Origin of the sequence: Streptomyces sp. NPDC059816 (assembly GCF_042732055.1) — a bacterium.
Classification (GTDB): Bacteria; Actinomycetota; Actinomycetes; order Streptomycetales; family Streptomycetaceae; genus Streptomyces.
In genome coordinates this window covers 29,741-87,411 of sequence record NZ_JBHWIQ010000018.1, presented here as the reverse complement: position 1 = coordinate 87,411, position 57,671 = coordinate 29,741, and the positions used below count along the sequence as shown (strand labels likewise).

At 70.4% G+C, this 57,671-nt stretch carries 45 protein-coding genes (1 of these 45 cut by a window edge); 29 read left to right on the top strand and 16 right to left on the bottom strand.

Annotated elements, in window-relative coordinates:
* Together ACFV88_RS23490 and ACFV88_RS23485 are read right to left on the bottom strand one after the other, a co-directional pair.
* Positions 1-1,801, bottom strand: partial view of a SulP family inorganic anion transporter gene (locus ACFV88_RS23490; RefSeq protein WP_385493759.1) — the 5' portion only. 209 nt of this gene lie to the left of the window's left edge; only the first 1,801 of its 2,010 coding nucleotides appear in the window; the start codon lies at positions 1,799-1,801; the stop codon falls past the left edge of the window.
* A 734-nt stretch (positions 1,802-2,535) separates the two neighbouring features.
* A complete protein-coding gene (locus tag ACFV88_RS23485; protein ID WP_385493758.1) occupies positions 2,536-3,018 on the bottom strand; it encodes a GNAT family N-acetyltransferase in 483 nt (160 codons plus the stop codon).
* Between the two features lie 379 nt (positions 3,019-3,397).
* Here ACFV88_RS23485 and ACFV88_RS23480 point away from each other — a divergent pair, with 379 nt between their 5' ends.
* Positions 3,398-3,751 (top strand): ArsR/SmtB family transcription factor, encoded by a 354-nt coding sequence (locus ACFV88_RS23480; protein WP_385493757.1) that lies wholly within the window; start codon positions 3,398-3,400, stop codon positions 3,749-3,751.
* 122 nt (positions 3,752-3,873) lie between these two features.
* Here the strand turns inward: ACFV88_RS23480 and ACFV88_RS23475 are convergent, their stop codons facing one another.
* The gene (locus tag ACFV88_RS23475; RefSeq protein WP_385493756.1) at positions 3,874-4,299 is read right to left on the bottom strand and encodes an ATP-binding protein; all 426 of its coding nucleotides are present in this window, start codon (positions 4,297-4,299) and stop codon (positions 3,874-3,876) included.
* Between the two features lie 314 nt (positions 4,300-4,613).
* Here ACFV88_RS23475 and ACFV88_RS23470 point away from each other — a divergent pair, with 314 nt between their 5' ends.
* The 12 genes from ACFV88_RS23470 to ACFV88_RS23415 all read left to right on the top strand — a co-directional run bounded on the left by ACFV88_RS23470 (position 4,614) and on the right by ACFV88_RS23415 (position 18,482).
* Entirely contained in the window at positions 4,614-5,351 is a 738-nt protein-coding gene (locus ACFV88_RS23470) for an SAM-dependent methyltransferase (RefSeq protein ID WP_385493755.1), read from the top strand.
* A 133-nt stretch (positions 5,352-5,484) separates the two neighbouring features.
* Positions 5,485-5,988 carry a hypothetical protein gene (locus tag ACFV88_RS23465; RefSeq protein WP_385493753.1) on the top strand — a complete coding sequence of 168 codons (504 nt, stop codon included), beginning with the start codon at positions 5,485-5,487 and terminating at the stop codon, positions 5,986-5,988.
* On the top strand, positions 5,958-7,376 hold the full coding sequence (locus ACFV88_RS23460) for a hypothetical protein (protein WP_385493751.1): 1,419 nt from the start codon (positions 5,958-5,960) through the stop codon (positions 7,374-7,376). Before ACFV88_RS23465 ends, ACFV88_RS23460 begins: the two co-directional genes overlap by 31 nt.
* Entirely contained in the window at positions 7,373-8,836 is a 1,464-nt protein-coding gene (locus tag ACFV88_RS23455; protein ID WP_385493750.1) for a VWA domain-containing protein, read from the top strand. Before ACFV88_RS23460 ends, ACFV88_RS23455 begins: the two co-directional genes overlap by 4 nt.
* Positions 8,837-8,847: 11 nt before the next feature.
* A complete protein-coding gene (locus ACFV88_RS23450) occupies positions 8,848-9,960 on the top strand; it encodes an AAA family ATPase (RefSeq protein ID WP_385493748.1) in 1,113 nt (370 codons plus the stop codon).
* A 44-nt stretch (positions 9,961-10,004) separates the two neighbouring features.
* A complete protein-coding gene (locus tag ACFV88_RS23445) occupies positions 10,005-12,743 on the top strand; it encodes a hypothetical protein (protein ID WP_385493888.1) in 2,739 nt (912 codons plus the stop codon).
* Between the two features lie 227 nt (positions 12,744-12,970).
* The gene (locus ACFV88_RS23440; protein ID WP_385493747.1) at positions 12,971-13,471 is read left to right on the top strand and encodes a DUF2617 family protein; all 501 of its coding nucleotides are present in this window, start codon (positions 12,971-12,973) and stop codon (positions 13,469-13,471) included.
* The gene (locus ACFV88_RS23435) at positions 13,468-13,869 is read left to right on the top strand and encodes a DUF4247 domain-containing protein (RefSeq protein WP_385493746.1); all 402 of its coding nucleotides are present in this window, start codon (positions 13,468-13,470) and stop codon (positions 13,867-13,869) included. Before ACFV88_RS23440 ends, ACFV88_RS23435 begins: the two co-directional genes overlap by 4 nt.
* 51 nt (positions 13,870-13,920) lie before the next feature.
* Positions 13,921-14,358 (top strand): DUF350 domain-containing protein, encoded by a 438-nt coding sequence (locus ACFV88_RS23430; RefSeq protein WP_385493744.1) that lies wholly within the window; start codon positions 13,921-13,923, stop codon positions 14,356-14,358.
* A gap of 7 nt (positions 14,359-14,365) precedes the next feature.
* Positions 14,366-15,961, top strand: coding sequence for a polyamine aminopropyltransferase (locus tag ACFV88_RS23425; RefSeq protein WP_385493743.1), 1,596 nt, complete (start codon positions 14,366-14,368; stop codon positions 15,959-15,961).
* Between the two features lie 79 nt (positions 15,962-16,040).
* Positions 16,041-16,955: a LysR family transcriptional regulator gene (locus ACFV88_RS23420; RefSeq protein WP_385493742.1), complete on the top strand. Its 915-nt coding sequence runs from the start codon at positions 16,041-16,043 to the stop codon at positions 16,953-16,955.
* Between the two features lie 147 nt (positions 16,956-17,102).
* Positions 17,103-18,482, top strand: coding sequence for an FAD-binding oxidoreductase (locus ACFV88_RS23415; RefSeq protein ID WP_385493740.1), 1,380 nt, complete (start codon positions 17,103-17,105; stop codon positions 18,480-18,482).
* 72 nt (positions 18,483-18,554) lie between these two features.
* Here the strand turns inward: ACFV88_RS23415 and ACFV88_RS23410 are convergent, their stop codons facing one another.
* The 4 genes from ACFV88_RS23410 to ACFV88_RS23395 all read right to left on the bottom strand — a co-directional run bounded on the left by ACFV88_RS23410 (position 18,555) and on the right by ACFV88_RS23395 (position 24,803).
* Positions 18,555-19,154, bottom strand: coding sequence for an N-acetylmuramoyl-L-alanine amidase (locus ACFV88_RS23410; protein WP_385493739.1), 600 nt, complete (start codon positions 19,152-19,154; stop codon positions 18,555-18,557).
* 184 nt (positions 19,155-19,338) lie between these two features.
* Entirely contained in the window at positions 19,339-20,370 is a 1,032-nt protein-coding gene (locus ACFV88_RS23405) for an acetamidase/formamidase family protein (RefSeq protein ID WP_385493738.1), read from the bottom strand.
* A gap of 216 nt (positions 20,371-20,586) precedes the next feature.
* Positions 20,587-21,873 (bottom strand): SWF or SNF family helicase, encoded by a 1,287-nt coding sequence (locus tag ACFV88_RS23400; protein WP_385493887.1) that lies wholly within the window; start codon positions 21,871-21,873, stop codon positions 20,587-20,589.
* A 68-nt stretch (positions 21,874-21,941) separates the two neighbouring features.
* Positions 21,942-24,803 (bottom strand): SNF2-related protein, encoded by a 2,862-nt coding sequence (locus ACFV88_RS23395; RefSeq protein ID WP_385493736.1) that lies wholly within the window; start codon positions 24,801-24,803, stop codon positions 21,942-21,944.
* 248 nt (positions 24,804-25,051) lie between these two features.
* Here ACFV88_RS23395 and ACFV88_RS23390 point away from each other — a divergent pair, with 248 nt between their 5' ends.
* A complete protein-coding gene (locus tag ACFV88_RS23390) occupies positions 25,052-26,107 on the top strand; it encodes a fatty acid desaturase family protein (protein WP_385493735.1) in 1,056 nt (351 codons plus the stop codon).
* 109 nt (positions 26,108-26,216) lie between these two features.
* Complete coding sequence (locus ACFV88_RS23385; protein ID WP_385493734.1) at positions 26,217-26,399, top strand: hypothetical protein; 183 nt, start codon at positions 26,217-26,219, stop codon at positions 26,397-26,399.
* 209 nt (positions 26,400-26,608) lie between these two features.
* Here ACFV88_RS23385 and ACFV88_RS23380 read toward each other — a convergent pair whose 3' ends face one another.
* Positions 26,609-27,037, bottom strand: a complete 429-nt coding sequence (locus ACFV88_RS23380) for a PPOX class F420-dependent oxidoreductase (protein WP_385493733.1) — start codon at positions 27,035-27,037, stop codon at positions 26,609-26,611.
* 109 nt (positions 27,038-27,146) lie between these two features.
* On the opposite strand from ACFV88_RS23380, the gene ACFV88_RS23375 reads away from it, so the two are divergent.
* Complete coding sequence (locus tag ACFV88_RS23375) at positions 27,147-27,560, top strand: roadblock/LC7 domain-containing protein (protein ID WP_385493886.1); 414 nt, start codon at positions 27,147-27,149, stop codon at positions 27,558-27,560.
* 141 nt (positions 27,561-27,701) lie between these two features.
* Positions 27,702-28,751: a DUF6397 family protein gene (locus tag ACFV88_RS23370; protein ID WP_385493731.1), complete on the top strand. Its 1,050-nt coding sequence runs from the start codon at positions 27,702-27,704 to the stop codon at positions 28,749-28,751.
* Here ACFV88_RS23370 and ACFV88_RS23365 read toward each other — a convergent pair.
* Complete coding sequence (locus tag ACFV88_RS23365) at positions 28,729-31,242, bottom strand: DEAD/DEAH box helicase (RefSeq protein ID WP_385493730.1); 2,514 nt, start codon at positions 31,240-31,242, stop codon at positions 28,729-28,731. The two genes, ACFV88_RS23370 and ACFV88_RS23365, sit on opposite strands and share 23 nt — an antisense overlap.
* A gap of 213 nt (positions 31,243-31,455) precedes the next feature.
* Between ACFV88_RS23365 and ACFV88_RS23360 the strand changes: the two genes are divergently transcribed.
* A complete protein-coding gene (locus ACFV88_RS23360; protein WP_385493728.1) occupies positions 31,456-32,250 on the top strand; it encodes a metal-dependent hydrolase in 795 nt (264 codons plus the stop codon).
* Positions 32,251-32,327: 77 nt separating this feature from the next.
* Here the strand turns inward: ACFV88_RS23360 and ACFV88_RS23355 are convergent, their stop codons facing one another.
* The gene (locus tag ACFV88_RS23355) at positions 32,328-34,118 is read right to left on the bottom strand and encodes an ABC transporter ATP-binding protein (RefSeq protein WP_385493727.1); all 1,791 of its coding nucleotides are present in this window, start codon (positions 34,116-34,118) and stop codon (positions 32,328-32,330) included.
* Entirely contained in the window at positions 34,115-35,944 is a 1,830-nt protein-coding gene (locus tag ACFV88_RS23350; RefSeq protein ID WP_385493726.1) for an ABC transporter transmembrane domain-containing protein, read from the bottom strand. The genes ACFV88_RS23355 and ACFV88_RS23350 overlap by 4 nt, the downstream gene beginning before the upstream one ends.
* A gap of 256 nt (positions 35,945-36,200) precedes the next feature.
* Between ACFV88_RS23350 and ACFV88_RS23345 the strand changes: the two genes are divergently transcribed.
* Positions 36,201-36,962, top strand: a complete 762-nt coding sequence (locus tag ACFV88_RS23345) for a L,D-transpeptidase family protein (RefSeq protein ID WP_385493724.1) — start codon at positions 36,201-36,203, stop codon at positions 36,960-36,962.
* Between the two features lie 27 nt (positions 36,963-36,989).
* Here the strand turns inward: ACFV88_RS23345 and ACFV88_RS23340 are convergent, their stop codons facing one another.
* Both ACFV88_RS23340 and ACFV88_RS23335 read right to left on the bottom strand, forming a co-directional pair.
* Positions 36,990-39,929: an FAD-binding and (Fe-S)-binding domain-containing protein gene (locus ACFV88_RS23340; RefSeq protein ID WP_385493723.1), complete on the bottom strand. Its 2,940-nt coding sequence runs from the start codon at positions 39,927-39,929 to the stop codon at positions 36,990-36,992.
* Positions 39,930-40,133: 204 nt separating this feature from the next.
* Positions 40,134-40,601, bottom strand: coding sequence for a MarR family winged helix-turn-helix transcriptional regulator (locus tag ACFV88_RS23335; RefSeq protein ID WP_385493722.1), 468 nt, complete (start codon positions 40,599-40,601; stop codon positions 40,134-40,136).
* A gap of 164 nt (positions 40,602-40,765) precedes the next feature.
* Between ACFV88_RS23335 and ACFV88_RS23330 the strand changes: the two genes are divergently transcribed.
* Positions 40,766-42,565: an ABC transporter ATP-binding protein gene (locus ACFV88_RS23330; protein ID WP_385493721.1), complete on the top strand. Its 1,800-nt coding sequence runs from the start codon at positions 40,766-40,768 to the stop codon at positions 42,563-42,565.
* Between the two features lie 43 nt (positions 42,566-42,608).
* Positions 42,609-43,466, top strand: a complete 858-nt coding sequence (mltG, locus tag ACFV88_RS23325; protein WP_385493719.1) for an endolytic transglycosylase MltG — start codon at positions 42,609-42,611, stop codon at positions 43,464-43,466.
* Positions 43,467-43,507: 41 nt separating this feature from the next.
* Here mltG and ACFV88_RS23320 read toward each other — a convergent pair whose 3' ends face one another.
* A complete protein-coding gene (locus ACFV88_RS23320) occupies positions 43,508-44,617 on the bottom strand; it encodes an NAD(P)-binding domain-containing protein (RefSeq protein ID WP_385493718.1) in 1,110 nt (369 codons plus the stop codon).
* A 232-nt stretch (positions 44,618-44,849) separates the two neighbouring features.
* Here ACFV88_RS23320 and ACFV88_RS23315 point away from each other — a divergent pair, with 232 nt between their 5' ends.
* Positions 44,850-45,272 carry a YjbQ family protein gene (locus tag ACFV88_RS23315; RefSeq protein ID WP_385493716.1) on the top strand — a complete coding sequence of 141 codons (423 nt, stop codon included), beginning with the start codon at positions 44,850-44,852 and terminating at the stop codon, positions 45,270-45,272.
* Positions 45,273-45,484: 212 nt separating this feature from the next.
* Here the strand turns inward: ACFV88_RS23315 and ACFV88_RS23310 are convergent, their stop codons facing one another.
* On the bottom strand, positions 45,485-48,682 hold the full coding sequence (locus tag ACFV88_RS23310; RefSeq protein ID WP_385493715.1) for a hypothetical protein: 3,198 nt from the start codon (positions 48,680-48,682) through the stop codon (positions 45,485-45,487).
* A 50-nt stretch (positions 48,683-48,732) separates the two neighbouring features.
* On the opposite strand from ACFV88_RS23310, the gene ACFV88_RS23305 reads away from it, so the two are divergent.
* The 7 genes from ACFV88_RS23305 to ACFV88_RS23275 all read left to right on the top strand — a co-directional run bounded on the left by ACFV88_RS23305 (position 48,733) and on the right by ACFV88_RS23275 (position 56,819).
* Positions 48,733-49,029: a hypothetical protein gene (locus ACFV88_RS23305; RefSeq protein ID WP_385493713.1), complete on the top strand. Its 297-nt coding sequence runs from the start codon at positions 48,733-48,735 to the stop codon at positions 49,027-49,029.
* A 763-nt stretch (positions 49,030-49,792) separates the two neighbouring features.
* Positions 49,793-51,292: a type I-E CRISPR-associated protein Cse1/CasA gene (locus tag ACFV88_RS23300; protein WP_385493712.1), complete on the top strand. Its 1,500-nt coding sequence runs from the start codon at positions 49,793-49,795 to the stop codon at positions 51,290-51,292.
* A complete protein-coding gene (casB, locus tag ACFV88_RS23295; protein WP_385493710.1) occupies positions 51,289-51,840 on the top strand; it encodes a type I-E CRISPR-associated protein Cse2/CasB in 552 nt (183 codons plus the stop codon). Before ACFV88_RS23300 ends, casB begins: the two co-directional genes overlap by 4 nt.
* Positions 51,837-53,183: a type I-E CRISPR-associated protein Cas7/Cse4/CasC gene (locus ACFV88_RS23290; protein ID WP_385493709.1), complete on the top strand. Its 1,347-nt coding sequence runs from the start codon at positions 51,837-51,839 to the stop codon at positions 53,181-53,183. The genes casB and ACFV88_RS23290 overlap by 4 nt, the downstream gene beginning before the upstream one ends.
* On the top strand, positions 53,180-54,082 hold the full coding sequence (gene cas5, locus ACFV88_RS23285; RefSeq protein WP_385493708.1) for a CRISPR-associated protein Cas5: 903 nt from the start codon (positions 53,180-53,182) through the stop codon (positions 54,080-54,082). Before ACFV88_RS23290 ends, cas5 begins: the two co-directional genes overlap by 4 nt.
* Positions 54,079-54,801 carry a type I-E CRISPR-associated protein Cas6/Cse3/CasE gene (cas6e, locus tag ACFV88_RS23280; protein ID WP_385493707.1) on the top strand — a complete coding sequence of 241 codons (723 nt, stop codon included), beginning with the start codon at positions 54,079-54,081 and terminating at the stop codon, positions 54,799-54,801. The genes cas5 and cas6e overlap by 4 nt, the downstream gene beginning before the upstream one ends.
* Before the next feature lie 839 nt (positions 54,802-55,640).
* A complete protein-coding gene (locus ACFV88_RS23275) occupies positions 55,641-56,819 on the top strand; it encodes a N(5)-(carboxyethyl)ornithine synthase (protein WP_385493705.1) in 1,179 nt (392 codons plus the stop codon).
* A gap of 145 nt (positions 56,820-56,964) precedes the next feature.
* Here ACFV88_RS23275 and ACFV88_RS23270 read toward each other — a convergent pair whose 3' ends face one another.
* Positions 56,965-57,300 (bottom strand): NIPSNAP family protein, encoded by a 336-nt coding sequence (locus ACFV88_RS23270; protein WP_385493704.1) that lies wholly within the window; start codon positions 57,298-57,300, stop codon positions 56,965-56,967.
* Positions 57,301-57,671: the final 371 nt, after the last annotated feature.

Genomic DNA, 57,671 nt, shown 5'->3' with positions numbered 1-57,671 from the left:
TGTGGGCCGGGTGCGCGAGGTGCACTTGGGCGTGCTGCACCGCGTGCTGCTGGTACGCCGCCCTCCCGTAGACCTGTCCACCCATACCCGGGTGCGGCTGCGCGTACGGGTGCGGGCGAGCCGGTGCGGCCTCGTGGGCGCTCCCCGGGGCGTAGCCGTGGGCCGGCGCTTGCGGTGGGGCGGCGCCGGACCCGGCGGGAGCCCCGTAGGGCGTGGAGGTGCCGGGCTGTTCGGCGGGCCAGGGCTGCCCGGCGGCCGGAGCCTCGGACCCCGCGATGAAGTCCCCGGCCCGGGAACCGGTTCCGTCGGCCTGTCCGTCGGAGGGGGGTCCGGCTTCCGCGGCCGGCTCTTCGCCGGGCAGCAGCACCTCGACGTGCTCGGCACCCGACTTGCGCCGCTGCTCCGCCCACTCCTCGATCTGGGCCCGGCACGCCAGGTCCAGATGGGTCACGGCACGGGCGTCCACCACGACGCGCTGCTCGCCCGCGACCGAGTCCAGTGCACGGATCAGTCGGATCAGCCGCAGGAAGGTCGCGTTGCCCCTGAGCACCAGACGGGTTGCGTCGCCGTCGTTGACCCTGCGCACGGACAGGTGGGACATGCGCAGGGCGGTGAGCACGATGGCGACGGCCAGCCCGCCGATGACGCCGTCCAGCAGGTCGGTGACCACGATGGCGCCCGTGGTGACGAACATGACCAGACCCTCGCCCCGGTCGGTCCGCCACATCTTCACGAACGACGGCGGGTTGAAGAGCTTCCAGCCCGCGTGGAGGAGCACTCCGGCGAGGATCGTGACCGGGATCAACCCCAACAGGCCCGGCAGCAGCAGCCCGAAGCCGAGCAGCCAGGCGCCGTGGAGGATCCGGGAGACCTTCGTGGTGGCGCCGGCCTGGAGATTGGCGGCGCTGCGGACGATGACCGCGGTCATGGGGAGTGCGCCGAGGAATCCGCAGAGGGTGTTGCCGACGCCCTGGGAGAAGAGTTCGGCGTTGTACTTGGTGCGCGGGCCGGTGTGCATGCGGTCGACGGCCGCGGCACTGAACAGGCTCTCCGCCGAGGCGATGACGGTGAAGGTGATGACCATCGTCAGGACCTTCGGGTCGGTGAGCCCGTGGAAGTCCGCGAGCCCGACGAAGTCCACCGCGTCCAGCAGATTGCCGACCTGGACCTTCTTGACGTCGAACCCGGGCAGCGCGGCCACCGCCGAGCCCAGTACCACCGCGATCAGCGGCGCCGGCACCTTGCCCAGGGGGTCGGGCACCTTCTTCCAGAGGAAGCAGATCACCACGGCCATCACGCCCAGGGCGAGCGCCGCGCCCTTGCGGGAGTCACCCAGGACGTCGGCGACGAGGTCGGGGAGCCCCCCGATGTTCTTGAGGGCGGTGCCGAGTTGTTTGGAGTCGACCAGAGCGTAGGTCTGACTGAGGATCAGCGGCAGACCGATGCCGGCGAGCATGCCCTGCACCACGGACAGCGAGATCGACTGGAAGACCCGGCCCAACTTCAACAGGCCGAGCGCCATCTGGAGGACGCCGCTGACGAGCACCACGACGCCGAGCAGGCCGACCCCGTGTTCCGTCGTGAACTCCAGCACCAGTACGGCGAGTCCGGCGGCCGGTCCGCTCACCTGGAACGTGCTGCCGGGCAGGAAACCGACCACCAGGCCGCCCACGATGCCCGAGATGATGCCCAGGGACACGGGTACGCCCGACGCCGCCGCGACGCCGATGCACAGCGGCAGCGCGACCAGGAAGACGACCACCGACGCCATCAGGTCCGCGCCGAGGGCGGCCGGGGACAACGACCCGGACGGATCGCCCGCGGTCGATCCGCCGCTCCTGCGCGCGTGCCGTCCCGCACCGGGACGTGTTCGTTTAGACGACACCGTGTTCCTTTCGCTGCGTCGTGCACGTCGACGAGCCGTGCGGCTCCCCCGGGGCTCGTACCGGGTGCGCGGACGCATGGGTTGGGGGGATTGCGTTTCCGGCGCCGCCCCGCAGGGTTCGCCCTTCCCATGGGCGTCTGAGGTCGTCGAGGAGGGCGCCGGGAGGGCCCGTCGACCACGTCGGGCACTGCGCGGTGACGCCTCCGGTCCTTCGGGGCGGACCGGTGGTCACTGCATGCCGCGCTCCCTGTCGAGCGGCTGGGACAACTGGGTTTCCTGAGGCGTCCGGACGGGCACCTCGGGCCGGATCATGCGCCGGTGGTGTGAGCCGTTGGTGAGATCATGGTGAGAGCGGCCTCATGGGAACCGCGGGTTCACCCCCGCCCGATGCCCTGTCGCGTCCCGCACCATGGGCGGAGCCCACGGTTGACCCCCTCACCGTCGTGCCTGGTCACAGCTCCGCTGTTCGCCCCCGCACGGTCGCGCGCCGCGCGTCGCGCGAGCCCGGGACCCGCCCTCGGGAGCCGCCGGGGACGCCGATTCGTAGATATGAAGAATTTTGCAATTGACTAGCTGGAGTCTGTTGCGGAAGCAGAGGTGAAGCCGCCTGCCTACCCCGGCGGGCGCCCGAGGGCACCCGCGCGGGGGCGTCAGAGTCGACGGAAGTAGACCGTAAGTGGATAGGGAGTACACCCGAGCGCCTCGTACAGGGCTCGGGCCGGTGCGTGGAACCGGTCGCCTCCGGTGCCGATTTCGACGACCTCGGCACCGAGGTCGCGCATCCGGTTGAAGGCGTGCTCGCACAGTGCCGTGCCCAGGTGGTGGCGCCGGTGCCGGTCCGAGACGGCGAGGATCGTCACCTCGCCCTTCTTGCGGGCCGGGTCGACGCTCCACGCCAGGTAGCCCGCGATGTCGGCTCCGACTTCGGCGACGGCGACGTACGCGTGCCGTTCGGGTGCGTGGAGTTCGGCGACCTGCGTGCGGTAGTCCTCGCGCCAGTTGCCGTGTTGAACGGCGAAGACGGCCTCGCCCACCGAGGGGCGGAAGGACTCCTCGTAGAACGGCCGGAACGTGTCGATGGTCAGTTCGGTCAGTGGTGCCAGGTCGTGCTGGGTGAATGCGCGGATGAGCACGGAGTGTGCCTCTCGGACTGAGGGCGTGATACCCGGGCGGAACAAGGGCATCGGTCGGCCCGCTCCCTGCCACAGGATCGGCGGTGAGCCGGCCTCCTCAGCGACGCGTACGCCGGGCGTCAAAGCACTCCATGGCCCGCATGGTAGTGCCAGGCGTGTGTTCCGACCGCGTCGACGGCCGAAACCGTGCGCCGCCGTTCAGCCGTCTCCCGGGCCAAAGGGGCGGTCACCCGTCTCCGCACCCGTGGGCAACAACGGCTCCGGCACGCCCCACGGTGCCTCCGGGGGATCTGCCTGCCGCGGGAAGTCGGGGACGTCATGCGGCCCGCATGCGAGCATGGCACCAGTACGGCTACACGGAGAACGGGGTGAGCGGGCGGTGAACGCGGCAGTACCGCTGTATCAGGCGAAGGCGGAGTTCTTTCGGATGTTGGGGCACCCGGTGCGCATCCGGGTGCTGGAACTGCTCCAGGACGGGCCCAAACCGGTTCGCGAACTGCTGGGTGAGATCGAGATCGAAGCGTCCAACCTGTCACAGCAGTTGGCGGTCCTGAGGCGCTCCGGCATCGTGACGGCCACCCGCGAGGGGTCCACGGTGGTCTACGCGCTGGCGGGCGGGGACGTGGCCGACCTGATGCGCGCGGCGCGCCGCATCCTCACCGAAATGCTCGCCGGGCAGCACGAGTTGTTGACCGAGCTACGGGCCGCCGAGGTCCGCACGGACGTTCCCTGACTGCCGGCTCGCCGGGGCACCCCTCCAGGACCTGCTCGAAGTCCCGTTCATCCGGCAGCCGGGCCGGTCCTCCACGCCGCCCACCGGCCTCGGCGGCCCCGACGCCCCCTCCCGGCGCAGCGCTAGAGGGGGAGGGTGATCCAGATGCTCTTGCCCCGCCCGTCGGTGTCGCCACGCAGCACGGCGGTGCCGCCGAGGCCCATGGTGAGCTCCACGACGGTGGCCAGACCGCTGCCCGGACCACCGGCGAGCGAACCGTACAGGGCAGGTTGGTAGGGGTGCCGGTCGTGGACGGCGAAGGCCAGGGCATCGGCGCTGGCCGCGTAGGTGACCGTCACCGTCGGTGAGAGCGCGGCGGCGTGTCGGACGCTGTTGGTGACCAGTTCGGACACGATCAGCAGGGCCGGGTCGACGCTCGGGTGACGGCAGTCGATGCCCCACTCCACCAGCACCAGCTCGGTCATCTCGCGTACCGTCCGCACGGACTCGCCCGTCGTGGGCAGCACCAGCACGTGCCGCAGCGGCCAGTGCTCGGCAGGCGCGGCCATCACCGTCCCGCCGTCCGGCACGGGCACCGCGGGCCCGGCATCGTCACAGTGCCCTCCTCATCGAGGTCGCAGGGACCGCCGGCGACACGGGGGCGGCCCCGGCCGCCTCGTGGAATCCGGCCCGGCGGCCCGGTCCAGTACGGCAGGGAAGCCATGATGTAGACAATTGCAGAACTCCGCAATTCCCCGACCCGGCCGTGCCGGGACACATGTCGACCACGGGACGTCCCCTTCCGCGGTCACCGGGCACCGACCGCTGCCGGGCACCCGAAAAGTGGGTGCGGGAGGCAACCGGTCGGTGCCAGGCTGCGCCGATGAACCACGAACAGATCTCAGGGATCGCCCACACCCATCACCCGATCAAGGCCCCGGTCGACGACGAGTCGGTGCACCGACTCCTGGACCGCGCGATCCCCCGCGAGGACGCCCGGGTCCTCGACCTCGGCTGCGGCCCGGCCGAGTGGCTGCTGCGCGCCCTGGCCAGCCGCCCCCGGCTGCGTGCCGAAGGGGTCGACGTCTCCGCCGACGCCCTCGCCCAGGCCCGTGCAGCCGCCGCCGACCGCGGTGTGCAGGACCGCTTGACCCTGCACCGCGGGCGAGCCGAGGAGTTCGTCCCGGACCACCCCTTCGACGTCGTGCTCAGCGTCGGCGCCACCCACGCCTTCGGTGGGCTCCTCCCCACCCTCGCCGCCGCGCGCGAACACCTCGCCCCCGGCGGACACGTGCTGGTGGGGGACGGCATCTGGCAGGACGAACCCACCCGGGAGGCCATCGAGATGCTCGGGGACTTCGCCGACCTGGCCACCACGCTGGACCTGGTGGCCGCCGACGGCTGGACACCCGTGCACGGCCATGTGAGCAGCCGTCGTGAACTGGACGACTACGAGTGGGCGTGCTGGGGAACGCTGGCCGCGTGGGGCCTGGACCGCCCCGACCACCCCGACGGCGCCGAGGCCCTCGCGACGGCGGCCACCCGACGCGCGGAATGGCTGCGCGTCTACCGGGACACGTGGGGCTTCCTCAGCCTGGTGCTGCGCCGCACCTCGGACTGAGCAGCGGCCACCGCCCTCTCCGCGCCCGTTCCGACGGGCGCCCGCTCCGCGTTGTCAGTGCGCGCACCTAGGTTCGTACCCGTCCCGCCGATCCGGCGTGGACGTCCCTGTGGTGTGCGGAGGAGATGACGCGTTGTCAGATTGGGAGAGGTCGAGCACGGCGCGGGTGGTGCCGCCCGCACGGCCGCGCAAGCTCGCCAAGGTTCCGTTCGTCGAGTTGGCCGACCGACGCGTGCAGGGCGTGGTGTCCAGCGGCTCCGACATCGGGCGGGTGTACGTCTCGTCCGTCACGGCCGGCACCTACGCGTTCGCCTGTAGCACCAACAACAACCGGCCCTGCGGCGGGGCGCGCGGCACCTACTGCAACCACATCCGTGCGCTGTTGGTGGAGGCCGTGCTCCAGTACGGGGCCGCACGCGTCGCCCGCTACCTGGGCGTCGAGGCCACCGACGACGAGCCCACCGCGCAGACCCTGACCACGGCGATGAGCGGCACCCGCCCCCCACAGGGCGACACCACGGCCGCCGCACCGGTCTTCAGCCGCTTCCTGCGCCACCTCGCCTACCTGGAACTCGATCCGACCACCGTCCCGGTGCCCGAGATGCAGTGGTTCCCGCCGACCAGGGCGGTGGCGTGATGCGTGTCGACGTCCTCACCGAACCGATCGCCGGGCTGGACGAGGCCCTCACCGCCGTCGACGGCTTCGACCGCGCCCTCGTCACCGGCCTGCTCCGCCCGCCGTCCGACCGGGCCGCCGGCGTGACGGGCCTCGCCCACGCCCTGGGCGGGACGCCACTGGCCGCACGCGTCACCGAGGCCGCCGCCAAGACCGTCGCAGGAGCCGCCGACGAGGAACACCTCCTCATCTTGGCAGCCGCCCGCAACGCACTGCTCGGCTCCGTCCACGACGCGCTCACCAGCTGCGTCGACGCAGCGATCGGACGGCCCACCGGCGAGAGTTCGTTCCCGGCACCGGGCGGACCACTGGCCGCAAACCTCCTCGCAGCGGCCCGCTCCTGGCTGTCCGAACTGGCCCGCGGCGGATGGACCGGCATCGACCACGAGACGGTCTCCGGGGCCGCCCCGATCGTCTCCGCGATGCTGCCGGTCCCGGAGCTACGGCGTCTGGCGACCCTCCTCGACGGTTTCACCGCCGAACTCGCCGCCTCCTGCCCCGGAACCGCCCTCGAACGCGTACCCGTCCGACGCTGGGCCGACCTGTGGTCGCGCGCCGTGTTGCTGACCCTGCCCGGCGCGCTCACCCCACCGGCGACCGCCCCCGCCACCGGACGGCTGCTGCCCCTCGGGGTCGACCTCCAGGAACACGCGACCGCGGTACAGGCCCAGGTCCACGCGGTGTTCGAACCCGCCGACGGCGGCCCGCCACGGCTCGTACGCGCCGCGGCGTCAGCACCGAAACCCGACACGGTCGTGGGCGCCGGACCGTGGCAACTGCTCCGCCCGCACCTGTCGCTGCTGAACGCCGTCAGCGAGGGCCGGGCGATGGACCTCTCCGCGATGCCGCTCACCGCCGGGGGCGACCTGATCTGGAACGACGAACAGGCCCGTGCCGGCGAGCCCGCGGCCCCCTTCACCACGGCCCGCGTGGTCCTGCCCACCGCGATCCGTGCGGCGACCGCGCCCCTCGACCGACACCCCGCGGGCCTCGCCGCCCCCGTCCTCCTGGAGGGCTACACCGTCGAACAGGACGCGGCCGAGACGACCTTCGTCCTTGCCGGACACCGGCTCGCGGTCGCCGCCGACCGGGTGCCGATCGCCGGACCGCTCATCCCCGGGGCCGTCGCGGCATCGAGCGCATGCATCGGCCTGCTCCGCTGGGACGGCGGCACGTTCAGCGTGCAGCCGCTCGCCGTCGAGACCACGGTCCGGAAGAAGACCGTCGCCGTCCACGCCGGCGCCTGGGCCGGCGGCACCAGCGACAAGGTCGGAGCCAGGGCCGAGAAGGCCGCGACGGACGCCGTGGCCGTGCTGCGCGAGCGCGCCGGAAAGCTGTTGCGGACATGACCGAGCCCACCCCGGGAGTGACCTCCCACGCCAACCGCCGGCAGGTCCTGTACTGGCGACTCCTCGCCCGACTCCTCGACCCCGAGGAACAGCCCGTGCTGGAAGCCGCGAGCCTCGCCGTGGTCGACGACATCGGACTGCCGTCCACGCTCCTCGACCCCCAGGTCTCCATCGACTCGGTCGTCCAGCGCCACCCCGAGCTCGCCGCCGAACTCGACGGCCTGATGCTCACCGAACCCGGGCCGGCAACCGGCTCCCCGGACGACGGCAGCGACGACGACGGCAGCGACCGCGACGAAAGCGACCGCGACGACCGTGACCGGGCCGCCGAGGTACGGCGCGCGGCACTGGTGTCCAAGATCCTCCTCAACGTCTACTCCTTGGGCACCGGACCGGTCACCGCGGAACAACTCGCCCGCTGGCAGTGCGACGCGGGCTGGCTGGAGCGCGCGCTCGGCTGCGCCCCCGGCCAACTGCGCACCGGCCGAGCCGCGCAGGGACCCGGAACAGGCGTCAGCCCGACCGGCACCGACAGCGCCGGAACCACCCCCGACCTGAGCCGTTTGATCCCCGAGATCGGACCCGAACTCGGCGCGATCGAAGCCGCGCTCGTACGGCGCATGCGGCTGCGCGAAGTGCTCGCCGACCCCCGGCTCGCCGGGCGACTGACCCCGAGCATGTCCCTGATCGAGCAGCTGCTGCGCGACAAGGACAACCTCTCCGGCGTGGCACTGGCCAACGCCAAGTCCCTGATCCGCCGCTTCGTCGACGAGGTCGCCGAGGTGCTGCGCACCCAGGTCGCCCAGGCCACTGTCGGCGCCCTGGACCGTTCGATCCCGCCCAAGCGGGTGTTCCGCAACCTGGACCTCGACCGCACCATCTGGAAGAACCTCACCAACTGGAGCCCCGAAGAGCAACGGCTCTACGTCGACCGCCTCTACTACCGGCACACCGCCCGCAAGACCACGCCCCAGCGACTGATCGTCGTGGTCGACCAGTCGGGCTCCATGGTCGACGCGATGGTCAACTGCACCATCCTGGCGTCGATCTTCGCGGGACTGCCCAAGGTGGACGTCCACCTGATCGCCTACGACACCCGGGCCCTCGACCTCACCCCCTGGGTCCACGACCCGTTCGAAACCCTGCTGCGCACCCGACTCGGCGGCGGCACCGACGGCACCGTCGCCATGGCACTGGCCGGGCCGAAGGTCGCCGAACCCCGCAACACCGTCGTCGTGTGGATCTCGGACTTCTACGAATGGCAGGCCGAGCCGCTGTTCGAGAGCATGGCCGCCCTCCACCGCTCGGGAGCCAAGTTCATCCCGGTCGGCTCGGTCAACAGTTCCGGCCGCGGCAACGTCAACCCGTGGTTCCGCGAACGCTTCAAGGACCTCGGCACACCGGTCCTCTCCGGCCACATCCGCAAGCTCGTCCACGAGCTCAAGACGTTCCTCGCTTAGAAAGGCCCCGCATGTCCGACCTGTTGCGCGCCCCCGCCGAGATCAAGTACGCCGAAGAGCTGGACTGGCTGGAGTCCGTCGACGACGGCCCCAAACCCTTCACCTGGCGCCTGTCACCCAAGATGGTCCGTCTGTTCGTCCTCGGGTCCGAGCGCTCCGACGGCCTCGACCGCGAGATCTCCCCGAAGTGGTTCGGCGACCGCAGCTTCGTCGAACGGTCCATCGTCACGCTGGCCTCCGACCGCGGTCTGCTGCTCATCGGTGACCCCGGAACCGGCAAGAGCTGGCTCGCCGAACTGCTGTCCGCCGCGATCTGCCGCAACTCCACCCTGGTGGTCCAGGGCACGGCCGGCACCACCGAGGACCACATCAAGTACTCCTGGAACGTGTCCATGGTGATAGCCAAGGGCCAGTCCCGGGAGTCGATGATCCCCTCGCCGATCATGACCGCGATGGAGTCCGGCGCGATCGGCAGGTTCGAGGAACTGACCCGCTCCACCAGCGACGTCCAGGACGCCCTGATCTCGATCCTGTCGGAGAAGTACCTGTCGGTCCCCGAGCTGGACAGCGACAACATCGTGTTCGCGAAGCCCGGCTTCTCCGTGATCGCCACCGCCAACAGCCGCGACCGCGGAGTCAACGACCTGTCCTCCGCGCTCAAGCGCCGCTTCAACTTCGTCCGCATCCCCGTGGTGACGAACAAGAAGAGCGAGGCGGAGATCGTCCGCTTCCGCACCGAAGAACTGCTGCGCCGCCACCAACTGGAGCTGGAGGTGCCGCCCACCCTGCTCGACGTCCTGCTGCGCAGCTTCGCCGACCTGCGCGCCGTCTCCGCCGCGGCGGCCAGCGACGACGAGCGACTGGAGTCCGCGCTGTCCACCGCCGAACAGATCGGCGTACTGGAGGACGCCGTCCTGCACGGCACCTTCTTCGGCGAGCGCGCACTGACGGCCCGCACTCTCGCCTCCTCGCTCGTGGGCTCGCTGGCCCGGCGCGAACCGGAGGACCTGGCCATCCTCAACAAGTACCTGCACGGTGTCGTGGAGCCGCGCAGCAAGGAGGAGGGCGGGGAGTGGAGCCCGTTCCTGGAGGGCGGCCGCGACGCGATCGCCACCCTGTCGTGATCCCCGCACACGAGGGGACCGGCTTCGACGCGCTGCGCACCCAGATGCAGCAGGCCGCCACGGCCTTCGCCGACGGCCCCGACGCCCTGGAGGGCATCCTCCTCGGAATCGTCGACGACGTCGACCGCGCGGTACGCGAACCACTGGAGGTCTTCCCCGTCTGCCACCACTCGCCGGCCTCCGCGACCGCGATGGCCCGGCGGCTGCGTGAGAAGCAGCCCAAGGTCGTGTACGTGGAACTGTGCGAGGACATGGCCCCCCTGCTGACCGAGCTGCGCAACTGCACGCTGCCGGTCGCGGTACAGGCCTTCGCGAGCGAAGCGGACGGCTTCCCCGCCGCGTGGGCACCGCTGTCCGTGGTCGCCCCGCTCACCGAGGCGTCGGCCGAGTACCAGGCGATCGCCTACGCGCTGGACACACCCGACGTCGAACTGGTGCTGGTCGACCGCTCCTCGGACCACGTGTTCCAGTGGCAGGCCCGCGACCACCGCACCCCGGGGCCGGCTACCGCGGAAGCCCCGCCGGCCGAGGAACAGGCCGCGCTGCACGGTGACGCGGTCGGGGTGAAGATCGGCGACCTCCGTCCGCGCTTCGCCGAACTGGAGGAACACCTGCTGCACCACGGGCGGGTACGCCACTGGTCGGAGTGGTGGCACCAGTACGTCGAGGTGCCGCTCGGCGACAGCGATCACCACACCTACCGCCAGGTCATGTTCCTGATCGGCAGCCTGTTCCGCCGACTGGCACCCGGCGATCCGGAGCGGGTGCGCGTCGACGAGGACCGCGAACGGTACATGTGGACGCGGATGCGCGCACACCTCGCCGCCTCCGGGACCGATCCCGCGGACTGCCTCTACGTCTGCGGGGCGTTCCACGCGGCCAGCCGGGTCGCGGAGTTCGGTGTCCACGGCGCCGACGGCTTCGAGATCGGGCCTCGCACCGCGACCCCGTGGCAGTACGGCCTCATCCCTTCCAGCCACGCGGCGATCGAGGCCCAGTTCGGGCTCGCCGCGGGCTCCGTGTCGATCGCCGCGACCCAGTGGGCCAAGAACGTCCGCCGCACCCGGGTCCGCCCCTTCCGGCTGACGGGACAGGCAGGACCCCGGCAGCCGGGGCAGCCCCGCAAGCCGCCGCCGACCACCCCCGGAGCCAGCGAAGCGCTTCCGGACCGACTCTCCGGTTTCCTCCAGCGCCCGCCCGCCCTCGACGGACTCGACGAGGCCGAACTGCTCGGCTGGTCGGTGGAGATCGTGCGCTCCGCACGTCGCAACGGATACCTCGCCTCCACCGCCGACGCCATCGCCGTGTTCGAGACCTCGATCCTGCTCGCCGGCATGCGCGACCGGGCCCGACCCACGCCCTACGACTTCCAGGACGCGGCGATCACCTGCATCGAGAAGGACAGGGTGCCCGGGCGGCGCGACGTGCGCCGCCTGGTGGAGATCCTCATGGGCGGCGACCGGATCGGACGGGTCGGCTACGACGCGCTGCCGCCGCTCGCCCGGGACGTCCACGACCGGCTCGCCCCCCTGGGTCTGAAGCCCGAACGCCGCGGAGTGCAGCGGGCCCTGCTGGACATGACCGCGCGGCCGGAGCTGGAACGCTGCTCCGACGTGCTGTGGATGCTGCACCGACTGATGCCGCAGGGCGCCGCCCGACCGATCATGGGCGAGCGCCGCCTCGGCGAGCGACCGATCCAGGAGTCCTGGGACCTCGCCCTCGGCACCCACCAACGGGCGCTGATCCAACTCGGCTACGAGGGCGTCAGCATCGAGCAGGTCCTCGAACAACGCCTCAGACGCGTTGCCCACGACCCGCAGACGACCGCGGCGACCGTCCTCGAAGCCGTCGAGGACGCCACGCTCCACCTGCCCGGCCACCGGCTCGCCGACGAACTGGGCCGGCGCGCCCTGGAAGTCCTGGCGACCGAACGCAGCGTCGACGGCGCACCGGAGGTACTGCGCCGGATACGTCGCCTCCTCGCGTACTACCGGACCGCCCGGCCGACGCTGCCCGCGTGGATCGAGTCCTTCGTCACCACGGGCTACGCCCACTACTGCACCTTGCTGCCTACGGCGTCCACCGCCGAGGACGCGACCGTACGACAGGTCTCCGCGATGCTGGGCTTCCTGTTCGGCATGGAGGGCCTGGCCCTCTCGTTGGGCTGTGACCGCCACCAGTTGGAGCTGGCGATCGCCCAGTCCCACCCGCAGGAGCCCGCCAAGGTGGCACTGCTGTGGGCGGCCGAGGTGCACCTGGGAAGGACCTCCCGGGCCGAACTGCGCGCCCGCTGCGACGGCCTGTTGGACAACCCGCTGGTGGTGCCGTCCTACCCGCACTACCTGAGCGGGCTCCTGCACGCGCTGGAACCCGTTCCGCAGCTCGCCGACTTCGTCGTCGAGGCGGTGTCGAACGCGTTCTCCCGGCTACCGGACCCGGTGCTCCTGCCCTGGCTACCGACCCTGATCAGCACCCTGCGCGCGGGCGGCACCGAACTGGCGCCGTTGCTGATCCGCGAGGCGGGGCGGACCTTCCCGGGCAAGCTCACCGCCCTGGACGCCTGGGTGCCGCCCTGGCAGGGCACTTTGGCCGCGCCCCCCGTGCTGCCGCCGCCTCATGGAGGGGCGTCACTGCTCACCGCCCATCCGGCGACCTGCACCGCGATTGCGGCACTCCTGGGCTGCGACGGGTCGTGGGAGCCGGCCGGCCCCGCCGGAGCGGAGCTCGTCGCCCGTCACCCGGACACGGCGAAGGCACTCGAAGCCTTGCTGACGACCGGCTGAGCGCCGCGCCGGCGACACCGGAACACCCGCTGTAGGGGGCCGAGTGGGGGGACCCGGCCCCACCGTCCGGCGACGGCCGAGATTTGTAGCATACTCAGCGGGAATTCGACACGACCGTGAATGCGGGGGGCCACTGTGACGTTCGATGCCGCCGTCCTGAGGGACGTGCGCGGGGCAGGCGCCGGACGCCACAGACCCGTGCCGCCGGTGCGGCGGGGCCGCGCCGGATGAGTGACGGTTCCGGCATAGCCCTGACGACCCCGTACCTGGACACCGACGCCGACCAGCTCTGCTTCTCCCTCGACCAGCCTCCACGCGACGCCCTCGCGGTGCGCGAGCTGACGGTCAACGGCATCGACGTGCACCTGCGACTGCTGGGTGCGTCCCACCAGGTGTTCGCCGGCCCCGTCCGGGAGACCGTGGCCTGCCTTCCCGGCGCCACGGGGGGCCTGCCCGACACGGTGCGCGCGTTCGACGGCTGGGAGTACCGGTTCGGCGCCCGGGTACGGCACTTCACCCCGGAGGAGTTCAGCGACGAGGTGACCTGGGTCCGCCGGATGTCCGACACCCACCCCCGCGCGCTGTACGGGATCTTCCCCGGCGCCACCGAAGCAGTCACGGCACTGGTCGTGGACCCGCTCGCCGCGGGACTGAGCTGGCGCACCTGGCACACCTATCCGCAAAGCCGCCGGATCGTGGCGACGCACACCCGACTTGAGGCCCGATGAAGACCGCACGCCGCATCAGCGCGACGCTCCTCGCCACGGTGGCCCTCGCCGCCTGCTCCGACAGTTCGGAGCCGACCAACGCCGTCCCGTACCAATGGATCACCGAGCAGTACACGCTGGTGCCCGTCGGCTACGTCGACAAGCAGGACCTGCCGTCCGAGGTCGCCGACGAAATCGACGACCACACCTCGGCACAGGACATGGACACCACGGGAGAAACGGTCTTCCTCCGCTACCGGGACGACATCGTCGCCGTCGCCCCCTACCAGCGGGGCAGCCAGATCGAGATCGCGGACTATCGCACCGGCTACCAGCGGTGGAGCGGAAAGCTGCCCTCGAAGTGGCCGCACCCGGACAGCAACGAATTCCGCGGCGGGGGCCCCGGCGCCGGCAAGTAGCCCACCGCCGCCCGTCCGAGCCCCTCAACGACCCCAGCGAAAGGCACCACCGTGGCAGAGATCTTCGAGTCGGCAGGCATCGCCCTGCTCTACGGCCTCGTCGGCTTCGTGGTGATGGCGGTGGGCTTCATCGCCCTCGACCTCGTCACCCCCGGCAAGCTGTTCCACGTGGTGTGGACCGAACGCAACCGCGGGGCGGCCGTCCTCCTCGCCGGCCAGACGATCGCCATCGGCCTGGTCATCGAACAGTCGATCCGGGCCAGCGAATCCGAACAGGGCCTCGGACACGGACTGGCCAGCACCCTGCTCTACGGGCTCGCCGGGGTCGCCGTCATGACGCTCATCTCCCTCATCGTGGGTCTGATGACCCCGGGCCGCCTGGGCGCCGTCGTACTGGAGGACACCGGCGACCGCCCGCACCCCGCGGCCTGGGTCCAGGCCGCGATGTACCTGGGCACGGCCTTCATGGTCGGCGCGGCCGTCTCCTGACCACCCCATGAGCACCGACACGGCCCCCCGGACGTCCACGCCCGCGCCTCCCGCGCACGGGCCCCCGTCACGGGGGGCACGGTTCCTGCTGCTGCTCGCGGTATTCATCTGTGCAGCCTGCGGCCTGACCTACGAACTGGCGCTGACCGCCCTCGGCAGCTACCTCATCGGCAACTCCGTGATGCAGACCTCCGTGGTCCTGTCCGTCATGGTCTTCGCCATGGGAATCGGTTCGCTGGCCGCCAAACCGCTCCAGAAACGCGCGGTCGGCGGCTTCGCACTGATCGAGGGCACCCTCGCCCTCGTCGGCGGCCTGTCGGTGCTCATCCTGTACGTGTCGTTCGCCTGGCTGCGCATCTACATGCCCGCCATGGTGGTGGTGTCGTTCGCGGTCGGACTGCTCATCGGCGCCGAGATCCCGCTGCTGATGACGCTCCTCCAGCGGATCAAACGGCAGGAGGCGGGCAGTGCCGTCGCCGACATGTTCGCGGTCGACTACATCGGCGCCCTGGTCGGCGGACTGGCCTTCCCGTTCCTGCTCCTGCCGGCCTTCGGCCAACTCCAGGGCGCGCTGGTCGTGGGCGCGGTCAACGCCACCGCCGGTGTCGCCGTCGTACTGTGGATCTTCCGTCACGAGACGCGCCGCATCGTGCGGATCGGTCTGCTCGCGGGCATGACCGCCGTCCTCGGCGTGCTCGGCACGGTGTACGTCCTGGCCGACGAGATCGAGGTCAGCGCCCGTCAGCAGCTCTACCGCGACCCGATCGTCCACGCGGAGACCACGCCCTACCAGGACATCGTGATCACCCGCTCCCGGGCGTTCACCGGGTCCCCGGACACCCGTCTGTACCTCAACGGCGACCTCCAGTTCTCCTCCGTGGACGAGTACCGCTACCACGAGGCGCTCGTCCACCCCGCCCTGTCGAAGAAGCGCGCGTCCGTGCTGATCCTCGGCGGCGGTGACGCGCTGGCCCTGCGGGAGGTCCTGCGCTACGACGACGTCGAGAACGTGACGCTCGTCGATCTCGACCCGGCGATGACCCGGCTGGCACGCACCTTCCCGCCGCTCGCCGAACTGAACGACGGAGCCTTGGACGACCCGCGGGTCACGGCCGTGCACGCCGACGCCTTCAACTGGCTGCGGGACGCCACCCGCCGCTACGACGCCGTCCTGATCGACTTCCCCGACCCGGACACCGCCGCACTGGCCAAGCTGTACAGCGTGGAGTTCTACCACCTGCTCGGCAAGGTCTTGAACCCCGACAGTCAGGTGCTCGTCCAGGGCGGCTCCCCGTTCTTCGCCCCCAAGACGTACTGGTCGATCGCCGAAACGCTCGCCGAGGCCGGCTACACCACCACGCCCTTCCAGGTCGACGTGCCCAGTTTTGGCAATTGGGGCTTCCTCCTCGCCACCGCGGACACCGACACCCCACCGCCGCTGCGCCTCGCCGCGGACGCCCCGGGGCTGAGGTTCCTGGACGGCTCCGTGCTCAGCGCCTCTACCGTCTTCCCGGTCGATCGCCGTCGCCAGGAAGTACGGGCGAGCACGCTGATGGACCCCGCGGTCCTGGAGTACACCCGCCACGAATGGCGGAACTACTAGCTGGCTCCTCCCGCCCCGTGCCCCGTGGCCGCCACCGGTGGTGACGGGACGGAGCTGCGGTCGTACTAGCCTGTCTGTCATGGAGCTGCGGCAGTTGGAGTACTTCGTCGCGGTCGCGGAGGAAGCGAGTTTCACCAAGGCGGCCGCACGGCTGTACGTGGCTCAGTCGGGGGTCAGCGCACAGGTACGGCGACTGGAACGGGAGCTGGGCCACGAGCTCCTGGACCGCTCGGGGCGGACCGTGCGCCTGACCGAGGTGGGCGTGGCGGTCCTCGGCCACGCCCGTGCGGTACTGGACGGGGTGGCCGCCGTGCGGCTCGTCTCCGACGAGTTCGCGGCGCTCGTGCGCGGACGCGTCTCGGTGGGAACGGTGCGCTCGTGCCCGGGCCTCAGCACGCCCGGCGTGCTGGCGGACTTCCACCAGGCCCATCCCGCTGTGGAGATCACCCTTGTGGAGGACGACTCCGACTTCCTGCTGGAGGGCCTCCACACCGGGCGGCTCGACGTGGCGGTCGTGGCCCTGACCGCCACCACCCCACCGGATGTGGAACTCGACGTCTTCGTGGACGAACCGCTCGTCATCGCGGTCCGCCCCGACGATCCGTTGGCCGGCCGGAGAACGGTCGCGATCGACGCCCTACGTGACCGGCCCCTGATCAGCCTGCCCAGGGGCACCGGCATCCGCACATGTCTGGAGGAGGCGTGCGGCGCCGCGGGGTTCGAGCCCCGCATCGCCCTGGAGACGGGTGATCCCGGGGTACTGGCCCAACTCGCCGCGCGTGGTCTCGGGCCCGCGGTACTGCCCGAGTCCTTGGCCGCCGAACACGTCGGGGTACTCGAAACGATCGGGTTCGACCCCCCGGGGCTGCGGGGACGCATGGCGATCGCCTGGCGCACGGGCGGGCCGATCGGCCCCGCGGCCAAGGCGTTTCTCCGGCATGCCCGGCTGACCTGGGCGGACTCCGCCCCCAGGAGCGGGCACGCCGCCGACTGACCGTCCCCGTTCGTCCAGCAGGATCGCTTATGGGAGCGAGCAGGACCAGCTCTTGGACTTCTGATCACCTTCCCGCCGAGGATGGTCGAAGCAGCGGAGCCCGGGTCCAACGGCTCCCGGACGGTACGAGGACGAGGACAGCAGAAGATGCCCACCGACAGCATTCCGAATCCCTTCTCCGACTTGGCGGACGACGTCCGCGGCAGCGTGCTCCTCCCCGGTGAGCACGGGTACGACGAAGAACTACGCGGATTCCAGGCCGGGTTCAGCCACCAACCCGCGGTCATCGTCTGTGCGCTCGGTGCCGACGACGTACAGGCTGCCGTACGGTTCGCCGCCGTACGGGGGATGGCGGTGGCGGTGCAGTCGACCGGGCACGGACTCACGGTGGTCGACCGTGGCGGCCTGCTCCTGAAGACCGACCGGATGACGGAGGTCACCGTCGATCCGGAGACCCGGCGCGCGCGGATCGACGCCGGAGCGCGCTGGCACCACGTCGTCGAACGGGCCGAACCGTACGGACTGGCCCCGCCCAGTGGCTCAGCCGGACACGTCGGTGTCGTGGGTTACACCCTCGCCGGAGGCATGGGCCTGCTGGCCCGTGAGTTCGGCTACGCGGCCGACCACGTGCGCGCGCTCGACGTCGTCACCGCCGACGGCGAGCTGCGCGAGGTCACGGCCGTCAACCAGCCCGACCTGTTCTGGGCGCTCCGCGGCGGGCGCGACAACTTCGGCATCGTCACCAGCCTAGAGATCGACCTCCAATCGGTCTCCCGCGTCTACGGTGGCGGGCTGTTCTTCGACTCCGAGCACGCCGTGGCGGTGATGTCCTTCTTCCGTGAGTGGACGTCCCGAGTCCCAGACAGCATGACCGCTTCCCTGGGCATGATCGGCTACCCGCCGATGCCCTCCCTTCCCGAGGTCCTGCGCGGTCGACATGTGCTGCACGTACGGTTCACCACGACCGACCTGAGCGGCGGTCCGGATCTGGTGCGCCCCTGGTTGGACGTCGCTCCCGTGCTCCTCGAACACCTCGGTGAGCTTCCCTACCGGGAGACGGGTTCCATCTACCGGGAACCGGACTTCAGCCACCCCTACGACGGCAACAGCGTGCTGCTGAGCGAGCTGGACCCGGCGGTCCTCGAAGCGGTCCGTCAACTGGCGGGTGCGGACGCCCCCGTGGGGTGCATCGTGGACCTCCGTCACCTGGGCGGAGCCCTGTCGCGTCAACCCGAGACGCCGAGCGCCCTGAGCTTCCGGGACGCCGCGTACGTCCTGCGGATCCTGTCCGTACCCGACGGGCAGAACCTCGCGGACGTACGTGCCGTGCACCAACTCCTCGACGACGCCGTCCGGCCCTGGACCCTGGGCCGCTCGCTCAACTTCGTCTACGGAGAGCGGGCCGCGGACGAGCTCCGGTCCGAGTTCTACGAGAAGCCCGTTCTCGACCGTCTCGCCGCGTTGAAGGCCGTCTACGACCCCGCCAACGTCTTCCGCCGCAACCAGAACATCGAGCCGGCGGTGTGACCCGCCGGTCCGTTCGACGGGCCTTCCGCTGGATCGAGCCGGTTCCGTCACCGGCGGGCGGCTCGATGCAGATCAGACCGACTGCACCAGCCGGATGTACCGTGACCAGTCCCAGAGCGGCCCCGGGTCGGTGTGGTCTGCTCCCGGCACCTCGTTGTGGCCGATGATGTGCTGTCTGTCCCGCGGGATGCCGTACTTCGCGCAGAGGGCTGCGGTGAGCACGGCCGAGCTCTGGTAGAGGGCGTCGGTGAAGTACTCGGGCTGGTCGACCCAGCCCTCGTGCTCGATTCCGATGCTCCGAGTGTTGTAGGTCCAGTTCCCCGCGTGCCAGCCGATGTCGCGTTCGCGGACGCACTGCGCGACGTGCCCGTCCTCGGAGCGCACCACGTAGTGGGCGGACACCTTCTTCGAAGGGTTCTGGAAGATCGTGAGCGTGTCCAGCCAGGTCTCCTGGGTCACATGGACGACGACTCGATCGACGGCGTAGCTGTTGGGGCGGCTCGACGCGGTGTAGTTGGACGTACTCGCGGGCGCCGGCTGCGCCGTCGGGTAGTCGACTCCTTGGGGACGCGCGAAGGCACGGGACGAGGGGAACAGGGCCGTGGGGATCGCCGCGAGGGCGGCTCGGTTCAGTAGGCGGCGTCGGCTCGGCTCACCCGGGGGCCGTTGCATGACTCTCCTGTCTCTGCGGTTGCGGTGAGCATGGATGGGGAGCGGGTACGGTCGGTGTGCGGGCGACGGCCCACGGTCTGATCACCCTCGTGGCAGCGGTCGAGCCCCTGACCGCGCGTCAGCCCCGCATGGGGTGACGGGAATGCGGTGCGCGGCGCGGGCCACCGAGCCGGATGCCTTCGGGTTAGTGGGCCGAACGGTCGGAGCGGGGGAGGGTGGCGGCTATCTCCCGCAGTCTGGTGTGCAGACCCCGGTGAGTCTCCCGCACCGGCAGCCACTCCTTGCGGATCTTCGCGACGCAGGTGTAGTTGGTGTCGCAGACGTTCGCCACGGGCGACTCGACCGTCTGGGTGAGGAACTGGTAGGCGTCGAGTTCGCTGAATCCGTAATCCCGCACCAGCCACTGCACCAGGTCGAGTTGGGAGATGCGGAAGGCGTCCTCCAGCGGGCGGGCCGAGCCGGTGGAGATCAGGTGCGAATCCGATTCGAGGCGCGGCCAGGGAGTGGACACCCCCTTGAGCAGTTCCACGATGACCACCGTGTTCATGGCGCACTCGACGGCGACCCCGCAGGTCTCGCCCTCACCTTGTCGGGCGTGACCGTCGCCGAGGCTCAGCAGCGCACCTTCGACGTTGACCCCGAGGTAGCAGGTGACGCCCGCGCGCATCTCCGGGGTGTCCATGTTCCCGCCGTGCGCGCCCGGAGCGAGGGCCGAACGCACCTCCAGATGGGCGGGTGCGACCCCGACGGTGCCGTGCATGGGGTCCATCGGCAGGGCGATCGCGATGTCGCTGTCCTTGGCCCGGAACTGTGCGGTCCGTCGGGCCCGGTCGAGCTCCCAGATCCAGACGGTCTCCGGCAACGGCGCCTGCAACGAGGCCGTCGAGGACGTGGAGGTGAGCGCTCCGAACAGGGGCACCGTCGTCGATGCCGCCCAGTCCCGAGCGGGGTCGATCGACACGAAGTGCACCGCCACCGTGTCACCGGGCTCGGCACCCTCCACGTAGAAGGGCCCGGTCTGCGGATTGAGGTAGGGGAACTCGCACACCTGGGAGACGAGGTCCTTGTCCGACCGCACCCGGCCGCCGAAACAGTCCTCGGTGAAGAGGTCCAGCACCGTTCCGGGGGTGATGCGCGCGAAGGGTGCGGCGCCACCGAACGTCCAGGCGTAGTCACCCGGCTCGGGACGGACCGTGATCATCCGGGGGTCGCTCATCGCGGCGGTGCTCCTCTTGCTCTGCGAGGGCCAAGGGGCTGCCTCGTGTGCTGCAAAGGTACGACTCCCGAAGATCGGAGCGGAAGCCCCGACGGGACATCTGTGGGCCTTGATGAAAATGTGGATAACTCCGGCACTCTAAAGAGTGAACGAGGCGGCCGACGCCGCGCGCCTCGCCCCGACACCTTGGTGTCCAGGAGGGCTCGGCGCGGGGCGTCACCCGGTACCGAGCGCCGTCGCGAGGGCCGTCGCGGGATCCTTCGCCGCGTTTCCGGCGGGCACCCAGTGACCGCCGTCCTCCCGGAACGGCCACCACCGGCCGTCCCCGTCGACGCGGAGCTGCGCGCGCCCGTCCGCAGTGGTCCAGCGGCTGCCCTCGTTCCGCAGCGCGGGGCGCTCGTCCTCCTCCCATGCGGAGTCCACCATCGTCCCCGCCCGAGCCCGTTCCTCGGGTGTGAGCGTGTGCTCCCGCTCCCAAGCGGTCACCGCCTCGACGCCGCCGTAGCTCCAGGCACGCACCGCCAGCGCCAGTTGTTCGCCGGTGCGACCGGAAGCCGCCGCCAGGCGGCCCAGCGCCTCCCCGCCCGGCTCGCCCGCGGCCAGTCGCACGGCGTCCTGTTCCAGGGTCGTGGCGGGGACGGGCCGATCCGCGTGGTGCGGTGACAGCGCCTCAGCGAGCAGCCGGTGTGCCTCGCGGGCCGTCTGGAGCGCGAGGAACTCCAGGGCTTCCGGCAGGACGGCCGGCGCTGGGCTCGTCTCGACGTCCAAGGCGGGCGGCGATCCCGGGGCGGCGGGCAGGCCGGGCGGCTCGGGCAGCGGGGGCAGGACGAAGCCCGCCGCGAACGCCTCGACGGCGTCCACGCCCACCGCGGCGTCCGTGTCTTCTCCCGGGTCCTCGGCGGCTGCGCGCAGGACGCTCCGCACCTGCAACTCGTCCAACACCCTGCGCTCCCCGCGCCCGCGGAGGAGCAGCAGGACGAAGGGGTCCTCATCCAGGATCCGCCCCATCTGGTACGACAGCGCGGCCGTGTGAGCACACTGGTCCCACGCGCCGCAGTCGCACTCCGGCTCCAGATCGCCGATCCCCGGCAGGAGCTCCACCCCCGCCGTCGCCGCGTCCTCGACCAGGTGAGGCGGCATGTCACGGTCGAGTAGGGCGGCGATGTGCGCCGCCCGGTCCACCATCATGTCCAGTAGCCGGTCCCACTCGTCGTCCCCGAGCTCCTGGATCAGCACGTCCGACCGGTGGGCGGTGCCGTCGCGATCCCGCACCACGCCGATGATCCTGCCCGGGCGCACCGTCACCGCACCCACGGCACCTGCGCGCGCGAGTGCCCGCCCGGCCTTCAACTGCCCCAGGTCCAGCGCGGTGTCCTCCAGCGCCCTGAGCCACGCCTGGCCCCACCAGGTCAGGGCGAAACCCCTGCCCCGGGTGGGGGGCAGCGTGGCGAACGTCCGCTCCTCACCGTCCGCCGGGGAGATCCCGTCCTCGCCCGTGTGCATACCGTTCGCCTCCGCGTCCTCGTACTGACTGCTTCTCCCGTACGCCCCGTCGAAGCCCCCGGCGGAACTCAACGCGGACCTCCCCGCAAGGTCACCAGATCCGCCAGCGCGGCGTCGGAGAGTTCGGTCAGGGACGATTCGCCGCCGCTGAGTACCGACTCCGCCAACTCGTGCTTGCGCACCAGCATCCGCGCGATCCGGTCCTCGATCGTGCCCTCGGCGATCAGCCGGTGCACCTGCACGGGCTGGGTCTGCCCGATGCGGTACGCGCGGTCCGTGGCCTGCGCCTCGACGGCGGGGTTCCACCAGCGGTCGTAGTGCACGACGTGCTCCGCGCGCGTCAGGTTGAGGCCGGTGCCGGCGGCCTTCAAGGACAACAGGAACACCGGCACCGCGCCCTCCTGGAAGCGAGCGACCATGGCCTCGCGCTCCGCCACCGGGGTTCCTCCGTGCAGGAACTGGGTGGCCACCCCACGCGCCGCGAGATGCCGCTCCAGGAGCCGCGCCATCTGCACGTACTGGGTGAACACCAGAACGCCCGCACCCTCCGCCAGGATCGAGGAGAGCAGTTCGTCCAGCAGCTCCAGCTTGCCGGAGCGCCCCTCGATGCGGGGCTCGACCTCCTTGAGGAACTGGGCGGGGTGGTTGCAGATCTGCTTCAGCCCGGTCAGCAGCTTCACGATCATCCCCCGGCGGGCCATGCCCTCGGCGCTGGCGATCTCCGCGAGCGCCTCGCGCACCACCGCCTCGTACAGTCCCGCTTGTTCCGGGGTCAGGGACACCGCGCGGTCGGTCTCCGTCTTCGGCGGGAGTTCCGGGGCGATGCCGGGGTCGGACTTGCGCCGGCGCAGCAGGAAGGGCCGCACCAGCGCCCCGAGCCGTTCGGCCGCCTGCGGGTCGACACCGGACTCCACCGCGCGGGCGTAGCGGCTGCGGAACGTTGCCAGCCGACCGAGCAGGCCGGGAGTCGTCCAGTCGAGGATCGCCCACAGTTCGGAGAGGTTGTTCTCGACCGGGGTGCCGGTGAGCGCCACCCGCGCGCCCGCGCCGATGGTGCGCAGTTCCCTGGCGGTCGCCGAGTACGGGTTCTTCACGTGTTGTGCCTCGTCGGCGACGAGCAGTCCCCAGGACACGCTGCCGAGCCGCGTCGCGTCGCGTCGCATGGTGCCGTACGTGGTGAGCACGAACTCGCCGTTCGCGAGCGATTCCAACGAGCGCTGGGCGCCGTGGTACCTGCGCACGGGGACGCCGGGTGCGAACTTCTCGATTTCACGCTGCCAGTTGCCCATCAGGGACGTCGGGCAGACCACGAGTGTGGGGCCCGCGGACTCTGCTTCCCGCTGGCGGTGCAGGTGCAGCGCGATCACGGTGATCGTCTTGCCCAGCCCCATGTCATCGGCGAGGCAGGCGCCCAACCCCAGCGAGGTCATGCGGGCCAGCCAGGTGAGCCCCCGTACCTGGTAGTCACGCAAGCGGGCCGCGAGCGCCTCGGGCGGGTCCACGGGGGCCATCCCCTCCGGATCGGACAGCCGTTCACGCAGCCCCTTCAGCCAGCCCGCCGCCTCCACCCGAACGGTCTGCCCGTCGACCTCCGTGGCACCCGTCAGCACGGCGTTGAGCGCGTCCACCGGGGACACCTTGTGGTCCTGCCGGGCCCGAGCACGTCCGGCCTCGACGGGGTCGACGAGGACCCACTGGTCACGGAGTCGCACTACCGGGCGCTTCGCCTCGGCGAGTTGGTCCAGTTCCGCTCTGCTCAGCGGACGGTCTCCCAGGGCGAAGCGCCAGTCGAAGGCGAGCAGGGAGTCGGCGGATAGGAAGGACGGGGCGCCGGACTCGCCGTGGCCCCGGCCCGTGGCATCCACCGGCGGGCCGATCACGGCACGCGTGGTGAGTCGGTGCGCCAACTCCCGCGGCCAGTGCACCTCCACCCCCACGAGAGCGAGGTCACGCGCCCCGGCGCCGAGCAGGTCGATGACCTCCTCGTCCATGAGGTCGACGGCGTCCGGCACGCTGGCCGACAGGAGCGGGGCGAGGGGCGTCCAAGCACGCGTGGCCCGGCGCAGTGCCAGCAGCACGTCCATCCGGGCTTGTGGGCCGAGGACCGCGGATCCGCCGGCGGCCGACCAGATGTCGGCCGCGTCCACGATCACGGTGGGGTCGCTGGCGCTGTGGGCCTGGAGCACGGCACGGAACGAGATGGGAGCCGTGTCGGGATCGGTCGGGGTCAGCCCGGGGACCTCCACCCTCAGGGAGATGCGCACGCCCGCGTCATGTCCTGCCGCCACGTCCGCGGCCCAGTTCCGAAGCTCGGGCAACCGGTGTCGTTCGAGAGCTGCGAAGGGCGCCGAACCGGCGGCGAACACGGCAGCGGGGGAGCGGGGGAGCGCGTCGGCCACCGCACCGAGGAAGGCCCACAGGTGTTCCTCGGGCTCGGGCAGGTGCAACGCCCCGCCCGCGTACACCGGCAGGGCATGGGCAGCCGGCGGCATCGAGGCGGCCAACTCGCGCACCCGCTGGGCGTCCTGGGCGCCGAGCGGGCCGAACCGCCATGCGTCGTGATCGTCCGCGTCCAAGCCGGGCAGCAGGAGGCCCCGGGCTGCGAAGTGGAGGGCCAACAGGGTCGCGCTGCCCCAGAAGGCCGTGGTGGGGTGTGCGGTGTCCAGGGCACGGGCGCGGGTGAGGAACGGAAGTGCTGCAGGGACGGGGAGCATGCGCGCGGGTACGTCGACCGCGGCGACACCGCCCTCGTGGGGTATCACGACGGTCAGGTCCGCGGTCTGTCCCGGGGGTGTGTCCGGCAGCGGGTCCCCCGAGGGGCACCAGAAGGCGACCCGCTGCGCTCCAGGAAGGTCGGAGGGTACGAACACCGTGGTCAGGCGAGCGAGACCGGAGGTCACGTCCCCCGACGTCGAGGGGAGGCTCTGCACTACTAAGGCACACTCCTCAAATTTGATTAGAAGGCAAGCGGCCCATTGTAGATCGTCGAATGACAATACGCTCGAATGTCAATAGTGGTATGCGTCACGTTGCAGGCGGGGTGTGGTCAAGCGGTGTGGTCAACCCCCCTACGGCCGGAGGGAACGCCCCCGGAGAAGACGGGTGGTGGCCGCATGGTCCCCGGAAGGGCCGGACCGTACGTTTCACCAGGTCAACCCTTCGTAGACCGGAGAACCCCATGCCCGAGGCCGCTGCACCCGTCGTGGAACCGCAGGCGGGCGCCCCCGACAGGAGATCCGAACCCAGCGAGTTCACCCCCTTGCTCCGTGACGTCCGGGCGCAGGGTCTGCTCGACCGTCGCACGGGGTGGTACACGGTGGCCATCGCGGTCAATGCGCTGCTGTTCGGTGTCGTCGTCACGGGGGTGATCGTCACGGGGGACTCCTGGTGGAGCCTCGCGTTCGCGCCCGCACTGGCACTCATGTCCGCCCGCACGGCCTTCATCGGCCACGATGCGGGCCATGCCCAGATATCCTCCGACAAGCGCATCGGTCGGGCTGTCGGCCTCGTCCACGGCAACCTCGTGTTGGGCATGAGCTACGCGTGGTGGAACGACAAGCACAACCGGCATCACGCCAACCCGAACCACATCGACAAGGACCCCGACGTGGTCGCGGACGTCCTGGTCTTCACCAGCCACCAAGCGAGGCTGCGCGTGGGGTTCCGGCGTTGGCTCACCCGCCACCAGGCATGGCTCTTCTTTCCGCTGACCCTGCTCGAAGGGCTGGCCCTCAAGGTGTCCGGCTTCCGGGATCTGCGGCGGCAGGACACCCGGGAACGTCGTGTCGAGGGGGCGCTGCTCGTCGGGCACGTCGCAGGCTACGCAGCGCTCTTGTTCGGCGCCATGCCGCCGGGCAAGGCCCTGGCCTTCGCCGCCGTCCACCAGGCGTTGTTCGGCCTGCACCTGGGCATGGCGTTCGCCCCCAACCACAAGGGCATGGAGATGCCCGACCCCGAGGGCGAGCGTTGGGGCCATCTGCGCCGACAGGTGCTGACCTCCCGCAACGTCCGGGGCGGCCCGCTCACCGACTGGTTCCTCGGCGGACTGAACTACCAGATCGAGCACCACCTCTTCCCCAGCATGCCGCGCCCGCACCTGAAGCTCGCCCGGCCCCTGGTCAGGGAGCACTGCCAGCGGGTGGGCATCCCCTACACGGAGACCGGGCTCATCGCGTCCTACCGCCAGGCCCTGCGCCACATGCACGACGTGGGCGAGCCCCTCAGGGGCGGATGAGGGTTGCGCCTCAGGGATGGCTCAGGGTCGGGGGACGGAACTGCGCGGACGATCAGGTCGTTCTGTTCTGTAGGAATCGACAGGCGCGGTGAAGAAGGAGGCGACACGGATGTCGAAGCGAGCGAAGATCGCAGCCGGTGGTGTGGCGGTCGGACTCATCCTGTGGATCTGGCTGCCGTTCTGGGCGGTCCTCCTGATCGTCCTGGGAGTGCCCGCCGCCGCTTACCTGGCGCTGGACCCCTCCCAGCGGCGCAGGCTGCGACGGGTGAGTCGCAAGGAGTTGGGGCGCTGAGGCGCCGAGGGGGACCGCAAGGTCCGGCCCCGCGCCCCGGGGCCGTGGCGCGTTCGGGGACATCGCCCGGTCGTGGCCGGCGGAGCGGTCGCTCACCCCGGGGCGGGGCGGCATCGGGCATCAGCCCGGCCTCCCGGCCGGGACCGGTGGCACCGCTGGACGCGAGCGGCTGACGGGGCGCGCATCGCCTGGCGTGCGCCCCGGATCGGCTAGTCCGCCACGCCCTCGTAGCCGATCACCTTCGCGATGTGCAGTCGGACCAGGAGCTCCCCGGGCACGCCGTTGCGGGCGGCGAACTCCTCAGCACGGTCCGCGCCCATGTAGCGGCCACCGATGCGCCCGGCCCAGTGGCGCACCTCGTCCAGGTCCTCCGACAGGCTGGCGCGACCCTGGATGATGACGAAGGCGAACGGAGGCTGGTCGTCGTCCACACACAGCGCGACACGCTTCTCGTTGGCCAGGTTTCGCCCCTTGACAGTCTCCTTCCCCGTATTGAAGACCAGTTCGTCGCCGTCCAGGACGAACCAGATCGGTGCGATGTGCGGGCTTCCGTCAGCCCGAACCGTTGAAAGCTTCCCGGTGCGCGTGCCCTGCGAAACGAAGGCCCTCCACCGCTCGTCGGTCATCTTCTGTGCCATGTGGCCATCCTGCTTGCCCAGGGGCCAAGGGTGGGGAAGGCTTGCGGAAAGGAGTCTCCGGTCGGCGGGTGGGAAGGCCGGGAGCATGGGGAGCGGGGAGAGCATGACGATGGGCCAGAAGACGGGACTGAGTTGGCTGCTGGACGACCTGATCGACCGGGTCGAACACGTCAGGCACGTGCTGGTCCTCTCCAGCGACGGGCTGGTCACCGGTGCCAGCACCGCGCTGCCTCGTGAGGACGCCGAACACCTCGCCGCGGTGGCATCCGGCCTGCACAGCCTGGCTAAGGGTTCGGGCCGGCACTTCGGGGCCGGTCGGGTGCGCCAGACGATGATCGAGTTCGACGGAGCGGTGATGTTCGTGACGGCCGCGGGGGAAGGCAGTTGCCTCTGTGTACTGAGCACGGCCGAGGTCGACATCGGTCAGGTCGCCTATGAAATGACGCTGCTCGTGAACCGCGTCGGGGAGCATCTCGGGGTGGGGGCCCGGTATCCGGAGCGCACGTCGATAGTCGACAGATGAGCGCACAGCTTCGCGAGAACCTCCTCTGACCTGCGAAGAGTCAACATCCAGGGAAGTTATCCACAGGCCCGGCGGGATGAGGGCGATTCACGCTACGGTTTTTCCCGAGAGACCAGCACCACTTCACGGGGGAAGCAGCACATGAAGCAGAACGTCATGACACCCATCGCCGACCGACCGTTCGGACGTGTTCTACTCGGTGGGCAAGCGCCGGCACCGGCGCCCATCGCGCCCCGGGCCGGGAAGCAGGACCCTCCCACGCTCGCGCCGACTCAGGCCGCCAGGCAACTCGCCCTCTTGCGCGCCGAATTCGAACTCGCGGTGCGGCTCGGCCGGATCCACACGGTGCGCGGGGGCGGTCCCGGAGAGCGGCGGGTCGCCCGCGCGGAGATCGACCGGGTCCGCACCCAACCCGGCTTTCCCGATGCCCTGCGCGAACAGGTCAAGACCCTCGGCACATCGGAGGCTGCGACCCTCCTCGGCATCACCGCCGCCCGCTTCACCAGGCTCGCACGACTGGGCAGGCTCACGCCCGTACTCCACTACCGCAACCGCTACCGGGCGGTCGTCTGGCGCTACCTCGCCGAGGAAGTGGAAGAGTTCGCGGCCCGTCCCGAGCACCGCGCGCTCCTCACCGGTCGGACGCCCGCCCCGTTCAAACAACAGCTCGACGCAGGACTGGACTCCCGGGCCCGCAACTGGCGAGCCCGGTGCCACGAAAGCCTCCTGGGACTCGCGAACGGCCCCTGGGAGAGCGCGGCGGTGAGCGCCGCCTTCCTGAACGACGAACAGATCGCTCACACGGTCCCGGACCCCGACGAGCGAGCACGCCTCCACGACCTGCGGCCCAGGCGCCCCGCCACCACGACGGGAAACCGGTACGCTGCCTCCCGCTCCCCCGACCTCACGACCGCCGAGACCGAGGACGAGATCCGCGGGTACCAGGCCCACCTCCGCCGCTGCCTTCAAAGCGCCCGCGAGCGGAACCCCGGGTGTCCGGACTCAGACCCACCAGCGACACATGGGCCGAGGCCGTGTCGAACGCCCCCGGCCACCACCGCTGTCGGCAACTCGTCGGGCGGCTGCGACGCCGGATCGGAACCGCCGCGGCGCACCGCGTCGTCGCTCGGCCGTCAGAAGGGAAGGACCCGCCGTGCGCTCGGGCCCCTCACCACTGTCCGACAGCCGTGACCCGGACCACAGCCCTGCCCTCGGAGTCGGAGGCAGCCAGGTCGACCTCGGCGCTGATGCCCCAGTCGTGATCGCCGTTGGGGTCCGCGAAGGCCTGCCGAACCCGCCACAGCCCGTGCTGGACGTCCTCTTCGATCGACAACAGCTTCGGCCCGCGTGCATCGGGGCCGGTACCCAGATCGTCGTACTCGTCCCAGTAGCGGTCCATCGCCTCGCCCCAGGCATCCGCGTCCCAGCCCGAGTCCGCATCCAGCGCACCCAACTCGTCCACGTGGTCGAGGGCCGCCAACTCCACCCGACGGAACAGAGCATTACGTACCAGCACTCGGAACGCCCGCGCATTGGCCGTCACCGGCTTCACCTGATCGGCACGCTCCTGCGCCTCCTCCGCCGTCATCTCCTCCGGATTGGCCAACTGCTCCCACTCGTCGAGCAGGCTGGAGTCCACCTGACGGACCAGTTCACCGAGCCAGGCGATGAGATCCTCCAGATCCTCCGACTTCAGGTCATCGGGAACGGTGTGGTCGAGTGCCTTGTACGCACTCGCCAGATACCTGAGGACGATGCCCTCGGTGCGCGCCAACTCGTACAGCGACACGAACTCCGTGAAGGTGAGGGCCCGCTCGTACATGTCACGAATCACCGACTTCGGCGACAGCGGGTGATCACCCACCCACGGGTGGCTGAGCCGGTAGGTGTCGTACGCGTGGAAGAGCAACTCGTCGAGCGGCTTGGGGTACGACACGTCCAGGAGCCGCTCCATGCGCTCCTCGTACTCGATGCCGTCCGCCTTCATCGCGGCGATCGCCTCACCACGGGCCTTGTTCTGCTGCGCGGCAAGGATCTGCCGGGGGTCATCGAGGGTGGACTCGACGACGGAGACCATGTCGAGCGCGTAGGACGGCGACTCCGGGTCAAGCAGCTCGAACGCGGCGAGGGCGAACGTCGACAAGGGCTGGTTGAGCGCGAAGTCCTGCTGGAGGTCGACGGTCAGCCGGACGATCCGACCCTCCGCGTCCGGCTCGTCCAGCTTCTCCACGATGCCGCCGTCCAACAGCGACCGGTAGATCGCGATGGCACGCCGAATGTGCCGCAGCTGCTGCTTACGGGGCTCGTGGTTGTCCTCCAGCAGATGCCGCATCGCGTCGAAGGCGTTGCCCGGCCTGGCGATCACGGACAGGAGCATGGTGTGCGTCACACGGAAACGCGAGGTCAAGGGCTCGGGCTGCGCGGTGACCAACCTGTCGAAGGTCGCCTCCGTCCACGCCACGAACCCCTCCGGCGCCTTCTTGCGCACCACCTTGCGACGCTTCTTGGGATCGTCCCCCGCCTTCGCGAGCGCCTTCTCGTTCTCGATCACGTGCTCCGGGGCCTGGGCCACCACGAGTCCGGCCGTGTCGAAGCCCGCCCGCCCGGCGCGGCCCGCGATCTGATGGAACTCACGCGCGCGCAGCGTCCGCACCCGGCTCCCGTCGTACTTGGTGAGAGCGGTGAACAGGACCGTGCGAATGGGAACGTTCACTCCGACGCCCAGCGTGTCCGTACCGCAGATCACCTTCAACAGACCCGCCTGGGCCAGCTTCTCCACCAGCCGTCGGTACTTGGGCAGCATCCCTGCGTGATGCACCCCGATGCCGTGCCGGACGTAGCGCGACAGGTTGCGGCCGAACTTGGTCGTGAACCGGAAGTTCCCGATGAGCTCGGCGATCCGGTCCTTCTCCTCACGCGAACACATGTTGATGCTCATGAGGGCCTGAGCCCGCTCCACCGCCTGTGCCTGGGTGAAGTGCACGATGTACACCGGCGCCTGTTTCGTCGCCAGCAACTCGGTCAGGGTGTCCGTGAGCGGGGTCAGACGGTACTCGTACGACAGCGGCACGGGGCGCGTCACCGACCGGACCACCGCCGTCGACCTACCCGTCCGGCGCGTCAGGTCCTCCTCGAACATCGACACGTCGCCGAGGGTCGCCGACATGAGGACGAACTGCGCCTGCGGCAGTTCCAGCAGGGGAATCTGCCACGCCCAGCCACGATCACCCTCGGCGTAGAAGTGGAACTCGTCCATGACCACCTGGCCGACGTCCGCGTTCTTGCCGTCGCGCAGCGCGATCGAGGCGAGCACCTCCGCCGTGCAGCAGATGACCGGAGCGTCGGAGTTGACCGAGGCGTCACCGGTCAGCATGCCGACGTTCTCCGTGCCGAAGATCTTGCACAGCTCGAAGAACTTCTCCGAAACGAGCGCCTTGATCGGTGCCGTGTAGAAGGTGACCTCGTTGCGCGCCAGCGCCGCGAAGTGCGCGCCCGCCGCGATCATGCTCTTGCCCGACCCGGTCGGCGTCGACACGATCACGTTCGCCCCGGAGACGACCTCGATCAGGGCCTCCTCCTGATGCGGATAGAGCGTGATCCCGCGCGTCGTTGCCCACGACTCGAATGCTTCGTAAAGGGCGTCGGGGTCGGCGGACTGCGGCAGCTGAGCGATGAGGGTCACACGCCTATCTTGCCTGGCTCCGACCCCGATCACGGAATCGGATGACCGTACGAAGATCGCTAACGCTACGCTGATGCGCCGACACGACGTCAGGACGCGCGGACGGCCCCTCCCGCTCAGGAGGGGACCATCCGGATCCGGGAAAACCCCCGGGCACGGGTCCGCGGCACACGAGAACCACGAACAACAGGAACAAAGGGGCGGGGCACCACCATGATGGGACCGGCACACTCCCTGTCAGGAGCGGCAGCCTGGCTGGGGGTGGGAGCCGCGGCGGCAGCGGCGGGTCACGCCATGCCCTGGCCGGTCCTGCTCACCGGCGCACTGATCTGCGCGGGCGCCGCGCTCGCCCCGGACCTCGACCACAAGGCCGCGACGATATCGCGCGCCTTCGGGCCGGTCTCCCGGGCCCTGTGCGAGATCGTCGACCGGCTCTCCTACGCCGTCTACAAGGGCACCCGCAAGCCCGGCGACCCCCGGCGCTCCGGCGGGCACCGGACCCTCACCCACACCTGGCTCTGGGCCGTCCTGATCGGTGGAGGCGCCTCGGCGCTCGCGATCACCGGGGGACGGTGGGCGGTCCTCGCCCTGCTGTTCGTCCACCTGGTCCTCGCGATCGAGGGCCTGCTCTGGCGAGCCACCCGCGGCCAGGGCGGCGATGTCCTCGTCTGGCTGCTCGCAGCAACGAGCTCTTGGATCCTCGCCGGCGTGTTGGACCGACCGGGCAACGGTGCGGACTGGCTGTTCACCGCCCCCGGCCAGGAGTACCTGTGGCTCGGGCTGCCGATCGTGCTGGGTGCGCTGGTCCACGACCTCGGCGACGCGCTCACCGTGTCCGGCTGCCCGGTCCTGTGGCCGCTCCCGATAGCCGGGAGGCGCTGGTACCCACTGGGCCCGCCGAAGTTCATGCGGTTCCGTGCGGGCAGCTGGGTCGAGGTGAAGGTGCTCATGCCCGCGTTCATGCTGCTCGGCGGCGTGGGCGGTGCCGTGGCACTGAACGTCATCTGACAGCCGGTGCGCCGGCCCCCCGGAAGAACGGGAGGGCCGGCGCACCGACGGCGGGCACCGCTCGGTGCCCCACACCGTCATCCGTGCCAGGAACGCCACAGGGCCGCGTACGTGCCGCCCGCGGTGACCAGCTCGTCATGGCTGCCCAGCTCCGCGATCCGGCCCTGCTCCACCACGGCGATCACATCGGCGTCGTGCGCCGTGTGCAGCCGGTGGGCTATCGCCACGACGGTCCGGCCCTCCAGCACGTTGGCCAGCGACCGCTCCACCTCGCGAGCGGACCGTGGGTCGATCAGCGAGGTCGCCTCGTCCAGCACCAGGGTGTGCGGGTCCGCCAGCACCAGGCGGGCCAGTGCGACCTGCTGGGCCTGCGCCGGAGTCAGCGCCACACCCCCCGAGCCCACCTCGGTGTCCAGCCCGTCCGCCAGCGACGTGGCCCATGCATCCGCGTCCACGGCTTCCAAGGCTGACCACAACTCCTCGTCCTGCGCACCGGAACGCGCCAGCCGCAGGTTGTCGCGGAGCGTTCCCACGAAGACGTGGTGTTCCTGGTTGACGAGGGCCACATGGGAACGCACCCGCTCCGCGGGCATCCGGGACAGCTCGGCCCCTCCGAGGGTGATCGCGCCCGAGCCCGGCGCGTAGATGCCGGCCAGCAACCGGCCCAGGGTGGACTTGCCCGCCCCCGACGGTCCGACGAGGGCCACCCGGGTACCGGGCTCGACCTTGATCGACACGTCACGGAGCACGTCGACTCCCTCGCGGTACCCGAACCGGACGTGGTCGGCGTGGACCGTACGGCCCCCGGGAACCACCGAGGCGTCGCCCGCGTCGGGCTCGATGTCCCGCACGCCCACCAACCGGGCCAACGACACCTGGGCCACCTGGAGCTCGTTGTACCAGCGCAGGATCAGCGCGACGGGGTCCACCATCATCTGGGCGAGGAGCGCACTGGTCGTGAGCTGCCCGACCGTGATCCAACCGTTGAGGACGAACACACCGCCCACCATCAGCACGGAGCACAGCACGGTGATGTGCGTCAGGCTGATGACCGGGAACAGGATCGAGCGCAGCCACAGCGTGTAGCGCTCCCACGCGGTCCACTCGGCGACCCGGCGGTCGGACAGCTCCACCCGCCGTCCGCCCAGACGGTGCGCCTCCACGGTGCGCCCCGCGTCGACGGTCTCGGCGAGTGCGCCGGCGACGGCCGCGAGGCCGGCGGCTTCCGAGCGGTACGCCTGCGGTGCCCGCTTGAAGTACCACCGGGCCCCCACGACCAACAGGGGCACCGCGAGGAGGACCGCCGGAGCCAACGGGGGAGCGGTGACGGCCAACCCACCGAGCAGCAGCGCGACCCATACCGCACCGATCGCGAGCTGGGGAACCGCCTCACGCATCGCGCTGGAGAGACGGTCGATGTCGGTGGTGATGCGCGAGAGTAGATCGCCCGTCCCCGCCCGCTCCAACACCCCGGGCGGCAGCCGCACGGCCCGGACGAGGAAGTCCTCCCTGAGGTCCGCGAGCATCCGCTCGCCCAGGACCGCACCGCGCAGCCGGACCTGCTGGATGAAGAGCGCCTGGACGAGGAGCGCCAGGGCGAAGAACCCCACCGTCGGGCCGATCCGCAGCTCCTGCAACGTGGCGTCGCCCGCGGAAAGCCGTTCGACCAGCGAACCGAGCAGATAGGGCCCGACCATCGAGGCGATCACGGCTATGGAGTTCACCGTGACGAGGACCAGGAACGCCACCCGGTGCCGGCGCGCCAGCTCGCCGACGTAGGCACGTACGGTGCTGGGCCCACCGACCGGCAAGGTGCTCGCCGTCGTCGGAGCAGCGGGGTCATGGCTGGGGGGCGCGACGCCGATCATGCCTTCTCCTCCATCTCGCGGGTGACCACGGCCCGGTAGCGGGGTTCCCCGTCCAACAGCTCGCGGTGCGTGCCGACGGCCGCCACCGCACCCTCGTGCACCAGGGCCACCCGGTCGGCCCGGTCGAGCAGCAGCGGTGAGGAGGTGAACACCACCGTGGTGCGCCCGTCCCGCACCGCGCGGACACCCGCGGCGACCCGGGCCTCGGTGTGGGAGTCCACAGCCGAGGTCGGTTCGTCCAGCACGAGCACCTCCGGGTCGGTGATCAGCGAGCGCGCCAGCGCCAATCGCTGGCGCTGCCCGCCCGAGAGGGAACGACCGCGCTCGGTGATCCGCACGTCGAACGGGTCCGCTGCCTCGCCCGAGCTCTGGGCCAGTGCGGCCATGACGTCCGCGCACTGGGCGGCTTCCAACGCCCGCTCCGCCGACACCTTCCCCGACGCGGGGACGTCCATCAGGTCGCGCAGGGTGCCGGAGAGCAGTACGGGCTCCTTGTCCTGCACCAGGACGGCCGTACGGGCCGCGCCGAGCGACAGGTCGTCCAGTGCCGTTCCGCCCAGGAGCACGGACGGGCCCGGGTCGTCGTCCGTGGCCACGTGCCCCCCGAGGCGCTCGGCGAGTTCGCCCGCGACGTCCGGGTCCCCGCACACCACGGCGGTGAGCCGTCCGGACGGGGCCAGGAGCCCGGTGGTCGGGTCGTACAGGTCGCCGGCCGGGAGGGGGCCGTCCGCCGGCGCGACGCGCTGCTCGGCGGTGGCCCCGACACCGACGGTGGACGGGGTGTCCGGACCGTCTCCGTCGGGCCGCGGGCCAGGGCCCGGGGCCTCCACGGCCCGCTCGAACGAGAGGACCCGTGCGGCGCGCACCGCCGCGGGCCGGGAGAAGGAGTACGCCATCGCGAACTCCTCGAAGTGACGCAGGGGAAGGTTCAACAGCGTGACTGCGCTGTACACCGTCACCAGGGCGCCCACGGAGATGCTTCCGTCCTGGACGAGCAGCACCCCGCGCCACACCACGGCGACGAGGAGGACGCCCGGCAGGAAGACCTGGATCGCGGAGATCAGCGACCAGGTGCGGGCCGTGCGGACGGCGGCCCCCCGGACCGCCTGGGAGGCCGACCGGTACCGGCTGAGGAACAGTTCCTCACCGCCGATGCCACGCAGCACCCGCAGGCCGGCCACCGTGTCGGAGGCCAACTCGGTGGCGTACCCGGCCTTGTCGCGCTGCGCATCGGCGTGGCGGGCGGCGACGGGCAGCAGCGGGAGGACGCCCAGCACCAGAACGGGGGCGCCCACCGCCACGATGACACCGAGCTCGGGTACGTAGACGACGAGGCCGACGCAGATGACCAGGACCGTCACGACTGCGGCGGCGAAGCGGGAGAGGACGTCGACGAACCAGCCGATCTTCTCGACGTCCGAGGTGGAGACGGCGACGACCTCGCCGGCGGCCACGCGCCGTGTCAGCGCGGCCCCGAGCAGGGCGGTCTTGCGGACCAACAACTGCTGGACCCGGGCCGCAGCGGTGATCCAGTTGCTCATGGCGACGCGGTGCAACATGGTGTCGCCGAGGGCGATGCTCAGCCCGAGCAGGGCGAGCGCCCCACCCGCGAGGGCCAGTTGGGTCCCCGAACGGTCGACGACTGCTTCGACGGCGAAACCAACGGCGAACGGTAAGCCGGCCACGGCCATCAGGTGGATCAACCCCCACATGAGGGCTTTGAGTTGGCCGCCTAACTGGTTCCGCCCGAGCCAGAACAGGAACCGGGGGCCTGATCGCACGTCGGGCACACCGGGGTCGGCGTACGGGAGGTCTTGGATGTGCATGGTGTCCCAGGACTCGGATGTGGACAGAGGGTAGGTGGAGGGTGGAGAGGAAGCCGTCCGAGTGGACGGCGGACCTGAGCGTGCGCTGTCAGAACCGCGCGCGCGGTTTGGGAGCAGTCAACCGTGAAAGCCTCACCCTCCTCCCCTCGATCAAGCAAACGAATTGCCCATGTCCGGCGAGGAACCGACGGGACCCCGCTGCGCACTTCGCACGACGGTCGCCGACACTCGTCCACGCGGTGCGAACATGGGGTGCATGCTTACTGTCGCCGCGTCACGGCCCATGACCTTCGCTGTGGTCTGGGCCGCTCTCCTCACCCTGCTGGGCGCCTGCGGAACGGGCGGAGGCCCCCCGAGCAAGCCAGGAGCAAGTGACCAGGACGGCGTCTCTGCACCGGCCCGCCCCGAACCCCGCTCCGATCCCCACCCGGCTCGCTTCGACAGGATACCCGGCGTCGGCGACCGGATCCGCAACCGCATTCCGGCCACAACGCGGCAGGTCGTCGCGGTGTACGGAGACCACGAGGATTCCGCGAAGTCGACCGTGGTGCTATACACGAAACAGGCTACCGAATGGCGGGCGGCGCGCAGTTGGCCCGCGCACAACGGGCGGAAGGGGTGGACCCCGGACCATCGGGAGAACGACAAGCGCAGCCCGGTCGGCGTGTTCTCGCTGTCCGATGCCGGCGGGGTGCTGCCCGACCCGGGGAGCAAGCTCCCGTACGCGCACTCCGCTGCCTTCCAGGCGCCGCGTTACTGGGCCGAGCGTTACTGGAACGACTTCGACTACGTGATCGCCATCGACTACAACCGGGTGCAGGGCACCGCACCCAACGACCCGACCCGTCCGTTGGGCCGGTCCAAGGGTGGGAGCATCTGGTTCCACATGGACCACGGCAGTGGGACGTCGGGGTGCGTGAGTCTGTCGAAGTCCGGTATGGAGTACCTGCTCCGTACCCTCGACCCCGATCTGCGACCCGTCGTGGTGATGGGGGACCGGGCGCAACTGGGCGCGTAGCCGCTGCCGGCGGGCGGTTCGGGCGGTTCAGTCGGGCGGACCGGGCCGCGTGGCGCGTTCCAGCTCCCACACGACCGAGTGGTAGCGCTGACCCGTCGCATGGTCCATGCCGACCTCGCACATCCGGTTCGCCGAGAGGCGCGCGTCGAAGTCGCGTGCGGTCACCGCTGCGGCCTCCTTGCGGGTGGCGGACTCGGTGAGTTCCCTGTGCAGCATCCCCCGGTCGCCCGCGAAGGCGCAGCAACCGGCGTCCTCGGGCACCACCACCTCGTCGGCACACGCCTCCGCCACCGTCCGGAGCTGGGCCTCGTCGCCCAGGTGCCGCATCGAACAGGTCGGGTGGAGCACCGCCGAACCGACGGTGCGGTGAATCGTGAGGTGCGGGAGGAGCTCTTCGGCGGCCCACACGACGGAGTCGACGATCGTGAGCTCCCGGTGGATCTCCCTGTTGGCAGGGGTCAGGTACGGCACGACCTCATGGGCGATGCCGAGCGTGCACGAAGAGGCGTCCACGACCAGCGGAAGCCGCCCGCCCTCCGTCCAGGCCCACGCCGCCTCGACGATCCGGTTCGCCATCACGGCGTTGCCGGACTCGTACCCCTTGGAGTGCCAGATGGTGGCGCAGCAGGTTCCGGACACGTCGGAGGGGATCCACACCGGTTTGCCCGCACGGGAGGACACCGCGACCACGGCTTCGGGCAGCGACGGACTCCGCTGTCCGTCGGGCCCGCCGAAGATGCGGTTGACGCATGCGGGGTAGTACACGGCGGTGGCGCCCGCCCGGCTGGTGCGGGGCAGCGTGCGAGGGGCCGCCCCCGGGATGCCGGGTAGCCACTCCGGAACGAGGTCGGGGCGGACCGCTCTGCGCACCCCGCGCGTGATCGCGGTGAGCAGCCGGTCGCTGATGCGGTCCGCGGCCGCCACGGCGAGACGCGCGGACGCTTCGACCACCGCGAAGTGCCGGGCGGTGAACGCGGCCACGCGTTCTTCGCGCGGCGAGTGGCGTGCGTGCCGGAAGTCCTTCATCATCGCCCCGGTGTCGATGCCGACCGGACACGCCAGCTTGCAGGTGGAGTCACCGGCGCAGGTGTCCACGGCGTCGTAACCGTAGGCGTCCAGCAGCCTCTCCTCGACGGGGGAGCCCGCGGGCTGACGTGTCATCTCGCGGCGCAGCACGATGCGTTGCCGGGGTGTGGTCGTGACGTCCTGACTGGGACAGGTGGGCTCGCAGAAGCCGCACTCGATGCAGGGGTCGGCGATGAGCTCGATCTTGGGGATGGTCTTGAGACCACGCAGATGGGCCCTCGGGTCCCGGTCGAGGACGATACGGGGGGCCAGGATCCCGTCCGGGTCGATCAACTGTTTGACGCGCCACATCAACCCGGTCGCCCGCTCGCCCCATTCGAGTTCCAGGAAGGGCGTGATGTTGCGGCCGGTGGCGTGTTCGGCCTTGAGGGAACCGTCGAAGCGCTCCACCGTGAGTCGGCAGAACTCGTCCATGAAGTCAGCGTACCGCTCCACGTCAGAGGGGTCACCCGCGTCGAAGGCGAGCAGGAAGTGCAGGTTTCCGTGGGCCGCGTGGCCCGCGACGGCGGCGTCGAAGCCGTGTCGGGTCTGGAGTTCGAGCAGGGCCTCGCACGCTTCGGCGAGCCTTGACGGGGGTACGGCGAAGTCCTCCGTGATCAGGGTCGTACCGGAGGGGCGCGAACCCCCGACCGCGGTGACGAACGCCTTGCGGGCCTTCCAGTACCCGCTGACGGTCTTCGGGTCGCGGGTGAAGTCATTGGTGACCGAGGCGACGGGCCGCACCAGGTCCAGTGTGGCCAGCACCTCCCGCGCGGCCCTTTCGTACGCCTCCTGGGCCGTGGTGTCCGGGGCCCGGAACTCGACGAGGAGCGCAGCGGTGTCGCGGGGCAGCGTCGCCCAGTCGGCGGGCACGCCCTCCACGCTCACCGACGCCCTGAGGGTGTTCCCGTCCATCAGTTCCACGGCCAGTGCCCCGGCTTCATTGAACGGGGGCACCGCGGCTGCCGCTGCCGGGAGGGAGGGGAAGAACAGCAGCGCCGTCGTGACGTGTCGGTCCAGGGGCAAGGTGTCGAAGACGACTTCCGAGATGAACCCGAAGGTCCCCTCGGAACCCACCATCAACCCGCGCATGATCTCCACCGGGGTCGACCCGTCGAGGAAGGCGTCGAGGCGATAGCCGTTGGTGTTCTTGATCTCGTACTTGGCGCGGATCCGTGCGACCAGTTCCGGATCGGCCTCGATCTCCTTCTTGAGGCCCAACAACCCTTCGCACAGGGCCGGTTCCGCCAGGGCGAGCAGTGCGTCCGCTTCCGGGTCGGCGGTGTCCACGACGCTCCCCGAGGGGAGGACGAAGGTGAGGGAGGCCAGGGTGCGGTAGGAGTTCCGGGTGGTTCCGGCCGTCATTCCCGAGGCGTTGTTGGCGACCACACCCCCGAGGGTGCAGGCGATGGCGCTGGCCGGGTCGGGGCCCAGGACCCTGCCGTACCGGGAGAGCGTGGCATTGGCCCGGACGACCGTGGTCCCCGGCCCGATGCGCGCCCGGGCCCCGTCGTCGAGGACCTCGATGCCGGCCCAGTGCCTGCGCACGTCGACCAGGATGTCCTCGCCCTGTGCCTGGCCGTTGAGCGAGGTGCCCGCAGCACGGAAGACCACCTCCCGGCCCTTTCCGTGCGCGTAGGAGAGAACGGCTGAGACGTCGTCAATGTCCTCCGCGACGACGACGACCTGCGGCAGGAAGCGGTACGGGCTGGCATCGGACGCGTAGCGCACCAGATCCGACACCTTCGTGAGCACCTTGTCCGCGCCGAGGAGGGCGACGAGCTCACCGCGCAGCGGTTCTGGCGTGCCGTCGGAGAGTTCGGCGTCCACCCGGTCGGGGGCGGGGGCGGCCGGGCGGGAAACGGGGCGCAGGATGTCCGGGTCCGGCTCCAGAAGGGGCATGTGGTCCTCCTCGTTCCTTGTGCTCGCTTGTGCCCACTCGAACACACCCGAGCTGACCGCCGCGCACCGGGGCTCCTTTCATGATCGCCCCAAGTGCGGTCGGTGCACCCCATGACGCCCCACCGGATCCCGGAAACCCTTGCCGCCACCGTCGACGCGCGATGCCCGGCACCTGCTTCGCCGGGCCACGGCCGGCGGGGCGGCCTAACGGGATTCGGGACTCCGCCCCGATGTCAGGTCCGGGCCGTCGATCAGCGCCATCAGCAGGGCGCCGAGAACGTCGCGCTGGCCGGCGGTCAGTGGGGCGAGGATCTCCTCCGCCGCGGCGCGGCGCACGGACCGGAGCTCGTCGAGGGTCCGTCGTCCGGTGTCGGTGATCTCGATCCGGATCACCCGCCGGTTCGTCGGATCCGGCGCTCGGCGCACCTGGTCCGCGGCCTCCAGCCCGTCGACCAGGGTGGTGACGGCCCGGGGGACGACCTCCAGGCGCTCGGCGAGATCCGCCATGCGGGGCGGCGAGCCGTACAGCGAGAGCGTCCTGAGCAGGCGGGACTGGGCGGGGGTGATGCCGAGCCCGCGGGTCTCCAGGTGCCGCTTCTGGATGCGGTGCACACGACGCGTGAGCCGTAGCAACTGCTCGGCGAGGATGCCGTCAGCGTCCGGGGTGTTCATGTCGGAACAGTAGCAGGACCTATGTCATTGTGAACATAGGTAACTATGAGCTATGCTCGCTGAAGCGGCTCCGGATCGCCGTGCCGGGCTCCCTCCCGGCCCGGTCATTTCTGCGCTCGAAAAGAGACGCCGCCCCGCATCCGTCCTTTCCCCGGAGGAGGCCCGTGCCCGCCGAAGTGAGCTCCCTGACGACCGCCCCCTCCGCGCCCGAGGGGGCGAGACAGCTGCGCCGCATCCTGCGACTCTTCCGTCCCTACACCGGCAAGCTCGTCATCGTCGGTCTGCTCGTCGCTGCCGCCTCGGTGGCCTCGGTGGTGACGCCCTTCCTGCTGAAGGCGATCGTGGACACCGCGATCCCGGAGGGTCGTACGGTCCTGCTGAGTCTGCTGGCGCTCGGCATGGTCCTCAGCGCTGTGGTGACGAGTGTGCTCGGCGTCCTCCAGGTCCTGATCTCCACCACGGTCGGACAACGTGTGATGCACGATCTCCGCACCGCGGTGTACGCGCGCCTCCAGAGCATGTCCCTGGCCTTCTTCACCAGGACCAGGACCGGAGAGGTCCAGTCCCGCCTCGCCAACGACATCGGCGGCATGCAGGCGACGGTGACCTCCACGGCGACGTCCCTGGTCTCCAACCTCACCGCCGTCGTCGCCACGATCGTCGCCATGCTGGCGCTCGGCTGGCGGCTCACCGTGGTGTCCCTGCTCCTGCTGCCCGTTTTCGCCTGGATCAGCCGCCGCGTGGGTCGGGAGCGCAAGCGGATCACCACCCAGAGACAGAAACAGCTGGCCGTCATGGCCGCCACCGTCACCGAGTCGCTCTCCGTCAGCGGTATCCTCCTCGGTCGCACCATGGGGCGGGCCGACTCCCTCACGGACTCCTTCGCGAAGGAGTCCGAGCGACTGGTCGACCTCGAAGTGAGCTCCAGTACCGCGGGACGCTGGCGCATGGCCGTCATCACCATCGTCATGTCGGCCATGCCCGCCGTCCTGTACTGGTCCGCGGGAATGGCCTCCGCGTCCGGCGGGCCCGCCGTCTCCATCGGTACCCTCGTCGCCTTCGTCTCGCTCCAGCAGGGGCTCTTCCGCCCCGCGGTCAGCCTGCTGTCAACCGGGGTGGACGTACAAGCGTCACTCGCCCTGTTCCAGCGCATCTTCGAGTACCTGGACCTTCCCCCTGACATCACCGAATCGGCCGAGCCCGTCCAGTTGGGCCACGTCAAGGGCGAAGTCGCCTTCGAGCAGGTCGGATTCCGTTACGACGACCAGAGCCGAGCCGTGCTCGACGGGATCGACCTCGCCGTCCCGGCCGGCGGCAGCCTCGCGGTCGTCGGGGCCACCGGGGCGGGCAAGTCGACCCTCGGTCACCTGGTGCCGCGTCTCTACGACGTGAGCGCGGGCCGCGTGACCATCGACGGGGTCGACGTGCGGGACGTGGACTTCGGCACCCTGGCGCGCACCGTCGGCGTGGTGTCCCAGGAGACCTACCTGTTCCACGCGACCGTCGCCGAGAACCTGCGGTTCGCCCGCCCCGAAGCCACCGACGCGGAACTGGTCGCAGCGGCTCGCTCGGCTCAGATACACGACCACATAGCCGCGCTTCCCGAGGGCTACGACACGGTGGTGGGGGAGCGTGGGTACCGCTTCTCGGGGGGCGAGAAGCAGCGGCTCGCCATTGCCCGCACCATCTTGCGCAACCCGCCGGTGCTGGTTCTGGACGAAGCGACGAGCGCGCTCGACACCCACACCGAATCCGCGGTACAGGCGGCCCTGGAGGCCGTGTCCGAGGGGCGCACCACCATCACCATCGCCCACCGGCTCTCCACCATCAGGGGCGCCGACCACATCGTGGTTCTCGACGAGGGGCGGATCGTGGAGCGCGGCACCCACCAGGAACTGCTCGCCCTGGAGGGCCGTTACGCCGCGCTGGTGCATCAAGACGCCGAACTGGAGCCCGCAAGATAACCATGTGCGTGGTTCGTCGACCTTGTCGGGTTAACGTGCCGCCATGCAGACCGAGACTCCGCGTCGTCGCCCGATCCGTCTCACACGCCGCGGCCGGATCGCCCTGGTCGCTGTCGGAGCGGTCGTGGTCGGTACCTCGATCGCCGTCCCCATGGCCCTGCCCGGCGGGCAGCCCGCCGAACCCGGTTCCCTGACCGTGCCGGAGGGCTGGCGCGCCGACCAGGTGTACACGGCTGTCGACAAGGCGCTCGCCCTCCGGGCCGGTACCACCAGGAAGGAGGTGCCCACGATGCGTCTGGCGCTCCCCGCCGACGCGCGGGGGAACCCCGAGGGCTATCTGCTTCCGGCCACCTATCCGGTCACCGCCAAGACGACACCCCGCTCACTGCTGTCGTCGATGGTGAACAACGCCAACAAGAGGTTCCGCGCGGGCCCGGTCGCCGCCGGTGCCAGCGGCGCCAGCACGCTGAACCTGTATCAAACGGTGACGATCGCGAGCATCATCCAGACCGAAGCCGACGACAAGACCGACATGGGCAAGGTCGCACGAGTGATCCACAACCGGCTGGAGCAGGGGATGCCCCTCCAGATGGACTCCACGATCGACTACGTGCTCAACCGGAGCACATCGCACAGCGACAACGACGACGCCCGGGTCGACACCCCCTACAACACCTACACCCGCACCGGACTGCCCCCCACCCCCATCGCCAGCCCCGGCGACCAAGCCCTGCGCGCGGCAGTCGCTCCGCCACCGGGCGACTGGCTGTACTTCGTCACGGTGAAACCCGGTGACACGCGCTTCACCGCTGAGTACGAGGACCACCAGCGCAATGTGACCGAGTTCAACCAGAACCAGAACCAGAGCCCGGACGCCCGGTCGCCCTCGCCCACCTCATGACGGGTACAGCCCACTGAGTCGGCCTCTGCACGGCCCGTGACTCACGTCGAGACCAACGAGTCCGACAGCAACCGTCGGATGTCGCGCACCGCGGCGCGTCCGGCCCGGTTCGCTCCGATCGTGCTCGCCGACGGCCCGTAACCCACCAGGTGGACCCGGGGATCGGCGACCGCCCGTGTTCCCTCCAACTGGATGCCGCCGCCAGGCCCGCGGAGCCGCAGCGGGGCCAGATGGTCGGTCACGGGACGAAAGCCCGTGGCCCAGAGGATGACGTCGACCTCGATGCTCCGCCCGTCCTCCCAGACCACCCCCTCCGGCGTGATCCGGTCGAACATCGGCAGCCGCTCCAGCACCCCACTGGCACGCGCGGCCTTGACCGCGTCCGTGAGTGGGAGGCCGGTCACCGACACCACGCTCCGTGGCGGGAGCCCCGCTCGTACCCGCTCCTCGACCAACGCCACCGCGGACCGTCCCGCCTCGGCGTCGAACGGTTCCTCGACGAACACCGGAGGCCGTCGCGTCACCCAGTGGGTCTCGGCGGCGTACGGAGCCAGCTCCATCAGGTGCTGCGTTCCCGACGCCCCACCGCCGACCACCAGCACGCGCCGACCGGCGAACCCGCCCGGCCCCCGGTACTGGGCGGTGTGCAGTTGCTCGCCCCGGAAGGTCTCCTGCCCGGGGTACCGGGGCCAGAAGGGCCGGTCCCAGGTACCCGTCGCGTTGATCACGGCACGGGTGGCCCACCGCCCCGACGTGCTCTCGACCAACAGTCTGCCGTTCTCCCCCTCCCGTACCGCGCTCACGTCGACGGGACGGCGAACCCGCAGGTCGAAGGTGTGCTCGTACGCCGTGAAGTACTCTCCGATCACCTCGGAGGACGGCCGGGCGGGGTCGGCGCCGGCCAGCTCCATGCCGGGTAGCGCGTGCATGCCGTGCACCCTGCCGTACGTCAGCGTCGGCCATCGGAACTGCCAGGCCCCGCCAGGCCCGGGCGAGTGGTCGAGCACCACGAAGTCGTCATCCGGTACGAAGCCGGTGCGCCGCAGGTGGTAGGCGCTGGACAGCCCGGCTTGCCCGGCGCCTATGACCACGACCTCCACCTGCGGAACGGTGACGCCGTCGACGTTGCTCAGGTCCCCGATATCGTTCACGCTTCTACTAACCAGCTTGGTGGGTCGGAGCTTCCCCCCGGCCAAGTTCACGACCGTGACCTGGGACACCACGGGAGCCCGAAATGCCCACCACAGGGCCGGTACGCACCGCCGAACGGCGCCCGCGCCCGCGAGGACCCGCGCCCGGTCGGCCACGGTTCCCCCGTCCGCGCCCGTCCGGATGGGAGCGGTGATCCAACGGTCCGGGCGGGTCCTGGGCCAGCATGGAACCATGTCCCACACCTTCACCACTTGCGTACTCGACGTCACCACCGGTTCCGGCGAGACGGTCATGGACCTCACCGAGAACTGCACGTCCTTCCTGAGGGACGTCGCCGTGGGCCGGGACGGCCTGCTCAACGTCTTCGTCCCGCACGCCACGGCGGGCGTCGCCGTGATCGAGACCGGCTCGGGCAGCGACGACGACCTCCTGGCCACCCTGCACCAACTGCTCCCGGCGGACGATCGCTGGCAGCACCGACACGGTAGCCCCGGACACGGACGCGACCACGTCCTCCCCGGGCTCGTGGCCCCGCACGCGACGCTGCCCGTCGTCGGCGGGGAACTCGCTTTGGGTACCTGGCAGTCGGTCTGTTTGGTGGACACCAATATCGATAATGTCAATCGTCAAGTGCGGCTGAGCTTCTTGGGCTGATAGAGCAGTTCAAGATCGTCCTGTTGGTGGCGCCGATTCTCCTGCGTTCCGGCAATACGGAAGAAAGAAGCGCGGTACCGCCCTGGGCGCAATCAGACGGCCGCACGACGGCTGCGGACAATGCCCGGGGCGGTGGCCAAGCGCTTGGCCTCGGGAGCAATCGGCTGCTCCTCACCTTGGCAGGGCGGAGCGTGGGCCAGTTGCGCCGCGCGTCAGCGCCTTCGCCGATCCTGTTCGACCACGGCGAGGACGGCGTCGACCGCCTCTGGAGCGACCCGGTTCAGTGTTGGCAGGACGCGGTACCAGGTGTCGGTCCCAAGAGCTTCGCGGACCATCCCCGGTATGAGGGGGTGGGCAGTCGGCGGCGCTGGGCACAGAGCACGGGCGATGGTGCACAGGATTGTCAGCGTCCAGTCGTCGGCTTCGGCCGTCACGTCCAGAAGCACGGGCGTTCCGGCCAGATGGCCGGCCACTGCGGCCAGGGCGACTCCGCGAGCGTCGGAGTCCGGGACGCCGGCGATCGTCGTGTACGCCCGTTCCGGGTCGCCGAGCGATGCCTGGAGTACAGCGAGGCAGGCGAGCATCAGGGGCTGCGCCCCGAGACGGGCGCGGGCCGAGGTCTCCAGGACGGCGAGTCGGGCCTCCGTCGGAGCGCCAGCGGCATGATCGGCCAAGGCGCCGAACACGTCGGCCGTGAACGCGTCGTGCGCCACGGGTCCCGGGGACGTGACCACGGCCTGCGGGGCCAGTACCGCCTCCACGGCCAGCGCAGTCCGGCGGTATACGCCTCCGGTACGGCCAAGCAGTCTGCGGCCGTCCGCAGGAGCCGCCCAGGCCCGTGCCCGCTCGGCGGCTCCGGCCAGGGCGAAGGCCTGAGCGACGAGACTCCGCGCCAGGGGCGATTGGTCGCCGGAGACGCGGTCCGCCGCTTCCGCCGCCGTCTCCGCGCACCGGAGAGCCGAGGCAGGACACCGCAGGGATGCCACGGAGGCCGACGCCCACGCGTGTACGGCGAACAGCGGGTCCCGCGACCCGGTCGCCAGGAGGCCACGCTCACCGAGGTGGCAGAGCCAGGCGACGGGGGTCTCGGGAACGGAGGTCCGTTTCATGAACCGGTCGACGCTGAGCCGGAGCCCGGGCGCGTCCCCGAGTTCCGACAGCCGTCGCGCATCCCCGCACAGCTCGTCGTACTCATTCGCTTCGTCGGCTTCGGGGCAGGGGTCGCCGGTGTCCTCTACCCAGACCGTGGCGTCGGTCAGGGGCGGGCCGGGCTCCGGCTCGACCGCGTCGACATCGGCGGAGAACTGTCCGGGACGCTGCCGACGCGCATTCGCCCGCGCGGGATCGGTCGTAGCCACAGCCGCCCGGATCTCCCTCGCGCAGGAGAGTGATCCCTCCGGGGACTCTTCCTGGTACTCCGCCTCACGCAGCAGTTCGTCCAGCAGGTCGTTCGCGTAGTGTGGCTCGGAATCGAGGAGCAACGAGGCGACCTCGGCCGCCGAGGCAGCCAGGTCTCGCCGCCAGAAGTCGACCGACCTCAGCAACCGGTCCGCGTCATGGGGCAGCCCGGCCGCAGCGAGGGCGACGGCGACCTCCGCCACCACCGTTCCGGCCCGGCCGACCGCTCGATCTCCCACCGGATTCTGGTACTGGGCCCGCTCCGCCCACTCGGCGGCTTCCGTCGCGAGCCGCCGTGCCTCCTCGACCGGCTGTGGCTTCGCCGCGAGCAGGGTGGGGACCGCCTCAATGAGCCGCAAAGCTCTGGAGGCCGGATCCGGAGCGGACAGCGCGAGGGAACGGGCCCGTGCGATGTCGCCGACCGAGGCCAGTGCCCGCAGCACCTCCACCGGAACATGTCGGCCACCGCTGGCCAGCAGGGACCGTGAGGCGGCTGCCGAGGCGAGGACGACAGACGTCGGCCGTGCCTTGACGACCTCTTCGAGGGAGGCGACCGCGAGATCGGGCCGGCCCAGATCGGCGAGGCGCAGCAGCCGCCGGTGATCAAGCGCGAAGTCGGTGAAACGGCCGAGGTCCCCACGGGAGCGGACCAGTTCGGGATAGTGCTGGAGCAGAAAGGCGGGGGTGGTCTCGGGCCAGCCCCGGGCGCGGTGGTCGTCGGCCCACGTGTCCAGGCGCGCGGTCAGGGCCGCGAGTCCGCGCACCCCGAACAGGCCCTGCGCCGTGCTGTGCAGTGTTGAGTGCGCCAGGACGAACGTGTCCGGGGCGAGGTCCTCCGGCCCGAGCACGCGCCCGGCCACATTGCGCAGGAGCCGCTCCAGGTCGTAGGGGAGCGGCGCGGCGCGTCCCCCAGTAGCGATGAGGTCGGCCAGATCCTCGTAGCCGAGGCCGCCGCGGTTGGCGACGGTCAGGAACCCGAGGGCCTCCCGTCCCGGCCCTGCCTTGTCGTCGCACAGCCGGGTGAGGTCTTCATAGGCGGTGTCCCGCAGTACGGCGGCCTCGGGGGAGGGTCGGAACCCCGGCAGTTGCTCGGCTTTCCGCAGCGGGTGGCCCGCAGGGACGTCACTGGGTAGGGGCGGGTAGGGGCGCATGCCGACCAACACGGTGAGGCCCGCGCACAGACGCTGCGGAAGGAGGGAAGCGATGCTGGGCTTCGCGCCTCCCGCCCCGGTGTCCTCGTCCAGCCCGTCGATGACCAGGAGCAGCTTCCGGCCGCGCTTGACGCTCTTCTCCGCCGCCTGCTCGTACAGTGCCGGGAGCGCGGCCGGTGTGTCCTGGCTTCGGGCTGCCTTCTTCCCGGCGCACAGGGCCAGTTGGCCCACCGCGGTCCTCACGAAGTCATCGGAGTCCTGCGCCGCAGTGCCCTGCCGCACGAAGTACGCGATGACATCCGTGTCCGCCGGTACATGGGACGCGACCCACGATGCCAGGAGCGCGCTCTTTCCCGCCCAGGCCGGCGCCACGAGGGTCAGATACCCGGGCGTCACCGACCGCGCACGCAACACGGAGGCGAGGCGTTCGAGATCCACGTCGCGGCCGACGAGGTCGGGAGGGCACCAGCCCCGGGCCGTGTGGCGGAAGTGGAAGGGAGCGGTTTTGGAGCGGGGATTCTTGGGAGGTCGGCCGCCCACTCTGGCTTTTCGTTCGTCCTGCGCTGCGGCGAAAGCGGAGAGCCATGCCTCCCGGGGGATCGGGCGGCGATCGAGCTTCGACTCCAAGTGGTCCACCAGGGCCATGAACAGGGCCAGGTCGTCGGGCGTGGTACTTCCTCGGAGCCAATTGCTGAGTCTTGACGTCCAGGACCTGAGGTCCTTGTCCCCACGGAACCCCAGCGCCATCCCGACCCGCGAGTAGGAGAGCCCGGTGGGACTGGCCTCCTTGGCCTCGTCGTACAGCCCTTTCAGAAGGCCGGACAACCAGCCCAGCGCGACTTTGCCTTCAGCGTCGCCCATGCCGCCCTCCAACGTCCAACATAAGTTACCGGACGGAATCCTCCCTGGCCGTGACCAGGCTCGCAGCGTCCTTCGGAGCCGTCAGGAAGTCGCAGGAAACCCATCGGACGGAGGACAACTGCTCCACCGCCGCCCGGCACTTCGACTGGGCGGTCCTTCTCGGAGGGAAACCCACCATGCACGCACTACTCGTCGACGCCACGGCTCTGGCAGCCGTCACCGGCCTGGCCTACACCGGGACTGTGCTCGGCGTCGCCTTCGTCTCGGTTGCCTCGCGCAACCCCGAACGACGCCGGGACGCCCGGACGACCCTGACGATCCTCGTACGACGTCGCCCGCAGCGCTGACGTCCCGTGAGCCCGGTCGCCTCAGTTCCGCCGGCCTCGCCTGAGGGCCGTTGACGCTTCAACTTGCAACCAAAGAGCGCGTGTTGCCAAAATCCGCTCGCGCTTTGCGGTCGTCCTTGCAGCTGTGCAAGACTGCGGATCTCGGCAGGTCGAGCTCGCCTCTCGTCGCTCCGTGGCCTGGGGCTTCCCCAGCTCACAGAGCGCAGGAGGGGGCGTACATGGACGAATGTCCGCGATCGCGACCGAGGCCGCTGCTCACGGCGAGGAGGTGGTGCAGGAAGCATCGGAGTGCCCTGGTCCTGATGGTGATCGAGATCGCCGTTGCGGCTGTGGTTGCTCGCCTTGTAGCGGGGCTGTGAGGTCTCTCCCGGAATGAGGCCGGGAGAGACCGTCACAGGCCACGGCCGGGACCTTCGGCTGCCGGGAGGCGGCTTGTTCGTCCCGGTCGTGGCGGTCAAGAGGCCACGCTGAAGTGACGATAACAGGAAGCCGCCGAGCACTGACTACCCATGCCTCGCGCCCGCGAGGATGACCCGCAAAGGGCGCGCGTCGGCAAGGCCGACCGCCTCTTCTCCCCGCGTCCGCGGGGATTCGCTACTGATACCGGTCTGCCGTCTCTGCCGGTGGATCATCCATACAGCATCGAGGTTCTCGCACCATGGCACCGGCCGATCCGGTAGACATGCCCAACATGCATTCCAATGAAGTCTGTTGGGACCCCCGTGAGCACCACTGCGTTCGAGCGTCGGCGTTGGACGGCACGGTGACGGAGCTGAACCTGGTGGATCTGTTCCGGCGGGCCGAATCGCTCCGGGACGTGGACGGGGCCACCCCGGGTGAGAAGGTCGCCTTCGTCGAGTTCCTGCTGGCGCTGTGCTACGCCTCCGGGACCTATCCGTCGTCGCCGGGGGAGTGGGACCGCTGGGTGCGGGAGGAGTCTTCCCTGGAGGGGGTCGCGGCCTGGCTGGTCCGGCAGCCGAACGAGGACTGGAACCTCTTCCATCCGACGCGGCCCCTGGGCCAGAACGCCCTGCTGGCGCCGTTCCTGGAGGAACACGGCACCGGACCGGCGCAGCTCGTCATGGAACGCGCTGGTGACTACAGCCAGTTCGCCGATCACCGCCACCTTGAGCACGAGGTCCCCCTGCCAGCGGCCGAGGCGTTCCGGGCCATGCTGACCCAGCACTGTTTCGGGCTGGCGGGCCGGGCTCGGATCTCCGGCAAGGAGACGCTCGGTCCGGCTGTCACCAATCTGGCCACTGGCCGCCTCGGTGGCCGCGTCAGGGTTCTCGCGCTGGGCAGGACCCTCGGGCACACGCTGCGTCTCAACCTCACCCCCACCACCGACGATCCGGGTGCGCTCAATCTGACCTGGACAGAAGGACCGATCCGGCGGAGGGGCTTCACGGCCAAACCACCGCCGCGACCGGTGAGGGGATTCGCCGATCTGCACAGCCCGCTGGGGCGATCGGTGCTGATGCGGCCCGAGGCCGGAACGAACGGCGACCGTGCCACCGTCGACCGGGTCCTGATCGGTGCGGGCGAACTGCTCGACCTGGATCCCGCTCTGCACCTCCAGGACGCCGTCATGTCGGAGACCCGGACGGGCGTGAGCAAGCCCCTGTGGCCTTCGCCCACGCGGGACCTCTGGCGTGAGGCCCACGCCCTCTACGCCGCGGTGGAGAAGGCAGCCGGCGGACTCTACACGCGACTGGCCCGCTTGCCGAAGGAGCAGGGGAGCGGCTGCCGTACTTTCGAACTCTTCGCCGTCGGTCTGCTCGCCAACAAGACCGCTGCGACCTGCTGGGTGACCAGTGCGGCGCCCTTCGCACCGGGACGGGCACCCGAGCTCCACCTGGCGTCAGAACGGGGTTCCGCGGTGGCCGAGTACCTCGCCCGCAGCCTGGACAGGGCCGCGTTCGCGGCCTGGGAGATCGCGTACCCGAATCCCAAACCCGCCGACAAGAAGGCCCAGATCGCCCGCTTCGACGCGCGGGGGGAACAGTGGAAGGCGACCGAGCACCCTTACCACACCCTGCTCGCAGACGTCGCGGACGGAGCCGAGGTGGCGGACTGCCTGCCCGGCTACGCCGAATGGCTCGTGGAGCTGGCAAGCGGATTCCTCGACAAGCGCCTGGATTCGCTGCCGCCGAACGGACAGGGGCTGCGCGCCCGCGCGGCGGCCCGGTCGCGCTTCGAGAAAGAACTCAGCAGCTCCCGCGCACCCGTGGAGCTCGCCACCCTCGTGGACGGACGAGTATGACCGACGAACTGTCACCGGACCTCCCGGAGACGGGCCCCGAGTTGCTCACCGACTGGCTGGTCTCGCTGGTGCGCGGCCGGAGGTACGGCGAGCTCGCGGACCTGCGGCGTCCGGCGGCGCACACCCACACACTTATCCGGGCCGGCTGGTACGCGCCGCCGGGAGCGGATCGGGAGAACTACGAGTACGTGGCCTTCCTCTTCGCCGTGTACCACCGGGGAATGTCCAAGCCGACGCGCGGCAGCGGCAGCCTGGGGGCGGCGGCCCGGCGAATCGGCGGCCCGGAGAAGCGCGGGCCGGACGATCCGGGCGCCACCCGGCTGGTCGATCGGATCGTATCCAGTCGGCGCGTCCCCCACCGGCATCTCCAGCACACCGTCGCCCGCTTGCGCGCGTGCGAGCAGCAACCACCGTCCTGGGCCGGTCTGGTCGAGGATCTCGAACGCTGGGGTGACCGTACGGCGCGTATCGCCTACGGCTGGGCGGTCGATTTCCACGAGCCGCGGAACACCAGGAACAGGACCATGCAGAAAGGCAGCAGCACGTGACTGAGAGCACCGCCTCGCGGAGCCAGTTCCTTTCCCTCCATCTTCTGGAGACGCTTGCCGCCGTCCTGCCCGTGCGGGACGAGAACAATTCGCCGAAATCCATTGTTTATGGAGGTGTCGAACGGCACATGATCACCAGCCAGGCCCGGCGGCGTGCCGAACGCATGCACGCCCGGAAGCGGGCCAACGCTGGGGTCGGCCCACTCGTGGGACGGACCACCGGCCTGCGGACGCGGGAGTGGGCCCTCATCGCGGCGCGTGAGCTGGAGACCGCGCACGGCTGGGAGTGGGACGAGGCCGTGACCACAACGCGGGCCGTGCTGGAAGCCACCGGGCTGAAGTTCGGCGAACCGGCCAAGAAGACCGTCGCCAACCTCACCAAGGTGCTCCTGTTCGCCCCGTCGGACGCCGGTGAGCGGATCGCCGCGCACATCGCGGAGAATGCCGGCGAGCTGACCGGCTGGCGGGAGACGTACCTCGCGGCGCAGAAGGCGGCGGTCAAGCCGAAGCGGGGCACGCGTAGGACGTCCGACGACGCCGAGTCGGCTGGCGGAGCGGACGGCGGGCGGGTGGAGAGCACGGATCTGCCGCCGCTGCCAAAGGAGTCCCGGGCTGCGGTGCTGACCGCGCTGGCACCCCGTGACGCCATCGACATCGCGCTGTACGGGAGATTCCTCGCGGAGATCGCAGATTCGCCCAACGTCGACGGCGCCGTGCAGAGCGCACACGCGTTCACCATCCATGAAGCGGAACAGGTCGACGACTTCTACGCCGCTGCCGACGACGTCAAGCTGGAGCGGAAACGCAACGCACTGGACTTCCTGGACGCCGCAGACAACGGGGGCGCTGGCATGACGGGGTACCAGTCGCTCATCTCCGGCACTTTCTACCGGCACTCCGTGCTGGACCGGCACCAGCTGAGGACCAACCTGCGGGCGGCCGGCATGACCGAGACCGAGGCAGGCGAGGCGGCAGTCGCGGCCGAGCAGGAGTTCGTCAACGCGTTCGTCGACGCCTTCCCCGAGGCGAAGAAGAACTCCACCGCCTCCACCGGATCGCTGCCCGCCCTTGTGCTGGTCTTCGAGGGCGACCGCCCGTACAACTACGCGTCCGCATTCCAGCGGCCGGTGATCGAGGACCCCCGGTACAAGGACGGAGAGGGTCCGGCAGGGCCGGCGGGCGTGGCGCGACTGCTCCGGCACCACGCGTTCGTCAGCCGGCGCAGGACGGACATCCGTGCGGCGCGCCTGCTCACATACGACGCCGAGATCGATGCCCTGCTTGATGAGTCCGGCGTGCCGGACGGCACCCGGGTGGACTCGATTGAGGGTCTGCTCCCGTGAGCCATGTCCTGCTTCTCAGGCTGGCGGCGCCCCTGCAGTCCTGGGGAGTGGCCTCCCGATTCGCGCCGCGCCGTGATTCGCACGGGCGTCCCACAAAGTCGGCCGTCATCGGGATGTGCGCCGCGGCGCTCGGGCTGCCGAGGGACATGCCGTCCGAGGAAGCCGGACCGTCCCGGGAGGGGCGGGGGACGGCGCGCACGCTCTTCGGAGAGCTCGCCGACACCGTCTTCGCCGTACGCGCCGACCACCCGGGTGTACCGGTACGGGACTACCACACGGTGGGCGCCGGGCGGTATCCGCTGAGTCCACGTGACATCGTCACGGACCACCGGCGGGCCGCCGCCGTATCGGCCTCCCTCGACGCGGCCACAGGGGACCGGTTCGGTGACCATGCCCTCAGTGGCTGGTACGGCGCACCCAAGAAGATCGCGGCCGACCCCGTCTCGGGCACGCTGGTCTCACGCGAGCTACAGCGTTCCGCCCTCATCACCGAGCGGTGGTACCTCGCGGACGCCACCTTCCTCGTGGGGCTCCAGCACGAGGACCGGCAGTTCCTGGAATCAGTGGGAGAGGCGCTGGAGTACCCCCGTCGGTTGTTGTGGCTGGGCCGCAAGTCCTGTCCGCCGTCCGGCACCCTGTCCCTCGGGGTCGTCCCGGGTGACGCGGTGACCGTCTTCCGTACCCGTTCGCTCCTGCCGGGTCCGGACGGCACGGCGGACACAGGGCGCCGGCTTTGGGCGTGGTTCCAAGTACCGCCTGGGGAACCGGGTGCCACGTCTGTGCAGGACCAGCCGGTGGGCTTCCACGTGTTGGGGCCCGAGCACACCACCCGCTGGGAGGTCCGTCGGCGGATCACCCTCGACCCGAACGCCACTGAGTGGGAAGAGATCATCCCGTGAGTGATTCCCCGCAGCAGAGCCGCACGACATCGACGGCGCTTGCCCGATTCGTCGCCACCCACTCCGTTCTGACACTGGATGCGCGTCACCCCTACGTGGCCAAGTCCCTGATCGACGCCCAGGAGATGCACCGGACGGTCATGAGCGGGTTCAAAGGGTGGGTTGACAACGGCAGCCCCGACGCACGCGCCCAGATGGGCGTGTTGTCGACCTGGACCGTCGACCTCAAAGCGGCGGCACTCGTCCTGGTCGTCCAGTCGAGGGTCACGGCGGACTGGGCACACGTCCCGAAGGGCGCACTTCGGGACGCCCCGCAGCTCATCACCGTTGATCAGACGTTCCGGACTGGTGACACGGTCGGCTTCCGGGCAGTGGTTAACCCCACCTACAGTCGACCCCGGACCGGGCCCGACGGGGAACCGGTCCGGGGCAAGCGGGTGGCGCACACTACTCAGGCCGGCATACGGAAGTGGTGCGCGCATCACTTCGGGCATGGAAAGACCCCGGGAAGAGTGGGAGCAATCACGGACCCGGACGCTCTGTCCGTGCGTTCGCTGCCCCTGGCCTCCAGCGCCGATCCAGACCGGGCCGTGCGGATCGCACGCGCCGAGGTACGAGGCACGCTGACCGTGGCTGATCCGGGTGTGTTCGTCACCGCGCTCTCCGACGGTGTGGGCCGCGGGCGTGCGTATGGATGCGGGCTCGTACTGACGCGTTGACCCCGAGGATTCGGCGCGCAGTCATGAAGGATGCCGCCTGGCGGGTCCGTTGTGGTGCCGAGAATCAGGTAGGCCCTTTGGTTGCTCCTGACGGCGGCATCTGGGATGAGTACTCATGATGATCGTCAATGCCGCCACCTGTCCCCTCGCAGGACCGTGAGCTGACGGACCGGACTTTCGCTCGGCCGATTCCCTTCCTTCAGCAGCGCGCTTGGCGGGCTTCCGGGTCGCGGCGACCCGGCCATCGTCCGGGTGACATGGTCAGGGACGTCTACCAGGCTTGGCTTCCACGGGAGAACGAACCCGCCGGGAGACCAGTACAAAGAGGGGCCCATGGCGCGGTGCACAACAACACCAGTCGGCTGCGTGCAGTGTTCGTCCGGCTGCAGGGGACTGGTGCGTGTCGCAATCCGGGTAGCCTGGGGGTTGTCTTTGCGGAGGTTGGCGGACACCAACCGCGACAATCCGCGCCGTCAAGTCCGGCTGAGTTTCCTGGGCTGAACCTACGCGTGCGACACGGGAGGCCTCGCGCGGTACGCGCCGTAACGGCGCCGCCCCCGGGCAGTCGGCGAGCCTGAGCGACGTCTGCGACCGTTCGGCGCGCTGGGCGGCTTCCAGGGCGACCCGTGGGTGACCACCACCGTCGGAACACCCGCGCCAGGCTGACCGAACCCGCGGGTGTTCGCGCTCGAACGAGCGGTGAGAGCCCGGCGGCCCGGGACGGTAGTACGGTGGCGGTACCGAGCGCACCTCGCACGCCGTCATCCGTTTCGGCGTCGCCCTCGGGTCACGGCCAATGCCGGAGCGCATCGCGCCCGGTCGGAAATGAGCCGCCCCACATGAGTCCGATGAGCCTCGGAGTACTCGCTTCCTCCCGCAAGGAGAACGAGTTCCGCTTGCCGCTGCACCCCCGCCACCTCGACCGGGTCGCCCCGGACGTACGCGAGAAGGTCTTCCTGGAAGAGGGGTACGGCCAACGGTTCGGCATCGCCGATGACGCGCTGCGCCCACTCGTGGCCGGCCTGCGCTCCCGCGCGGGGCTCCTCGACGAGTGCGACGTCCTGTTGCTGCCGAAACCGATGCACGACGACGTCGCCGAACTGCGCGAGGGCCAGGTGCTGTGGGGATGGCCGCACTGCGTGCAGGACGAGAAGATGACCCAGATCGCCATCGACCGACGGCTGACGCTGATCGCTTGGGAAGCCATGAACCACTGGACCTCCGCCGGCGCGTCCAGTGTCCATGTGTTCCACAAGAACAACGAGCTCGCCGGCTACTGCTCGGTGCTGCACGCCCTCCAACTCGGTGGGCTGACGGGTAGCTACGGACGCCGTCTGCGCGCGGTGGTCATCAGCTTCGGCGCCACGGCACGCGGTGCGGTCACGGGCCTGGGCGCCATGGGGGTTTCCGACGTCACGGTACTCACCCGGCGCGCCGCCACGGCGGTGGCGTCACCGATGCCCTCGGTCGTGATGGGCCACTTCCAAGAACAGGAGGACGATCCGACCCGCCTGGAAGTGGTCAGCGAGACCGGTTCCGTGCCGATGGCGGAGTACTTGGCCGGGTTCGACGTTATCGTCAACTGCGTCTTGCAGGACACCGACGCACCGCTCACGTTCGTCACCGACGAGGATCTTCCCCTCTTCCGGCCGGGAACCTTCTTCGTCGACGTCGCCTGTGACGAGGGCATGGGCTTCACCTGGGCCCGCCCGACGACCTTCGATGAGCCCGTGTTCGGGGTGGGGCGGGACTGCCACTACTACGGGGTGGACCACAGCCCGTCGCACCTGTGGAACTCCGCGACCTGGGAGATCAGCGAGGCCCTCCTTCCCTACCTGCACACGGTCATGAGCGGTCCCGAGGCATGGGACGCCGACGTCACGGTCAGACGGGCCATCGAGATCCGTGACGGCGTCGTCCGGAACCCCAAGATCCTCTCCTTCCAGCACCGGTCAGCCGCCTACCCGCACGCTTCCGAAGCCCGGGAGCCCCGGTTGAGCAGCGCCATGTCGAGGTGACGAGGTTGCCCACCGCCTGGAGGCGGAACCCGCCCGGGGAGTTCCGTAGCCCTCCTCTGAACCCGGCGGCGCCAGCGGCTTCGTGATGCCGTCCCTGCCCCGGGAGGTCGGATCGTCGATCCGGTCCGGGCGGGACGGGATCGCCTCACGCGGACGGCTGTTCCCGAGAGGTCGGCGAGGTGTCGAGGGGGCGCAGGAAGCGGCGTTCGTAGCGGCGGATGCACTTGGTCCGACGGGCCAGTTCGAACGCCGCCTGGCACGCGGGGTCGGTGGCGCTGTCCGCCCGATAACGTTCGTACTGAGCGAAGTCGGGGAACGAGAAGAGGGCGTAGGCGATGTCGCTGTCACCCTCGCTCGGGAGGAAGTAGCCGTGATGGGTGCCGCCGAAGCGGTTGACGAGGCCGACCCATCGGCGGCCGTACTCTTCGAAGTCCTCGATGCGGTCGGGGTCGATCTCGTACTTCAGATGAATCGTGATCATGTGTGCTCTCTTCCCTGCTCCTGTTGTCGGGCCCCGAACGCCGGGACCTGTAGCCCTCGAAGCCCGGGCCTCGCGGTCCGGAGCTTACGAGCGCCGGGGAGCCGGAGGGAATCCCGCCACGCCACGACGCGCCCCCGATGAATGCGTGTTGCTCCTGCCACTGTTCCCCCGTCTGTCAGGGGCGCCTCGTGCAACGCGGTCGTGTGGCAGCCGGCGACATCACCGGAGACGGCTAGACCGACCTCATGCGGACCCGTCCGGCCGTGGGGGGGGGGGCCCCCGCGCCGCGCGGGGCCCCGCGCCCGGCGGGGGGGGCCCGGCCCGCCCGCCCCCCCCCCCCCCCCACGGGCCGGAACCCGCGCCGCGGGCGG

Bases quoted from the DNA above. Each gene is read 5' to 3' on its own strand.
- ACFV88_RS23310 (WP_385493715.1), bottom strand. From the start codon at position 48,682: ATGGGCGACGCTGAAGGCAAAGTCGCGCTGGGCTGGTTGTCCGGCCTT.
- ACFV88_RS23375 (WP_385493886.1), top strand. From the start codon at position 27,147: ATGGGCCAGAAGACGGGACTGAGTTGGCTGCTGGACGACCTGATCGAC.
- ACFV88_RS23385 (WP_385493734.1), top strand. From the start codon at position 26,217: ATGTCGAAGCGAGCGAAGATCGCAGCCGGTGGTGTGGCGGTCGGACTC.
- ACFV88_RS23340 (WP_385493723.1), bottom strand. From the start codon at position 39,929: ATGCCCCTTCTGGAGCCGGACCCGGACATCCTGCGCCCCGTTTCCCGC.
- ACFV88_RS23355 (WP_385493727.1), bottom strand. From the start codon at position 34,118: ATGATCGGCGTCGCGCCCCCCAGCCATGACCCCGCTGCTCCGACGACG.
- ACFV88_RS23415 (WP_385493740.1), top strand. From the start codon at position 17,103: ATGCCCACCGACAGCATTCCGAATCCCTTCTCCGACTTGGCGGACGAC.
- ACFV88_RS23275 (WP_385493705.1), top strand. From the start codon at position 55,641: ATGAGTCCGATGAGCCTCGGAGTACTCGCTTCCTCCCGCAAGGAGAAC.
- ACFV88_RS23475 (WP_385493756.1), bottom strand. From the start codon at position 4,299: ATGGCCGCGCCTGCCGAGCACTGGCCGCTGCGGCACGTGCTGGTGCTG.
- ACFV88_RS23360 (WP_385493728.1), top strand. From the start codon at position 31,456: ATGATGGGACCGGCACACTCCCTGTCAGGAGCGGCAGCCTGGCTGGGG.
- casB (WP_385493710.1), top strand. From the start codon at position 51,289: ATGACCGACGAACTGTCACCGGACCTCCCGGAGACGGGCCCCGAGTTG.
- ACFV88_RS23425 (WP_385493743.1), top strand. From the start codon at position 14,366: ATGAGCACCGACACGGCCCCCCGGACGTCCACGCCCGCGCCTCCCGCG.
- ACFV88_RS23315 (WP_385493716.1), top strand. From the start codon at position 44,850: ATGTCCCACACCTTCACCACTTGCGTACTCGACGTCACCACCGGTTCC.
- ACFV88_RS23400 (WP_385493887.1), bottom strand. From the start codon at position 21,873: ATGCACACGGGCGAGGACGGGATCTCCCCGGCGGACGGTGAGGAGCGG.
- ACFV88_RS23350 (WP_385493726.1), bottom strand. From the start codon at position 35,944: ATGCACATCCAAGACCTCCCGTACGCCGACCCCGGTGTGCCCGACGTG.
- ACFV88_RS23420 (WP_385493742.1), top strand. From the start codon at position 16,041: ATGGAGCTGCGGCAGTTGGAGTACTTCGTCGCGGTCGCGGAGGAAGCG.
- ACFV88_RS23270 (WP_385493704.1), bottom strand. From the start codon at position 57,300: ATGATCACGATTCATCTGAAGTACGAGATCGACCCCGACCGCATCGAG.
- ACFV88_RS23370 (WP_385493731.1), top strand. From the start codon at position 27,702: ATGAAGCAGAACGTCATGACACCCATCGCCGACCGACCGTTCGGACGT.
- ACFV88_RS23335 (WP_385493722.1), bottom strand. From the start codon at position 40,601: ATGAACACCCCGGACGCTGACGGCATCCTCGCCGAGCAGTTGCTACGG.
- ACFV88_RS23440 (WP_385493747.1), top strand. From the start codon at position 12,971: ATGAGTGACGGTTCCGGCATAGCCCTGACGACCCCGTACCTGGACACC.
- mltG (WP_385493719.1), top strand. From the start codon at position 42,609: ATGCAGACCGAGACTCCGCGTCGTCGCCCGATCCGTCTCACACGCCGC.
- ACFV88_RS23445 (WP_385493888.1), top strand. From the start codon at position 10,005: ATGCAGCAGGCCGCCACGGCCTTCGCCGACGGCCCCGACGCCCTGGAG.
- ACFV88_RS23390 (WP_385493735.1), top strand. From the start codon at position 25,052: ATGCCCGAGGCCGCTGCACCCGTCGTGGAACCGCAGGCGGGCGCCCCC.
- ACFV88_RS23435 (WP_385493746.1), top strand. From the start codon at position 13,468: ATGAAGACCGCACGCCGCATCAGCGCGACGCTCCTCGCCACGGTGGCC.
- ACFV88_RS23405 (WP_385493738.1), bottom strand. From the start codon at position 20,370: ATGAGCGACCCCCGGATGATCACGGTCCGTCCCGAGCCGGGTGACTAC.
- ACFV88_RS23380 (WP_385493733.1), bottom strand. From the start codon at position 27,037: ATGGCACAGAAGATGACCGACGAGCGGTGGAGGGCCTTCGTTTCGCAG.
- ACFV88_RS23455 (WP_385493750.1), top strand. From the start codon at position 7,373: ATGACCGAGCCCACCCCGGGAGTGACCTCCCACGCCAACCGCCGGCAG.
- ACFV88_RS23410 (WP_385493739.1), bottom strand. From the start codon at position 19,154: ATGCAACGGCCCCCGGGTGAGCCGAGCCGACGCCGCCTACTGAACCGA.
- ACFV88_RS23470 (WP_385493755.1), top strand. From the start codon at position 4,614: ATGAACCACGAACAGATCTCAGGGATCGCCCACACCCATCACCCGATC.
- ACFV88_RS23345 (WP_385493724.1), top strand. From the start codon at position 36,201: ATGCTTACTGTCGCCGCGTCACGGCCCATGACCTTCGCTGTGGTCTGG.
- ACFV88_RS23450 (WP_385493748.1), top strand. From the start codon at position 8,848: ATGTCCGACCTGTTGCGCGCCCCCGCCGAGATCAAGTACGCCGAAGAG.